Source organism: Prosthecobacter sp. GW821-HT29F12, assembly GCF_058803405.1.
In genome coordinates this window covers 7625328-7682998 of record NZ_CM179517.1, presented here as the reverse complement: position 1 = coordinate 7682998, position 57671 = coordinate 7625328, and the positions used below count along the sequence as shown (strand labels likewise).

The 57671-nt window shown below is 59.0% G+C and carries 46 protein-coding genes (2 of these 46 cut by a window edge); 23 read left to right on the top strand and 23 right to left on the bottom strand.

Annotated features, from left to right (window positions below; all coding sequences use genetic code 11):
- Window positions 1-1120, top strand: the end of a protein-coding gene (locus tag AC3RLQ_RS31570; RefSeq protein ID WP_493033157.1) for a secretin GspD/PilQ domain-containing protein. 1205 nt of this gene lie to the left of the window's left edge; the window shows 1120 of its 2325 coding nt (coding positions 1206-2325); the start codon falls outside the window, past its left edge; its stop codon occupies window positions 1118-1120.
- Window positions 1121-1459: 339 nt separating this feature from the next.
- On the opposite strand, the gene AC3RLQ_RS31565 is transcribed toward AC3RLQ_RS31570, so the two are convergent.
- The 7 genes from AC3RLQ_RS31565 to AC3RLQ_RS31535 all read right to left on the bottom strand — a co-directional run bounded on the left by AC3RLQ_RS31565 (window position 1460) and on the right by AC3RLQ_RS31535 (window position 7020).
- Entirely contained in the window at window positions 1460-2281 is an 822-nt protein-coding gene (locus tag AC3RLQ_RS31565; RefSeq protein ID WP_493033155.1) for an MlaA family lipoprotein, read from the bottom strand.
- A complete protein-coding gene (locus tag AC3RLQ_RS31560; RefSeq protein WP_493033153.1) occupies window positions 2278-2847 on the bottom strand; it encodes an MlaC/ttg2D family ABC transporter substrate-binding protein in 570 nt (189 codons plus the stop codon). The genes AC3RLQ_RS31565 and AC3RLQ_RS31560 overlap by 4 nt, the downstream gene beginning before the upstream one ends.
- Window positions 2844-3323: an outer membrane lipid asymmetry maintenance protein MlaD gene (mlaD, locus tag AC3RLQ_RS31555; RefSeq protein WP_487682090.1), complete on the bottom strand. Its 480-nt coding sequence runs from the start codon at window positions 3321-3323 to the stop codon at window positions 2844-2846. The genes AC3RLQ_RS31560 and mlaD overlap by 4 nt, the downstream gene beginning before the upstream one ends.
- The gene (locus AC3RLQ_RS31550) at window positions 3320-4129 is read right to left on the bottom strand and encodes an ABC transporter ATP-binding protein (protein ID WP_493033150.1); all 810 of its coding nucleotides are present in this window, start codon (window positions 4127-4129) and stop codon (window positions 3320-3322) included. The genes mlaD and AC3RLQ_RS31550 overlap by 4 nt, the downstream gene beginning before the upstream one ends.
- 2 nt (window positions 4130-4131) lie before the next feature.
- Complete coding sequence (locus AC3RLQ_RS31545; protein WP_493033148.1) at window positions 4132-4908, bottom strand: MlaE family ABC transporter permease; 777 nt, start codon at window positions 4906-4908, stop codon at window positions 4132-4134.
- 82 nt (window positions 4909-4990) lie between these two features.
- On the bottom strand, window positions 4991-6142 hold the full coding sequence (locus AC3RLQ_RS31540; RefSeq protein ID WP_493033146.1) for a Gfo/Idh/MocA family protein: 1152 nt from the start codon (window positions 6140-6142) through the stop codon (window positions 4991-4993).
- A 35-nt stretch (window positions 6143-6177) separates the two neighbouring features.
- Window positions 6178-7020: a sugar phosphate isomerase/epimerase family protein gene (locus tag AC3RLQ_RS31535; RefSeq protein WP_493033144.1), complete on the bottom strand. Its 843-nt coding sequence runs from the start codon at window positions 7018-7020 to the stop codon at window positions 6178-6180.
- Between the two features lie 68 nt (window positions 7021-7088).
- Here AC3RLQ_RS31535 and AC3RLQ_RS31530 point away from each other — a divergent pair, with 68 nt between their 5' ends.
- A complete protein-coding gene (locus tag AC3RLQ_RS31530) occupies window positions 7089-7985 on the top strand; it encodes a LysR family transcriptional regulator (RefSeq protein ID WP_493033142.1) in 897 nt (298 codons plus the stop codon).
- A gap of 91 nt (window positions 7986-8076) precedes the next feature.
- Here AC3RLQ_RS31530 and AC3RLQ_RS31525 read toward each other — a convergent pair whose 3' ends face one another.
- The 3 genes from AC3RLQ_RS31525 to AC3RLQ_RS31515 all read right to left on the bottom strand — a co-directional run bounded on the left by AC3RLQ_RS31525 (window position 8077) and on the right by AC3RLQ_RS31515 (window position 12981).
- Complete coding sequence (locus AC3RLQ_RS31525) at window positions 8077-10275, bottom strand: polysaccharide biosynthesis tyrosine autokinase (RefSeq protein ID WP_493033140.1); 2199 nt, start codon at window positions 10273-10275, stop codon at window positions 8077-8079.
- Between the two features lie 191 nt (window positions 10276-10466).
- Complete coding sequence (locus AC3RLQ_RS31520) at window positions 10467-11258, bottom strand: polysaccharide biosynthesis/export family protein (RefSeq protein WP_493033138.1); 792 nt, start codon at window positions 11256-11258, stop codon at window positions 10467-10469.
- A gap of 22 nt (window positions 11259-11280) precedes the next feature.
- Window positions 11281-12981 carry an outer membrane beta-barrel protein gene (locus AC3RLQ_RS31515; RefSeq protein WP_493033136.1) on the bottom strand — a complete coding sequence of 567 codons (1701 nt, stop codon included), beginning with the start codon at window positions 12979-12981 and terminating at the stop codon, window positions 11281-11283.
- A 510-nt stretch (window positions 12982-13491) separates the two neighbouring features.
- Between AC3RLQ_RS31515 and AC3RLQ_RS31510 the strand changes: the two genes are divergently transcribed.
- Window positions 13492-13959: a cytidine/deoxycytidylate deaminase family protein gene (locus AC3RLQ_RS31510; RefSeq protein WP_493033134.1), complete on the top strand. Its 468-nt coding sequence runs from the start codon at window positions 13492-13494 to the stop codon at window positions 13957-13959.
- 171 nt (window positions 13960-14130) lie between these two features.
- On the opposite strand, the gene gmd is transcribed toward AC3RLQ_RS31510, so the two are convergent.
- On the bottom strand, window positions 14131-15150 hold the full coding sequence (gmd, locus tag AC3RLQ_RS31505; protein ID WP_493033132.1) for a GDP-mannose 4,6-dehydratase: 1020 nt from the start codon (window positions 15148-15150) through the stop codon (window positions 14131-14133).
- Window positions 15151-15281: 131 nt separating this feature from the next.
- Between gmd and AC3RLQ_RS31500 the strand changes: the two genes are divergently transcribed.
- The gene (locus AC3RLQ_RS31500; RefSeq protein WP_422317765.1) at window positions 15282-15485 is read left to right on the top strand and encodes a DNA-directed RNA polymerase subunit omega; all 204 of its coding nucleotides are present in this window, start codon (window positions 15282-15284) and stop codon (window positions 15483-15485) included.
- A 66-nt stretch (window positions 15486-15551) separates the two neighbouring features.
- Window positions 15552-16013: an SsrA-binding protein SmpB gene (gene smpB / locus AC3RLQ_RS31495; protein ID WP_493033129.1), complete on the top strand. Its 462-nt coding sequence runs from the start codon at window positions 15552-15554 to the stop codon at window positions 16011-16013.
- Between the two features lie 340 nt (window positions 16014-16353).
- On the opposite strand, the gene AC3RLQ_RS31490 is transcribed toward smpB, so the two are convergent.
- The gene (locus tag AC3RLQ_RS31490) at window positions 16354-16929 is read right to left on the bottom strand and encodes a hypothetical protein (protein ID WP_493033127.1); all 576 of its coding nucleotides are present in this window, start codon (window positions 16927-16929) and stop codon (window positions 16354-16356) included.
- A gap of 215 nt (window positions 16930-17144) precedes the next feature.
- On the opposite strand from AC3RLQ_RS31490, the gene AC3RLQ_RS31485 reads away from it, so the two are divergent.
- The 4 genes from AC3RLQ_RS31485 to AC3RLQ_RS31470 all read left to right on the top strand — a co-directional run bounded on the left by AC3RLQ_RS31485 (window position 17145) and on the right by AC3RLQ_RS31470 (window position 22042).
- Window positions 17145-18185: an aldo/keto reductase gene (locus AC3RLQ_RS31485; RefSeq protein ID WP_493033125.1), complete on the top strand. Its 1041-nt coding sequence runs from the start codon at window positions 17145-17147 to the stop codon at window positions 18183-18185.
- A gap of 135 nt (window positions 18186-18320) precedes the next feature.
- Complete coding sequence (locus AC3RLQ_RS31480) at window positions 18321-19862, top strand: MFS transporter (RefSeq protein ID WP_493033123.1); 1542 nt, start codon at window positions 18321-18323, stop codon at window positions 19860-19862.
- A 278-nt stretch (window positions 19863-20140) separates the two neighbouring features.
- The gene (locus tag AC3RLQ_RS31475; protein ID WP_493033121.1) at window positions 20141-21697 is read left to right on the top strand and encodes an MFS transporter; all 1557 of its coding nucleotides are present in this window, start codon (window positions 20141-20143) and stop codon (window positions 21695-21697) included.
- Between the two features lie 117 nt (window positions 21698-21814).
- Window positions 21815-22042, top strand: a complete 228-nt coding sequence (locus tag AC3RLQ_RS31470; RefSeq protein ID WP_461528582.1) for an FmdB family zinc ribbon protein — start codon at window positions 21815-21817, stop codon at window positions 22040-22042.
- 112 nt (window positions 22043-22154) lie between these two features.
- On the opposite strand, the gene AC3RLQ_RS31465 is transcribed toward AC3RLQ_RS31470, so the two are convergent.
- Window positions 22155-23462, bottom strand: a complete 1308-nt coding sequence (locus AC3RLQ_RS31465) for an RsmB/NOP family class I SAM-dependent RNA methyltransferase (protein ID WP_493033119.1) — start codon at window positions 23460-23462, stop codon at window positions 22155-22157.
- A 64-nt stretch (window positions 23463-23526) separates the two neighbouring features.
- Window positions 23527-28731, bottom strand: a complete 5205-nt coding sequence (locus tag AC3RLQ_RS31460) for a beta strand repeat-containing protein (RefSeq protein ID WP_493033118.1) — start codon at window positions 28729-28731, stop codon at window positions 23527-23529.
- A 299-nt stretch (window positions 28732-29030) separates the two neighbouring features.
- Here AC3RLQ_RS31460 and AC3RLQ_RS31455 point away from each other — a divergent pair, with 299 nt between their 5' ends.
- From AC3RLQ_RS31455 to AC3RLQ_RS31435, 5 genes are all read left to right on the top strand, one after another.
- Window positions 29031-29558: a hypothetical protein gene (locus AC3RLQ_RS31455; RefSeq protein ID WP_461525483.1), complete on the top strand. Its 528-nt coding sequence runs from the start codon at window positions 29031-29033 to the stop codon at window positions 29556-29558.
- Window positions 29559-29581: 23 nt separating this feature from the next.
- Window positions 29582-30526, top strand: coding sequence for a LysM peptidoglycan-binding domain-containing protein (locus AC3RLQ_RS31450; RefSeq protein WP_493033116.1), 945 nt, complete (start codon window positions 29582-29584; stop codon window positions 30524-30526).
- Window positions 30527-30557: 31 nt separating this feature from the next.
- Window positions 30558-31517, top strand: a complete 960-nt coding sequence (locus AC3RLQ_RS31445; protein ID WP_493033114.1) for an acetyl-CoA carboxylase carboxyltransferase subunit alpha — start codon at window positions 30558-30560, stop codon at window positions 31515-31517.
- A 91-nt stretch (window positions 31518-31608) separates the two neighbouring features.
- Window positions 31609-32370, top strand: a complete 762-nt coding sequence (locus tag AC3RLQ_RS31440) for an AsmA family protein (RefSeq protein WP_493033112.1) — start codon at window positions 31609-31611, stop codon at window positions 32368-32370.
- A gap of 194 nt (window positions 32371-32564) precedes the next feature.
- Entirely contained in the window at window positions 32565-34658 is a 2094-nt protein-coding gene (locus AC3RLQ_RS31435) for a TonB-dependent receptor plug domain-containing protein (RefSeq protein ID WP_493033110.1), read from the top strand.
- 33 nt (window positions 34659-34691) lie between these two features.
- Here AC3RLQ_RS31435 and AC3RLQ_RS31430 read toward each other — a convergent pair whose 3' ends face one another.
- Window positions 34692-35354 (bottom strand): urease accessory UreF family protein, encoded by a 663-nt coding sequence (locus AC3RLQ_RS31430; protein ID WP_493033108.1) that lies wholly within the window; start codon window positions 35352-35354, stop codon window positions 34692-34694.
- Between the two features lie 90 nt (window positions 35355-35444).
- Between AC3RLQ_RS31430 and AC3RLQ_RS31425 the strand changes: the two genes are divergently transcribed.
- From AC3RLQ_RS31425 to AC3RLQ_RS31410, 4 genes are all read left to right on the top strand, one after another.
- A complete protein-coding gene (locus AC3RLQ_RS31425) occupies window positions 35445-35807 on the top strand; it encodes a YkgJ family cysteine cluster protein (RefSeq protein ID WP_493033106.1) in 363 nt (120 codons plus the stop codon).
- 163 nt (window positions 35808-35970) lie between these two features.
- Entirely contained in the window at window positions 35971-36651 is a 681-nt protein-coding gene (locus tag AC3RLQ_RS31420) for an MlaE family ABC transporter permease (RefSeq protein ID WP_493033104.1), read from the top strand.
- Complete coding sequence (locus AC3RLQ_RS31415; protein WP_493033103.1) at window positions 36648-37424, top strand: ABC transporter ATP-binding protein; 777 nt, start codon at window positions 36648-36650, stop codon at window positions 37422-37424. The genes AC3RLQ_RS31420 and AC3RLQ_RS31415 overlap by 4 nt, the downstream gene beginning before the upstream one ends.
- The gene (locus AC3RLQ_RS31410) at window positions 37421-38482 is read left to right on the top strand and encodes an MlaD family protein (protein ID WP_493033099.1); all 1062 of its coding nucleotides are present in this window, start codon (window positions 37421-37423) and stop codon (window positions 38480-38482) included. The genes AC3RLQ_RS31415 and AC3RLQ_RS31410 overlap by 4 nt, the downstream gene beginning before the upstream one ends.
- Window positions 38483-38504: 22 nt before the next feature.
- On the opposite strand, the gene AC3RLQ_RS31405 is transcribed toward AC3RLQ_RS31410, so the two are convergent.
- Window positions 38505-38969 carry a pyridoxamine 5'-phosphate oxidase family protein gene (locus AC3RLQ_RS31405; RefSeq protein WP_493033097.1) on the bottom strand — a complete coding sequence of 155 codons (465 nt, stop codon included), beginning with the start codon at window positions 38967-38969 and terminating at the stop codon, window positions 38505-38507.
- Between the two features lie 100 nt (window positions 38970-39069).
- Here AC3RLQ_RS31405 and thrH point away from each other — a divergent pair, with 100 nt between their 5' ends.
- The 3 genes from thrH to AC3RLQ_RS31390 all read left to right on the top strand — a co-directional run bounded on the left by thrH (window position 39070) and on the right by AC3RLQ_RS31390 (window position 42779).
- Complete coding sequence (thrH, locus tag AC3RLQ_RS31400; RefSeq protein WP_493033095.1) at window positions 39070-39693, top strand: bifunctional phosphoserine phosphatase/homoserine phosphotransferase ThrH; 624 nt, start codon at window positions 39070-39072, stop codon at window positions 39691-39693.
- A gap of 34 nt (window positions 39694-39727) precedes the next feature.
- Window positions 39728-41260, top strand: coding sequence for an anthranilate synthase component I (trpE, locus tag AC3RLQ_RS31395; protein ID WP_493033093.1), 1533 nt, complete (start codon window positions 39728-39730; stop codon window positions 41258-41260).
- Between the two features lie 409 nt (window positions 41261-41669).
- Window positions 41670-42779 (top strand): glycoside hydrolase family 3 N-terminal domain-containing protein, encoded by a 1110-nt coding sequence (locus AC3RLQ_RS31390; protein ID WP_487682132.1) that lies wholly within the window; start codon window positions 41670-41672, stop codon window positions 42777-42779.
- A 56-nt stretch (window positions 42780-42835) separates the two neighbouring features.
- Here the strand turns inward: AC3RLQ_RS31390 and AC3RLQ_RS31385 are convergent, their stop codons facing one another.
- The 7 genes from AC3RLQ_RS31385 to AC3RLQ_RS31355 form a co-directional block, all read right to left on the bottom strand.
- Window positions 42836-43606 carry a tetratricopeptide repeat protein gene (locus tag AC3RLQ_RS31385; protein ID WP_422322327.1) on the bottom strand — a complete coding sequence of 257 codons (771 nt, stop codon included), beginning with the start codon at window positions 43604-43606 and terminating at the stop codon, window positions 42836-42838.
- 41 nt (window positions 43607-43647) lie between these two features.
- The gene (locus AC3RLQ_RS31380) at window positions 43648-44925 is read right to left on the bottom strand and encodes a tubulin beta chain (RefSeq protein WP_422322329.1); all 1278 of its coding nucleotides are present in this window, start codon (window positions 44923-44925) and stop codon (window positions 43648-43650) included.
- Between the two features lie 48 nt (window positions 44926-44973).
- A complete protein-coding gene (locus tag AC3RLQ_RS31375; protein ID WP_493033090.1) occupies window positions 44974-46389 on the bottom strand; it encodes a tubulin beta chain in 1416 nt (471 codons plus the stop codon).
- A gap of 265 nt (window positions 46390-46654) precedes the next feature.
- Entirely contained in the window at window positions 46655-49195 is a 2541-nt protein-coding gene (locus AC3RLQ_RS31370) for a protein kinase family protein (protein ID WP_493033088.1), read from the bottom strand.
- Between the two features lie 288 nt (window positions 49196-49483).
- Window positions 49484-50998 carry a hypothetical protein gene (locus AC3RLQ_RS31365; RefSeq protein ID WP_493033086.1) on the bottom strand — a complete coding sequence of 505 codons (1515 nt, stop codon included), beginning with the start codon at window positions 50996-50998 and terminating at the stop codon, window positions 49484-49486.
- A 101-nt stretch (window positions 50999-51099) separates the two neighbouring features.
- Window positions 51100-52527, bottom strand: a complete 1428-nt coding sequence (locus AC3RLQ_RS31360) for a DUF1501 domain-containing protein (protein ID WP_493033084.1) — start codon at window positions 52525-52527, stop codon at window positions 51100-51102.
- A gap of 15 nt (window positions 52528-52542) precedes the next feature.
- On the bottom strand, window positions 52543-55065 hold the full coding sequence (locus tag AC3RLQ_RS31355; RefSeq protein WP_493033082.1) for a PSD1 and planctomycete cytochrome C domain-containing protein: 2523 nt from the start codon (window positions 55063-55065) through the stop codon (window positions 52543-52545).
- Window positions 55066-55210: 145 nt separating this feature from the next.
- Between AC3RLQ_RS31355 and AC3RLQ_RS31350 the strand changes: the two genes are divergently transcribed.
- Together AC3RLQ_RS31350 and AC3RLQ_RS31345 are read left to right on the top strand one after the other, a co-directional pair.
- On the top strand, window positions 55211-56083 hold the full coding sequence (locus tag AC3RLQ_RS31350; protein WP_493033079.1) for an alpha/beta hydrolase fold domain-containing protein: 873 nt from the start codon (window positions 55211-55213) through the stop codon (window positions 56081-56083).
- Window positions 56084-56218: 135 nt separating this feature from the next.
- On the top strand, window positions 56219-57671 hold the 5' portion of the coding sequence (locus tag AC3RLQ_RS31345; RefSeq protein WP_493033078.1) for an FHA domain-containing protein. The gene runs 392 nt beyond the window's last position; 1453 of the gene's 1845 nt are visible here — the first part of the coding sequence; its start codon is at window positions 56219-56221; its stop codon lies off the right edge, out of view.

Below are 57671 nucleotides of genomic sequence, written 5' to 3'. Positions count from 1 at the left end.
CAGCAACAACTCCGCCTATGGTGTCAACGCCGGCTTCGGCGGCAGCTTCGGCAACTCCTCCGGCAGTTCGAATTCAAATTCGAACCGCAGCCTGCTCGACAATCCGGAAGACGTGGGTGCTCCTGAGTCCATGGTGGTCGGGAAAACGCTGCTCATTGGCGATCCTCAATCCAACAGCCTCATTGTTTCAGGCTCACCCGAGCACATCGCGCGCATTGATCAGCTGCTGGAGGAGATGGATATCCGCCCCCAGCAGATCTACATTTCCGCCATCATCGGCCAGTTGAGCCTGGGCAAGAACTTCAATTACGGGGTCGATTTCCTGCAGCTGCTGTCGGATTTCAGCGTGAACCGCAACGGGGCGCATGGTTCGTCCACATCGGGAAGCTCCACCACAACGACCGCGTCCAACATCATCCAGTTTCCTGCGAAATTCGGGCAGCTGAATTTCTACGGCCAGATCGGCGCGCTGAGCAACTACATCAAGGTCATCGACAGCAACAACAACTTCAAGGTGCTGGCCACGCCAAGCATCTACGCCAAGAACGCCGCCAAGTCTGTGATCTCCTCAGGCCAGAGCATCGCGGTGCCGGCCAACATCCTGACCAACGGCGCCTTCACCGGCGGTGTTGCGAGCAACAGCGTGAGCGTGACCTATCGGGATGTGCTGCTCAAGCTGGAGGTGATTCCCCTGATCAACTCGGATGACGAAGTGACCCTGAAAATTGCGCAGGTTAATGACAACATCGTTGGCTCGCAGTCCATCGGCGGCAACACGGTGCCCACCATCGGCACGCAGAAGCTGCTCACGGAAGTGGCGGTGAAAAACGGCGCCACGGTCGTTCTTGGCGGGCTGATCACCGAGCGAGTCACCAAAGGTAAAAACGGAGTCATCGGACTTCGACGCATTCCCATTCTGGGCAATCTCTTTGGCACCACGCAGAATCAAACGACCCGCGAAGAGCTGCTTATTTTCATCCAGCCCCGCATTGTGCGCTCGGATGATCCGCTCGACACGCCTAACAACATCGAAAGCGGTCGCAGCAAGGTCTATGATGAAGCGATGCAGTTTGGCTCACCTGGGCTGGAAAACATTCCCCGGGCGCTGCCTGCGAGGTGAGTGGAATCAGGCGGACGTGGCAGAGGCTTTTTCAGAGGTGTATCCAAGGCGGTCTGCGTGCAGCGTTTTACGAATAGAGCACGTGGAATTACTCGGCAGCGGTTGGAGGACCAACCGCCCTACCTGCGCGCAGGAAGTCTCCAATGCCGGGGTGTGAAAGGTGGGGCTTGCTGCTCGTGGAGGTGAGGCCCCCGATCATCGAGCGACATCGGCCCTAGGTTGCTGAAGATAGATCTGCCGACGCAGGAGAATCATCAACCTGCGGGAGCGCTGGGCGTTGCGGACGCGTGAGGGATCGGGACGATCCCTCACCTTTAGCACGAGCTCCGAGCAGGCCGCTCAATTCCTGATGGCTTCAGTACGACTCTGGGTGTAGGCGCTGCGCGCGGAGAGATAGGGATCCACGGCATCCTTTGTGATCGTGTCATACCTGTCCAACTGGCCAGGTATGGAGCGCAGCGTGTTGGACAGAGGGGGAACGATGACCCAGTCATGCTTTGAGCGGCTGCCGAACCAATAGAGGTAGGGCCAGTTGACCGGATTGAGGGCATAGTCTCCGGCGAGGCCCACCGTGTCACGCACGCTGCTGGGTCCCAGCAGTGGCAGCACCAGGTAAGGGCCGTTTGGAATGCCCCACTTGCCCAAAGTCTGAGCCGTGTCTTCATCCGGCACATTGGCAAGAGCCGGGATATTTTCCGCAGGACGGAAGATGCCGACGACACCACCCACGGTGTTGACGACGAATTTGCCAGTCTCCTGCCCGGCACGTTTGAACTTGCCCTGGAGCGTGCAGTTCACGAACCGCACCGGGTATTTCACATTCTCAAAGGCGTTGTCGATGCCCTTGCGCACCGGCCTTGGCAGGATGAGTTCATAGCCCTTTGAGATCGGACGGAAGAGGAAGGTGTAGAGCTGATCGTTCACCCAGAATGTGCCGCGATTGAGCTTTTCAAGCGGGTCGGAGATGTCAGACGCCGTGGCGTATTCATCCACTTCTCCGTCATCGTCCTTCGCGGGTTTGTCTGCGGCCTTGGCCTTGCCCTTGACGGCGGCTTCTGTGGTGGGTTTCGCAGCGGTCTTAGACGCTGGGGTGCTGCAATCAGTCAGCAGCGGAGTGGCTGCCAGCAACAACAGACGGAGTGTGAATACGTGGTATTTCATTGAGGGCGGGAGACAGACTGCGTAAGAGAGCTGATGACGGCATTTGCGCCACCTTTTTTAAATTGCGCATCCAACTGGCTGCGGTAGTTGGCGATGAGGCTCACGCCTTCGATCACCACATCGGTGATGAGCATCTGCTCCATGCGATAAATCACGTTATAATGGCTGCCTTTGTAGACCATGCTCGTGGGCACATCCACACGTCCTGATGCCGGCTCTGTGGCCGCGTGGTAAGTGATGTCCGGATGCTCTCCCGGTGTGAACTTGCTGCTGTAGCTGCGGATGATGAGCGTGGAAAAGAGCTTGGAGGCCTGCTGCTGTTGCGCGGGTGTGAACTGTCTCCAGCCCGGCCCCACGGCACGCTTGGTCATGGTTTCAAAGCTGACGTACTTTTGCAACACGGGGCGCAGTTTCTCCGGCAGAGCATTGCGATTTCCGGTGCGGTCGGCCACGGCCAGCACCTCAGTCACGGCGGTTTTCAGGCGGGTCTGGGCTTCGGCGAGCTGAGCGGACACGGCCAGTGGAGCGGCGGCCAAGAGAAGCGGGAACAGAAAACGTAGAGTCATGGGGCGGGGGGGGGGGAGTCTTTGCCTTTTTCAACACTGCCAAAAGCCATTTTGCCAATTAACGACTCCAGATCGACCGAGGACTCAGTCATCGTGATCCGAGAACCAGCGGAAAGATAAGTTTCATCCGCACCAGGTGCAAGCGCCACGTATTTGTCTCCGATGAGTCCGGTGGTTTTGATGGAAGCCATCGTGTCGGTGGGCAGTTTCAGACCGGCCTCCACGCGAAGGGTCACCATGGCAGTGTAGTCGGTGCCATCCACACGGATGCCTTCCACCCGTCCCACGGGGACGCCCGCCACCAGCACACTGCTGCCAGCATTGAGCCCCCCTGCATTGGTGAAGCGTGCCTCCATGACATAGGTGTCTCCACCGAGCATCGATTTTGAGCCGAGCTTCACCGTCAGGTAGACGATGGCGGCGATCCCCAGGAGGACGAAGAGACCAACGTAAAGTTCCAGCTTGGATTGTTTCATGAGTCTTCAGATTGCAGGGCTTCGCCACGACGTATAGCAGCAAGTGTACGGCCAAGTGCTTCCGCGCTGTCGCGGAAATCCTCCACCATGGCGACGGTGGAGGCCGAAAATTCAGCAGCGGTGCCTTCAAAGCACATGCGCCCTTTGTCAAGGAGGGCCACGCGGTCGCTGGCGATCAGCGCTTCGGTCAGGTCATGCGTGACCACCAGTGCGGTGAAGCCAAACTGGCGTTGATATTTCGCGATCATGGCAAACACGGCATTCCGCCGCAGCGGGTCCAGTCCGGCGGTGGGTTCGTCAAACAGAACGAGTTCCGGCCGCGTGACGATGGCGCGTGCCAGGGCCAAGCGTTTCTGCATGCCGCCGGAAAGCTGGCTGGGATAGCGGTCCTGATGCGCTTCGAGTTCAATCTGCCGCAGCGCTTCGAGACTGCGTTCGCGAATTTCCTTGTCAGAAAGATCCGTGGTCTGCTCCAGCGGCAGGGCCACGTTTTCCAGGGCGGTCAGGGAGTCGAACAAGGCATTGCTTTGAAAAAGGAAACTGCAGCGGCGGCGGAAATCGGCGCGTGCGGCCGCATCGCCGATGCTGAGCAGTCTGCCGTCAAAGTGAATGCTGCCTGAATCCGGACGAATGACATCGGCCAGGCATTTCAAGAGCACCGATTTGCCAGCGCCACTGCGACCCAGAACGGTCACGAGACTGCCACGCGGCACATTGAGGCTGGCGCCATCCAGCACGACGTTCTCTCCAAAGCACTTGTTCAAGCCCTCGATGCGCAGCAGCATTGGATTGGAATCAGCACCCATGATCAGACGAGGAAGGAGGTGATGATGTAATCTGCGGCCAGCACAATGATGCTGGACTGCACCACGGCACGGGTGGTCGAGGCACTGACGGCACGCGCGCCGGTGGCGGAACTGCAACGGTGCGCGTTAAAGCCATGGTAGGCGCACAATGAAATCGTCAGCAGGCCAAAGGTGACCGCCTTGATGATGCACTCCCGCACATCCTGGGCTTTGACCGCGTGCTCCACGGAAGACCAATAAACGCCGGGCTCCAGACCCAGCAGCAGTGAACCTGAAAGGCTGCCGCCCCACAAACCCACCGTGACAAACAGGGCCGTCTGCATGGGATAGACGACCAGCGCGGCGAGCAATCTCGGGGTGACGAGGTAAGCATGGCTGCTCACGCCCATTGTTTCGAGAGCGGCGATCTGCTCTGTGTTGCGCTGAATGCCCAGCTCTGCCGCCAGGGCGGACCCTGCCTGCCCTACCAGCATCAGCGCCGCCAGGGCGGGGCCCAGTTCACGTATCAGACTGAGGGAGACGAGGGTGCCCAGCAAACTTTCAGAGCCGAAGCGGTTCAGGACGTAATACCCCTGCAACCCGAGCACCAAGCCGGTGAACATACCCACGATGAGGATCACCGGCAGGCAGCGCACGCCCTGCTCAAAACCGGCGCGCACAATGCGCCTGCCAAGCCGCCGCGCACCCACTGCGGAACGAAAAGACTGCCCTGTAAAGAGAGCAAAGTCGCCCAGTTCATGAACAATGGAGAGTGAGTAACGACCTATGGCGCGCAACATTCGGTACGGGAACCTTCACCCACGCACCGGAGTTGCGCAACGCCGTAGCGTCTCCCGCCTCAATATTCTTTAGAATGCCTCCTCAAAGCTCGCCAACCGGCAGCCACTTGCGCTGCTCCCAGCTTTGCAGGCCGAGCTCAGCGAGTTGAACGCCCTTGGCACCTTCACGCAGGGTCCAAGGGAATGGTGTGTCCAGCACCACGTGCTTGAGGAACTCCTCCCACTGGATCTTGAAGGCGTTGTCATAGGTCGTCGTATCCGGCACTTCCTGCCAGCCGCCGAAGAAATCGATCGGCTGGTCGATGTCTGGATTCCACGTGGGCCGTGGCGTGGTGCCGATGCTCTGCACCCAGCATTTGCGAAGTCCCACAATGGCGCTGCCGTGCGTGCCGTCCACCTGCATGGTGAGCAGGTCATCGCGCCGCACGCGCACCGTCCAGGAGCTGTTGAACTGGCAGATGACTCCGCCTTCGCACTCAAAGGTGGCGTAGCATGCGTCATCGCTGGTGCAGGCATAGGGCTTGCCGCGCTCGTCGATGCGCTTCGGCAGATGCGTGGCGCCTAAGCAGCTCACGGCTTTCACTTTGCCAAAGAGATTGTCCACCACGTAGCGCCAGTGGCAGAGCATGTCGACAATGATGCCGCCGCCGTCTTCCTTGCGGTAATTCCAGGAAGGACGCTGCGCGGGCTGGTCCCCTTCCTCGCCGGTGAAGACCCAGTAGCCAAACTCGCCGCGCACGCTGAGGATGCGGCCAAAGTAACCCTGATCCCGTAATGTGCGGAACTTGCGGATGCCGCTGAGCCAGAGCTTGTCCTGCACGACGCCGTTTTTCACACCGGCATCTTCGCAGAGCTTGGCCAAACGTAACGCCTCGCTCGTTTCCACGGCGGTCGGTTTCTCGCAGTAGATCGCCTTGCCTGCCTGCACCGCCTTTTCCACAAAACCTGCACGCTGCAAAGTGCCGGAGGCATCAAAGAAGATCTCGTCCTCCTTGTTGGCCAGCGCCGCATCGATGTCTGTGGTGTAGCGCGTCACCCCCGTGCGCTCTGCCAGGGCCTTGAGCTTGTCATGATTCCGCCCCGTGAGAATCGGGTCGGGCATCAGCGTGAGATCATCGCTCACCTTGAGTCCGCCTTGATCGCGGATGGCCTTGATCGAGCGAATCAGGTGCTGGTTGGTACCCATGCGTCCCGTGACGCCGTTCATGATGATGCCGATTCGTTTGGTTTCCATTGTTACTGAGTTCCAAGTTTAAGGTTTAAAGTTTGTTATTTGCTCGTGGCGTCTGGATAAAGCGCCGCATAGCTCTGGCTGATTTTTTCAAGAAACACCTGCTGGTCCATGGCCCAAAGGCGGTTCGAAAAGATCTCCACCTCGCGATAACCCGTGAAGCCGGTGGCATCCACCCAGCCGCTGATTTCTTTGATGTTGATGCAGCCTTCGCCCATGAGGCCGCGATCATTCAAGAGATCAATGGTCGGAGTCCTCCAGTCACAGATGTGAAAGGCCTGCAGGCGGCCGGTCTGACCTGCGAGATCAATCTGCGACTTCAGCTCGGGATCCCACCAGACATGGTACACATCCAGCGCGATTCCGACCGATTTCGGCGAGCCCAGCACATCGCAAATCTCGTGGGCCTGGCGCATGGTGTTCACGGCGCTGCGATCATCCGCATACATGGGGTGCAGGGGTTCGATGGCCAGCTTCACGCCCGCCTGCTCAGCTGCCGGCAGCACCGCAGCGATGCCTTCGGCGATCTGCTTGCGCGACTCCACCAGCGACTGCCCGGGCACGGCACCGCAGACCAAGACGATGAGTGGAGCGCCAATGGCGTGCGCCTGTTCGATGGCCTTCAAATTGTCATCAATGGCCGCTTGTCTGCCGGCCGTGGTCGCGGCTGGAAAAAAACCACCTCGGCACAGGCTCACGACTTCCAGCCCTGCGTCCTGCGTCTGACGCGCCACAGAACCCAGATCACGCCCTTCCAGGGCCTGCCGCCAGATGGTGATGCCGCTGACGCCGCGCTGCGGGAACTGCACGAGGCATTCTTCAAGGCTCAGCGGTTTGGTGGTGATGGTGTGGACGCAAAGTCGGCGCATGGGAAAGATCATGGCAGCGCCTGCTCATAAGAAAAAGATGATTTTACGATACCCTGGATCAGAAATATCAATGACGAGTCATGGAACTCTACCAACTCGGCTACTTCATCGAAATCGCCCGCCAGCGCAGTTTCACCCGGGCGGCCGGTCGACTCCACATGGCGCAGCCGGCGCTGAGCCAGCAGATGAAAAATCTCGAGGCGGAGCTGGGCACGCCCCTTTTCAACCGCGGCCGCAAAGAAGTGCAGCTCACCGCCGCCGGCAAAGCTTTCCTGCCGCGTGCCGAAGGTCTCCTCACGCAGGCCGAAGCTGCCAAGGCGATCGTCTCCGATGTGGCCCTGCTGCGGGGCGGCAAGCTGACCATCGCCGCCATTCCCAGTGTCAGCGCCTGCCTGCTGCCGGAGGTGATTCAAACCTTCAGCCAGCAACATGATCAGGTGGCCCTGCATTTGATCGAGGACAGTTCTGAGCGAGTGGCCGACTGCGTGGAATCCGGCCGGGCGGACATCGGCTTTCTCCAGCTCCCGGCGAGCAAGGCGGCTTTCAAGTCACAAACTCTCCTTACCGAGCCTTTCGTGCTCCTGGTTGGCAAAGGGCATGCGCTTGCCGGTCAGAAAACCGTGCTGCTGCGGCAGTTGTCCGCTGAATCCTTCATCTTTTACAAAGGCCGCGCCCGCGACACCGCGTTGGAGTCCTGCCGCAAGGCCGGTTTTGAACCCCACATCGTCTGTGAGAGCGGAGAACTGGGAACCGTGCGTGCGCTCGTCGCCGCAGGGCTGGGACTGGCCATCGTCCCACGGCTGGCGGCTGGAAACCTGCCCGCGACCATCTTTACCGTAGCCATCCGGGAACCCAAAATGCAGCGCCAGATCGCCGCCGTCTGGCAGAAGGGCAGCGAGCTCTCTCCTGCGGCGGCATCACTTCTGGAACAGGCCACCGAACTGCTTTCGCAAGGGAACTGCACCAAAGATGCCTGACAATCATGCCTGTGGACTGAGGCAGGAGCCCCGCACCATCAGCGGCTTGGAGAATGATGAGCGCCAGCCCGAGCTCGCGCTGCCATTTAAATCAGGACTTCGCGGCGGCAGGTTCAGCAGCCTGCTGAGGATTGGTCTTGGTGGGCGCGTAGTAGTAGCTGGCGTAGTTGTAGTAGGTGTACTCTTTCAGGTTCGAGCTGGAGCGGTTGAGAATGACGCCGCCGATGTTGACCTGGCGTTCATAGAGCAGATCCAGAGCCTTGCCTGAGAGACGGGCCATGGTGGAGGACATGCGCACCACAAAGAGCACCGAATCAAGTTTCGGCGCGAAGCTGGCGGTGTCATCCGCCACAAGGACAGGAGCACTGTCGAAGATGACGTAATCGTACTCCTCACCCATCTCGCGCAGCATCTCTTCAGCTGTTTTGGAAAGTAGCATTTCCGAGGTCTGATCAAACACGTCACCGCGGGCGAGCAGGTCCAGGTTTCGTGTGCTGGTTTCCTGAACGGCATCACGCCAGTGCAGTTTGCCACGCAGGGCTTCGCTCAAGCCTGGGGTGGAAGGAAGTTTGAAAAGCTCGCTCACACCACCACGGCGCAAGTCGCAGTCCGCCAGCAGCACACGTGCTCCGGCCAAGGCCATGGTGACGGCCAGGTTGGAGGTGACGGTGGTCTTGCCTTCGTTGGGAACGGCGCTGGTGATGAGAATGGTCTTTGGCGGCTTGCCCTGCCAGTTTTTGAAGAGAATGGAGGAACGAATATTGCGGAAGGCCTCGGCGTAGAGATGGCGGTCGTCATTTGGACGCAGCAGGGCCACATCACCGCGATTTCTCTGTTCCGGCACCTGCCCAAGAACCGCTTCACCGGGGAACAGGGTCTGGAACTCACTGTAGGAATTCATTCGGTCGTCCAGACGGTCGAACAACAGCAGGATCACAATGCCAATCCCCATGCCGCCAATGAGACCAATAACGATCGGCATCACCCAGTCCTCCACATTTTCATAGGCAGGGATGGCACGCTCTTGAATGGCCACAAAATCTGCCTGTGAATTGAAGACGCTCTGAATGCTCTCCACTTTTTCAAAAAGCTTGTCGTAAGTCAACTTGGCCGACTCGGCGGCTTTCTCCAGCTTGTCGTGCTCTGCGATTTTACCGCCGAGATCGAGGGCCTCTTTCTGCTTCTCTAGAATCTGAGCGTCCAAGACCTGCACTCGACGCTGAATATCCGCCATCTGAGTCACCATCTCCTGCTGAATCTGCTCTGCATAGGAAGCCAGCAGCGCCTTCTGCGCCGCCAGTTCTTCGGTAACATCCTGCACCATCGGGTGCTGCTGTTTGAACTGGATCAGAAGAGAGTCCAGCTTGGTCTTGAGTTCAGTGATTTTCGATTTGGTTCGCAGGTAATCCTGCTCCGCCATGGTCATGCCATTGCGCCCGGGCGAGGTCTCAGTTGCCTTGATTGCGCCTGATGGCTGGGTGGCTTCGGCACCTTTGGAACCTGGAGCACCAGGCGTTGCCGCGGCTCCGCTCAGCATGCGTTCACGCGCCTCCATGGCGGCATTGACGTTGGCGATAGCGAGCTTCAAATCGTCAAGTGTCGTGCGTTGTGCTATCCGCTGCGCTTCCAAGTTTCCAAGGTACTGTGCGGCAAGATTGTTGCCATTGGTGATCGTGAGGATGTTGTTGGCAGCCTTGAATTTGGTGAGACGCTCAAGGCTGTCCTCCATGAGCTTCTGCTTGTTCACCACCTCGGTGAGGAACTGCTGGAGCACCTTGCCCTGAGCCTGCTCGCGGATGCTCTGACGAAATGCGATGAACTCGTCCAGAAGGGCGTCCAAAAAGATCTTCGTGTATTTAGGCTCGGAGCCGGTCGCAAGGATGTTGAAAATGGCCGAGCCCTTGGTCTGCGCCACGCGGATTTCAACGTCTGAATCCTTCACATCCGGGTTCAAAGCTCTGACGCGATCCAGCGCGCGTCGTTTCATTTCGGCGCTCTCAATCGTTTCGATGATCGTGCCGTAGAAGTCCGCCTGCTGTTCACGCCAGGTCACGTTGTCGTTGAACGCCAGCTGACCGCCGGCCACGAGTTTAGCCAAGGAGCGAAACTCCTGAGGGCGCCCGGTAATGCGCAAGGCCTGAACACAAACACCAATGCTGGCCGTCAGGAGCAGGAACCACCAGCGGCGGCGCAGCAGGATCTTGTAACGCTGGAATTTGGCGGATGCCTCGTGAATACGACTCAGCGTGCTGGATTGCGCCGGGCCTGGGAGGGTGAGGTTTTGTTCCATGATTTCAAAAATCCAAATTTGTTCTGTCGGGCTGCCAAAGGCTGCTGCTGTCTCCCGTCATTTTTTGGGCAGGCAGAATCGCTCAAAAACACAACTTAAGCCATTGGATTTATTTGGCCGCGCCTCTGTTCGATTTTAAATCAAATTTCACCTCATTTGATTCCGAAATACCTGTGAGAAACCCGGGTATTTTAGAAATTAACAGTCTTTTCTTCGACGATGATGACGTCATCCTTGCGAATGAACACGTCACGCTCAAGGTCGCCCTGCCGCATGATCCCGTCCACATTGACCAAAATGGTTTTGTTTCCTTGTGGAGTTTTGCGGATGATTTTCACTTTTTCCTTGTTGGCGAACTGGGCAAAGCCACCTGCGCGAAGAATGGCCTGGCTGATGGAAATGTCTTCATTGGCCGGCAGATCGTATTTTCCCTGTCTGGCCACGATGCCGAACATGACGTAGAACTCCAAGTCCACCTCCCGCTCCTCCATCTGAGTTTTTTCGTTCAGCTTGTCGATCGCGATCACCACGGTGGCATTTTGGAAAAAATTCTTTTCCAGCTCCCGCTTGATGGTGAAAGCCAGATCACGGCAGGTTTTTCCCCGGGCATTCACCAAACCTACGTAAGGGGCCTGGACCTCTCCGGTCACTGCAACCACCTGCTGCAGCGCATCACGACGGTCTTCCAAAATGCGGATACTGATGGTATCCCCTACCGAGATGGGACGATTGTTGTCCAATACGTCCATCGAGTTCAAGACTGCCGCACCTGCGTTGGCCGCACCGCCAGTGGAAACCGGGGCCTGGCGCGATGACCTTGAGGACTCAGGGATGCGAAAGCCAGGATCTTGAGCTTTCAAAGCCGGGAGAGCAAAGGCAAGCAGAAGCAGCGACAGTGATATCTTTTTCATGATGATAGTGAATGAATTTTGAATCCCTCGTGCGCCAATGCCGATCACGGCCTGGCTGAGATCAAAAGTCATAGACCAGTTACGATCCGTTTCGTTAGAAATTGTAATTGATGCCCAAAATCACGCGTGTCTGCGTGGAATCCGCGTTGGATTGCTTATAATTGGTAACGAAATAGCGATAGCCCAGATTAAGCCCAGCCTTGGCGGTCAGGTTGTAGTTCAAGTCAAAGGAGAACCCGCTCTGGTCAGCATCTCTTCCAGCCACACCTATGTAGTCGGCACGTCCGAAGTGATAGCCGGTTCCAGCCCGCAGCTTGGAAGTAAGCTGGTGGGTGTAGTAAAAATCCACACCAAATTGAGTCAGTTTGTAACCAGTGCCTGCGAAGGCAGTGTTGGTAAACGAAGGCTTCGCATTTTCGTAGTAACCTGAAATTGAGAAGCGACCACCCTTCCAGGCAACCATCGAGACACCATAATTGATGAAGTCGGCGGTGATGAAGTTCGATGCCAAGTTGATCGAGGACTCATGCCCAATGGTCAGGGTGTGACTGAAGCGAGCATTGAGCTGGTTGGTAATGCTGAAGTTGTAGTAATAGCTGTTCAGGTCGGAACTGTCTCCTGGACCATTCGGGGCGAAAACCGTTGGCGAGTCGAAATTGAAGGCCTGCAGACCGCCAGCCAGTTTGATAATGGTTGATTTGCCCAGAGGCACACTGACAAACGCGCCCCAGTTGAAGAGAACGCCGTCGTTCAAAGTAGGATTCACGTAGTTTAGGAACGAAACCCCGCCTTCCGTGCCCAAAATCCAAGTCGCCGTCGGGCTGTATGTGAGGGAGGCATGGAGCGTATTCATCGTACGGCTGAACTGCTTGTTGTTGCTGCCCAATGCCTCGGAGATGGTGTTTGTGTAGTTGACAGCAAGAGCCCAGGCCGAATTGATCTGCCAGTTGGCGGCGACACCAAAATCGTTCTGGAAGACACCGAAGCTCGAATTATTCGCAGCACCGACAAAGGCATTGTTCAGCGCAGGACGCATGGACATGCGGTCATAAATGGTGAAATTCACAGGGCCGGCCTTGATATCAAAAGCAAGCGTCGTGCCTGGCAAGACGTTGATCAGGTAATTGCCGTTTCCATAAGCTGCCAGTTCTGGATGATTGAAATAGTGATCCACACCGAGACCGCCGGTGAAACTCAGGACATTGTTTTGTGAAACGCGGTAGTTGGCGCTGATGTTGAACAGCGTGCTGCTGATGATGTCTGACACCGGAACGGCGGTGCGGCGAATGTTGCTGTTGTATTCAAACCCCTGGTAAAGGCCAAAACCAATGTTCACAGGACCAACCTTCAGATTGCGCTTGCCCGTAAGGAAGGGATCTGAGGTGTAGGTGGGAGCAAAATAGCTCAGTGACTGAGAATACTGGCCGGAGTAGGTGGTGTAATCACCCACAGCACGAGCGGCGAACGCGGAACTGCCGCTGCGCACCGAAGGCTGTGAAATCTGACGGTCAGAACGCAGCAATTGCTGCAGACTTTGATACCCCTCCTGATCTTCCTGGCTGACGTATGCCCCTTTTTCGTAGTCGTAGACCACGTCTCCACTGCGTGCGGACGACTGAGTTGTCTTTTTCATCTGACCGGTGCGGGACCGAAGGTCATTGAAAAAGTTGCTGGTTTGTGACGGTGAAACACCAAATTGAGCGTTGGAACGTTGCGGCAACAAACAGCCGGTCGTGAGGGTAATCACCATCAGGAGAGCACTGATGGGGATGGGGCGAGAGTTGTTGATCAGCATGACGGGAGAGATTGGGTCGGGAATTAAAACAATGATACAAGCAATTCTACTTGGTTTTGTCTATACCAAATTTCTCTCGATTTCGCCACATACTCACCCTTGATTCACAATAATTTGGCGTTCGCCGCTACACGCGGCCAGCCAATCCCCCCCCTTCAGTTCTTGAAGGCGACCACTGAAACGGCATTCCTCGTTTCACAAACGCGTTTTCTGTGTTCAAAATCAAACTCGAGTTGGATTTCTCTCGACGATGCCCTGTCCCACGATCTGTGAGGACTATTGGAAGGGGGAGCCAGGGCGATCAAACTGCGTAATTTGCCGAACAATTTACTGATCGGAAGCCGCTTGGAATTGAAAGAGTTCATGGATTGAGTTTGATAATTAGGACAACTTTCCGAGAGCTATATAGTGTTCATTGTAACATGTTCAAATGAATTTTAAGACGGCTGAAAAATGCATGCCTCCACCGCTCCTGTTTGACTCAGGAGGTTTAAAAGTTCATGTGCGGCAATGTCCATTGAAGCCCATCCTGCCCCGGCAGCGCGGTTGACCATACCAGAATACGCCATGGCGCTTGCCCACGTGGCCAGCCTGCGTTCGGAGGATCCCTTTCGGAAGGTTGGGGCGGTGGCCATTGACTTTGACAACCGGGTGATCGGAACCGCCTACAATGGCCTTGCGCCCGGCTACGATGCAGATCCTGATTTTTGGGCAGATCGGGATGCACGACGTAAATACATGCTGCATGCCGAGGTGAACCTGTGCAGCCTGTTCACCCGGGGCAATGTGAAGCTCGTCGCCTGCACCACCAAGCCCTGCACCAGCTGCATGCAGATGCTCTGCGCCTATGGTGTCAAAGAAGTCTATTTCCGCGACGATTACCCTGAGTCCGAGGCAGATGCCATCGCCGGGCGTTATGGCATCCCGCTGATCCAGCTTGCCGATTACCCGCAGATCGTTTCTACCGCAGCCAAGTAGAAAACTGCGTAGAGGCTTGGTGACGCGGCGGCAAAGCGCGTGCAGCTTGTGTGAGGTGAGGCCCGTCTCGAGTTCTCCTGGGGTGCAAAGCAGAGCGGTCCGACCCGCAATGTGACTTCGTACGCACCAGCGCACAAAATCACTCATTTTCCCCGGCCACGCTCCAGCCAATCAGGCAGCTTTGACGTTCTTCACCGCCAGTTCATGCTTCGCAAGCTGCAGATCAGCCTCCACCATGATCTTCACCAGTTCCTTGAATTTCACCTTCGGCTCCCAGCCCAGCTTCTTGCGGGCCTTGGCCGGATCCCCGATGAGGAGTTCCACCTCCGCCGGGCGTTCATAGCGGGCGTCATATTTGACGTGCTGCTCCCAGTCGAGATCCAGCGCGCCGAAGGTCTCCTGAACGAATTCCTTCACGCTGTGCGTCTCGTTCGTGGCGATCACATAGTCATCCGGCTCATCCTGCTGGAGCATCATCCACATCATTTCCACGTAGTCCTTGGCGTAGCCCCAGTCACGCTTCGCATCCATGTTCCCCAGAAAGAGTTTGTCCTGCAGCCCCATTTTGATGCGTGTGGCCGCACGGGTGATCTTGCGAGTCACAAAGGTCTCCCCACGGCGTGGCGACTCATGGTTGAACAGGATGCCGCTGCTGGCATGCAGGCCGTAGCTTTCGCGGTAGTTCACCGTCAGCCAGTGGCCATAAACTTTCGCACAGGCGTAGGGGGAGCGGGGCCAGAAAGGCGTGGTCTCCACCTGCGGAACCTCCTGCACCTTGCCAAACATCTCCGAGGACGAGGCCTGGTAAAAGCGCACTTTGCCCACCAAGCCGGTCTCGCGGATGGCTTCCAGAATGCGCTGTGTCCCCAAGCCCACGATGTCTCCGGTGCTCTCCGGCACGTCAAACGACACACGTACGTGGCTTTGAGCCCCCAAATTGTACACCTCGTCCGGTTTCAGATCATAGAGCAGCTTTACCAGTGCCACTGAGTCCATCAAATCCCCGTAATGCAGGTGCAGATGCTTTGAAGGCAGGTGTGATTCCGGCTCAAACAAGTGCTGAAGACGCCCCGTGTTGAAGCTTGAGGCCCGGCGGATGATCCCGTGTACTTCATAGCCCTTTTCGAGCAGCAATTCCGTGAGATACGAGCCGTCCTGTCCTGTGATGCCGGTAATTAGAGCTTTCTTCATGAGTCAAATCGAGCGCCGATGAGACAATACCGCCCCCCATTCCGCAAGGGGAAAAGCAGGAACATAACAGTTGCACCCCACGAGTCTCCCCTTATTCTCTGCCCCCCCAATCCCAGCCCCAATTTCAATTTATGAGAGCTGACCTCGTCGAACAAGCCGCGCTAATCGTCAAAGATCACCCCATCCTGATCAACATGGTCTCCAAGCGAGTCCGTCAGATCGCCGCGGGCCATGCGGTTCTCGTCGAGCGCCGCCCCGGCCTCCGTGAAGCCGACCTCGCCCTACTTGAAATCATTCAGGGCAAGATCACCATCGCCACCATCGACAAGAGCTAGGCCACCCTGCCCTCCCCGGCAGAACCGCCAGTTCTTCGTTAACATCAGCGGTTCCCCGCGCGACCCATGTCCGAGATCGCCACGAACCGCAAAGCCCCGCGCGACTACCACATCCTCGAAAAGTACGAGGCTGGCGTCGAACTCCGCGGCACCGAGGTGAAATCCATCCGCCTCGGGAAGCTGAATATCTCAGACGCCTTCGCCCGCGTGGATCGCGGCCAGGTCTGGCTCTATGGCTGTGACATTCAGACCTACGAGAAGGCCAGCCACACCACCCACGAGCCCCGCCGCACCCGCCGGCTCCTGCTGCACAAGAACGAGATCATGAAGCTGCTCGCCCAGACGCAGCAAAAGGGGCTCGCACTGCCAATTCTGCGCGCCTACTGGAAAGGCCACCACATCAAGATCGAGATAGGTGTCGGCAAAGGCAAGACCCACGGCGACCAGAGACAGGATCTGAAGGAGAAGGCTGAGAATCGCGAAGCGGCCCGGACGGTGGCGAATTTCAATCAGAAGAATCGGCGGTAACGCAGGAATGCATACCGCAACGTCAGGCCCCCTCCCTTATTGGGAAGCATGGCAGCTGGGACTTCGGGTGACACGATCATCCTGCTTCCGGGCGGAACTTCTTCCTCAGCACGCTCTGTCAGCCAGACAGTGATCCTCCACCGCGCCGCCGAGGGAAAATCAGGATCGCGAATGCTCGGATGCGCCATGTTGATCTTGCGGTGGTCTCCAACTCGGCATCCTCCGGACGGCGCACTGTGACTTTCTCTGTTCGCCCGCTCCACCCTTCAAGCACCGAGAAGGTCGGGTGAAGAATCCACTGGGACTTTAACCCAACAGTTTCCCCGACCGCCAGCAGTGATCATTGCGATTCAATGGGCCTGCCCGTTTCAAGATCAAATCTATAGCGAACACCATTGAAGTCGATGGCCTCCGCATGGTGCGCGTGAAGCTCGAAGCCCTCGGAGAAAATGTCACTCCCGCTCGCTGACCAAAGCAGCTCACCCGCGTAGCTGAGGCGTGAAATTTCCAGCTCCCCGTGGGAGATGATGCTCGAATAACCCGGCGCATCGTAAGCCCCGAAGCACGTCGCGTCATCTGCCTCGGCATGCCAGAGCAAACGCAGCACCGGCAGCTCCAACGCGCAGACAAAGGGTCCGACCGCGACGAAGCAAACATCCTCCCGGATGAACGCCGAGTGCGCATGGACACCACTGGCGCCGCCTGCCGCCAAAAGAACACGTGATGCAAGAATCGTATCGCCCTCTTTGACCACAATCCGATGACGCGACGAGGGGCAAAAGCCTTCATCCCCCAGGAAAATCTCCTCCCCAAGCGCACAAGCATTGTCCGCTGATTTCGCATCGTAGCGTGGAAGGTCCCACGTCTCCTCCGTGAGAACGATTTGATTGTCCTTGTATGGGAGGGTGAGATGCACAGGGAGGGCTGCTTTTGTCGCAAATCCGCGTCCGAGGCAATCAAATTGCGCGCGTGGACCTGCGCGGCATTCAGATCTTCCCGGTCCGTCTGCGCTTCTGCCCGCGAGTGTTCACCTGTCAAGATTGTACCGGGTCTGTGTCGGCGAGGACGCGGAACGCGTGCGCTCCATCCATGTCTTGCCCTGCGCGCTCGCCTCGTTAGCATCCGCGCCTTATGAATCGAAAACGCCTTGGCCGCACGGGTATCGTTGTCACGGACATCTGCATGGGAACCATGACCTTTGGCCTACAGGCCGATGAGAAAACGTCTTTTGAAATCATGGACCGGGCCCTTGAGGCGGGGATCGACTTCTTTGACACGGCAGAGCTGTATCCGGTGCCGCCGAGCGCGGAGCTGTTTGGAGTGACGGAGCAGATCGTGGGCAAGTGGCTCAAGGGGCAGAAGCGGGGTGAGATCATCATTGCTTCGAAGGTGACGGGGCCTGGGCATGGCTGGTTTCGCCCGCCGGTGCGCGGTGGCTTCACGGCGCTGGACCGCCGCCAGATTTTCCAGGCCTGCGAGGACAGCCTGCGCCGGCTGCAGACGGATTACATCGACCTGTATCAGACGCATTGGCCGGATCACGGCATGCAGCAGGAAGAGACCTTGGGGGCGCTGACGGATCTCATCGATCAGGGCAAGATCCGCGCCTGGGGCAGCAGCAATGAAACCTGCTGGGGTGTGATGAAAAACCTCTGGGAGGCGGAGAAGCACGGTCTGGCCCGCATGGCCACGGTGCAGAACAATTTCTCCCTCATCAACCGCCGCTGCGAGAGCGAACTGGCCCAGGTCTGCCGCAAGGAAGGCGTGAGCCTGCTGCCCTACTCACCACTAGGTGGCGGCGTGCTGTGCGGCAAGTACAATGGCGGTGCCCTGCCCAAGGGTGCACGCTTCACTGACTACATCCAGAACGGCGGCCCACGGCAGAAGCGAATGGCCGCGCGCTTTGTCAATGAGCGCAGCCTTGAGACCACGGCGCGGTTGCAGGTCATCGCGGCAGATCTCGGTGTCAGCGTTACTGCACTGGCCCTGGCCTGGAGCAAGCAGCATGACTTCGTGGCCTCCACCATCGTCGGTGCCACCACGGTGGCGCAGTTGAATGAGAGCCTGGCCGCTGCGGATCTGGTGCTGAGTGCTGAAACGCTGACCCGCATCAATGAGATTGATGAAGCGATCCCGTGCGCGATGACGGAGGATGGGTTGCGGAGGTTGTAGGGGCTCTGCGGCGCAAACCTGAGATTCCCACTCAAGAGGATTATGCGGTTATTTTTCGAACTGGGAAAAAGACGTTGCGCTGTGAGGCGGCTTTTGCTGGAATCGCCCACTCCCTGACCGCCCCCCTCCCACGCCATGACTCAGACCACCTCCGGCAAAGCCGACATGAAACTCTTCTGGGCCTGCTTCATCGCCCTGGTAGCCACCTCGTTTGTGTTTGGTGTGCGTGCCAACACGATTGGCGAGTTGCAGAACAGCTTCAATCTGTCTGAGTCGCAGAAGGGAGCCATCAATGGCGCGGGCATGTGGCCATTTGCGCTGAGCATCATCTTCTTCAGCCTGATCATTGACCGCATTGGCTACAAAACGGTCGCGCTGTTCGCCGCCGGCTGTCATGTCGTTTCGCTGGTGCTCACCCTGCGCGCCTCCGGGTATGAAGACTTTTACTGGAGCTCGCTGCTCATCGCGGTGGCGAATGGGACGGTGGAGTCGTTCATCAACCCGGTCGTCGCCACGATCTTCAGCAAGAACAAATCGAAGTGGCTGAACATCCTGCATGCAGGCTGGCCCGCAGGCCTGGCGCTGGGCGCGCTGTTTTGTGCGCTGCTGCCAGAAACGAAGCTGTTCTTCAATGCCGTGTGGCAGTTCCGCTTTGCGCTGTGCTTCATCCCCGTGGTGCTTTACACGCTGCTGATCCTCCCACGGACATTCCCAGTGAATGAGCGCGTGGCCGCCGGTGTGAGCTACCGCGACATGCTCAAGGAAGTGGGTGCGGTGGGCTCCTTCATCATCGGTTCCCTGGTTTACTGCGCGGTCATGCAGATGATCGGCTACGAGGCCTCCCTGAGGGACTCGCTCATCGCCGGACTGGTGCTGGGTGCGGCCACTGGCTTTTATACCCATTCACTGGGCAACTGGCTCTTCATCGTTGTTCTCATCACCATCGGGCCGCTGGCCACGACCGAACTCGGCACCGATGGGTGGATGCCGGAACTGCTCAAGCTCAGCGGCCCGGATTTCCCGAACTTCGCCACGTGGATCTTTGTGTATGTCTCCGTCATCATGACGGTGCTGCGCTTTTACGCCGGCCCCATCGTGCACAGATTCTCCCCCATCGGCCTGCTGGTCATCAGCGGGGCCATTGCCATCACCGGGCTGATCTTCCTCTCCCATGCCACTGGCTGGGTTATCCTCGCGGCAGCGACGGTGTATGCTCTGGGCAAGACCTTCCTGTGGAGCACCACGCTGGGGCTCACCGCCGAGCAGTTCCCCAAAGGCGGGGCCCTCACCCTCAATGGCGTCTCCGCTGTGGGCGTACTCTTCCTGGGCGTGCTGGGCAGCCCCTACATCGGTCACAAGCAGGATCTCGACATGGCCGAGCGTCTCTCCGCGACTGAGCACAGCGCTCTGTACTCCCAGATCAAAGGCGACCCCAAGGCTGGCATCTTCGGCAATGCGCCAACGCTGAACCAGGAAAAAATCAAGGCCCTCCCTGCCCCTCAGCATCAGGAACTCGAGAGCGTGCAGGCCGCGAGCAAGCGCAGCGTCTTCACCACCATCGCCATTCTCCCCAGCTTCATGCTGGCCTGCTATCTTGGCATGTTCTTCTGGTTCAAGGCCCGTGGTGGGTACAAACCGGTCGTGATTTCCGAAGGAGATGCCAGCCCGGCCCACTGACCCGCAACGCAGAATCGAGAGCCCCCTGCATTCACTGCAAGATCGACAGGCTTCGCTGCGATAACAGGTCCGCCCGCCCGAAAGCGCTCACAGCAAAGGTCTTTTTCTGGACGCGACTTGCGGACCTTTCCGCTGCGTGTTCTGGCAACTTCTCAGTCTTGAGAACACTTTTTCCTTGTCGCTCAGAGGCGTGGCACCTAAAACACGCCCGTTCCCGCAACTATCACTCCAACCAACACACACACTCCACTCCCTCCTCTATGAGCGAAAACAATCGAATGAGACTTCTCTGGGCCGGCTTCATGGCCATTCTCGCGGCCGGCGTCGGCTTCGCCATCCGCGGCGGCATCTTTGACAACTGGGCGAAGGAGTTCGGCTTCACGGGCGCGCAGCTCGGAGCCATCGGCGGCATGGGCTTCAACGGCTTCTGCTTCGGCATCATCCTTGGCGGTGTCGTGGTGGACAAGATCGGCTACGGCAAGCTCGTCGTGGTGGCCTTCCTGCTGCACATCGTCTCCGCGCTCGTCACCTTCACCGCCAGCGGCAGCAGCGCCTTCATGGTGCTCTCCCTTGGTATGTTCATCTTCGCTTTCGCGAATGGCACCCTGGAAGCCGTGGCCAATCCGCTGGTCGCCACGCTGTTCCCGGAAAACCGCACGCATTACCTCAACATCCTGCACGCCTCCTGGCCTGCCGGCATGGTGATCGGTGTTATCATCGGCTGGTTCCTTGACGACAAAATGGAGATCAACTGGCGCATCCAGCTCGCGCTCTATCTCATTCCAACCGTGATCTACGGCCTCATGTTCATGGGCCAGAAGTTCCCCCAGTCCGCCGCTGCGGCCAAGGGCGTCAGCTTTGGCAACATGCTCAAGGACGTCGGCATTCTCGGCGGTGCCGTGGCCTGCTTCCTCCTTTCCTTCTTTGCGGAAGGCTTCTTCAAGGATGTGCTCACCGTTGAGCCTGCTCTGGCCAAGAACCTCGGCTACGCCACGGGCGGCATTGTGCTGATCGCCGTGGGTGTGCTCACCAAGTTCTCGCTTGGATCGCTTGTGCTTTTCGTCCTCTTCGTCACTCACGCCCTCGTCGGTGCGGTCGAACTCGGCACGGACGGCTGGATCCAGAACATCACCGGCAACCTGTTCACCCCTGAGCAGGGCAAGGCCCTCTTCCTCTGGACCTCCGCCATCATGTTCGGTCTGCGCTTCTGCGCTCATTGGATCGAAAAGACGCTCAAGCTCTCCCCTGTCGGTCTGCTCTGCATTTGCGCAGCCCTCGCTTGTGGCGGCCTCACGCTGGCCTCCGGCATGAATACCTTCGGCACGGCGCTCGTCGCCCTGGGCGTGTATGCCTTCGGCAAGACCTTCTTCTGGCCCACGATGCTCGCCGTCGCTTCTGACCGCTTCCCAAGTACGGGCGCTGTGGCCATCTCCATCATGGGTGGCATCGGGATGCTCTCCGCTGGCATCATCGGTGGTCCTGGCCTCGGCTATACAAAGGACCGCTTCGCTGGTGAGTCCCTGAAGGCCTCCAACCCCGCCCTGTACGAAACCTACAAGGCCGAAGCTCCGAGCAAGTTCCTCAATCTGGAAGCGACCGCCGCCATCGGCCTTGATGGCAAGAAGCTCTCCGAAGCCAAGGAAGCCAAGGAAAAGACTCCTGATCAGAAGGCCGTGGTGCTGGCCGATCAGCAGGGCGACCGTAAGACTCTGAAGTTTGACTCCTACATCCCCGGCACGATGGCCGTGATCTACCTGCTCCTCCTGGTCTACTTCAAGTCCATCGGCGGCTACAAGCCTCTGACCATTGAGGAAGAGATGGCAGCGAAAGCCTGATCTATCGTCCCATTACTCCCACGCGGCGTCCGTTCACGGGGACGCCGTTTTTATTTCCTGCCTTGCGCAGTGTCATTCATTCGGCATTCGTATTTCGAACATTCGACATTTCTGATCATGCCCACCTACGTTTACGAAACCATCCCCCAGTTTGAAGGTGAACCCACCAAGCGTTTTGAAATCCGCCAGAGCATGAAGGACGCCGCGCTCACGCAGCACCCGGACAGCGGCCAGCCGGTCCGTCGCGTGCCGATTGGTGGCACGGGCATGATGGGCGGCAGCAGCGGTGGCTCCCAGGCCTCAAGCGGGGGTGGCTCCTGCGGCACGGGTTGCGGGTGCCATTAGAAAATGACGAGCCGAGCGAACCGCGACAGACGACCGTAGGGAGCCCGAAGGGTGAGCGCAGCGAATCAATGTCGAATTCCCGAATGACGAATGAAATCCGAAGCTCCAAGGCCTAAACGGCTGGAGCATTCGGAACAACTTCGACATTCGGAGCAGCTTCGACATTGGCCACTTTGGTTTCTTCATTCTGCGGAGCAGCTTTACGCATCAAGCGTGCTGCATAGAATCCGTCAAATGCTCCGGTCTCTGGCGTGCGGTGAAGTTCTTCTTCGAGGGTCCATTCCTCACCGTGTTTGGCCAGGAAAGCCTGGACCTGGAGTTCGTTTTCGCTGGGCAGGATGCTGCAGGTGGCATAGACCAGCTTGCCGCCGGGGGCGACCATGCGGCTGTAGCTTTCAAGAATCTCGGCCTGGAGGGCGATGAGACGGTCGATCTCGGTATCGCTCAGTTTCCACTTCGCATCCGGATTGCGGCGTAGAACGCCCATGCCGGAGCACGGCACATCTAGAAGCACACGATCCGCTTTTTGCGCGAGGCGTTTCACGGTCTTCGAGCCTTCGATCTCGCGCGCTTCAAGGATGTCCACCCCGGCACGTGAGGCGCGCTTGCGCAGTTCGGCCAGCTTCCAGGCATGAATGTCCAGCGCCAGCAGGCGGCCTTTGTTGCGCATGATGGCCGCGAGGTGCAGCGCCTTGCCACCGCCACCAGCACAGGCATCGATGACGCGCATGCCGGGTTCTGGCTGCAAAAACGGTGCGATGAGCTGAGAGGCTGCGTCCTGAACCTCGAACAGGCCCGCCTTGTAGGAATCGGTGCCAAACAAATTCGCCCGCTGCTTCAGACGCAGGGCGCTGGGCACCTGATCCACGGCTTCGGTTTCATAGCCTTCCTGGCCGAGACGCTCGCGCAGGGCACGTCGGTCGTTTTTGAGCGTGTTCACGCGCATGAACACATCCGCAGGGAGATTCAACGACTCGCGCAGCGCGGGCCATGCGGCACCAAGCTCACGAGTGCCACGTGCTTCCAGCCAGTCCGGGATTGCGGCACGGATCGCAGGAGACGCGCCTGCTTTGGCACGTTTCATCACATCCTCCGGCTTCACCTCGGGCGCGGTTTCATCCTTGGGCAAATCACGACCGTTGGAAATCCAATAGGCGGCCCACACACGCCAGAGACGCTCCGGGGTGATGTTCTCCGGCTGCGTGTGCTCTTCGTCAGGCAGCCCGGCCAGATACCAGAACCAGCGCCACCAGCGCACGCATTCATAGATCGACTCAGCGAAGATGCGGCGGTCCCGGCTGCCCCACTTGCGATGCCGTTTGAAGGTGAACTCGATCACCTTGTCCGCATAGCGTTTGCCCACAAAGACCTCTCCGAGTGAGAGGATGATTTCGTCGAGCAGGTGGGGCGGGAGCTTCATCCTACGTCGATAGTCCGCCCGCAGTCACGTTGCAAGCTGACAAGCCATGGTGGAATGAATCAACTCAGCGCCGCCGGCGCAGCCCCAAACCCAGCAGGCCGAACAGCAGCAGGCAGGCACGCCCCGGCTCAGGCACCACCACAATGATGCCGTAGGTCTGAAAGGCGCTCACATCCCAGCCGAAGCCAGCGCCGAGCGCCGCCAGGTCCAGATCTCCAGCAATGGCATTGCCGCTGGCATCCACAAAGGTCAGACCACCCACGTCGAAATTCCCGCTGATCGCCGCACCGTTCCAGTCGATCAAATTGAAGACCTGGCCAACGGCCACTGAGCCCATGCTGGAATTCACCACCACCGATCCCTGTCCCCAGGCGCCGCCGGCACGGTTGCCGATGCTCAGGGTGCCCGTGGCATCCGTGAGTTTGATGAAGTCGTGATTGCTGACGCTGGTGGGGCCGGTGTTCCAGGTGGTGAGCGCACCCGACTCACTGCTGAACAGGGAAAGCGCACTGCTGTAGTCATGGCCATTGTAATGGAACAGTCCGTTCGAGAAGGAGATCACGTTGGAGGTCAGCGTGGGGCTGGAAATGCCGAGGCGGATCTGCGCTCCGTCATTCACGGTGAGGGCTGTATTCGCTGCGGTGAAGGTGAGCGTGTTGTTGCTGGTCACCGTCGTGCTTGTGGTGCCACCCGTCGTCACATCTCCCGGCTGCAGCACCGATCCGGTATTCATCACCGTGGCGCCCTGCACGAAACCAGAGCCCGCGAGCGTGGCACCGCTGGCCACCTTTACCGCGCCGGTGCCCGAAGTGCCCGTGCCATTGGCACCCACCTGGAGCGTGCTGCCATTCACCTGGGTGACACCGGTGTAGGTGCTGGTACCAGACAGCACCACTGCACTGGGGCCGCTGCCAGCGATGGTCAGGCCGAGATTGTTGCCACCATCGCCAATGCTGCCGGAAAAGACGGTGTTGGCACCCGAGCTCTGAGTGAGTGTGCGGGTGCCTCCCGCCAGCGTCACATTCCCGGTGAACGTGAGCACCTTGTCGAGGCTGGCTGTGCCGCTGCTCACAAACGTGGTGTCCGCATTGAACTGAATGTTGTTGCCGATGGTGATCGCATAGGACGAGGTGGCGCGGATGGAGGAGCCGTTGAAAATCACCGTCCCCTGCCCAAACGGACCGCTCGTGGGCGCACCCGCCGGGCCCATGGAACTCGACTGCGGAATCACCAGCGCGACCTGCAGCATCGTGTCACCTGTGTACGTGTTCTGCTGTGTCGCCAGCACCAGGATGCCTGTGCCAGAATAACTGACCCCGGCGCTGCCTGTGACCACGGAGCTGATGAAGGTGTTGCCCACGGAATTGATTGTGATCAAGCCTTCGCGGGCGCCAAAGTCGAGCGTGCCTCCATTGATTCCCACACCATTGCCCGAGGCGAACAAGATGGCTCCGCTGCTCACCGTCAGCGTCTGCCCGCCAGCAATCGTCGCGCTGGCACCGTCGAGAATCAGCGAATTGATCGCAGCCGTAGTGCTGATGGGCGTGTCCGTGGTAAGGCGCGTGTTGTTTCCGGCCACGATCGCATTCTGCGTGAACTCATCCGTGGGGTTCAGCGGGCGCAGACCGGTCGTCGCATTGTAAGTCATGAAAGTGTTGGGCGTGGTGCTGGCTGTTCCCACACCGCCGCTTGTCAGCGTGGCCGCACCGAGCAGATAGGGGACGATTTTGGTGTTCTGCGCCGCGGCATTGATGCCCGTCGAGAGCGCATCCGCACCGCCCACCAAGTCTGGAACGACCGTGAAAAAGACCCGCGCCACACTGGCCGTGCTGAGTGAGTCCTTGCCGAGATTCACGCCATTGACCAGGAGAAGGCCGCCCTGCGCCGGGCGCGTGATCTGGTTGGCCGTCAGCGTCGCCGTATTGGTGCCGCCGAAGATCACGCTGAGTGTTTTCAATCCTGAGTTCAGGGTGAGATTATGAATGGTCTCGCTGGAGTTCGTGGCTGCTTGATCGGAGCCTTTGTAGATGAAAGAGCCGCCTTTGAAGGCAAAGTCCGCCGAGTCCGCCAGGCGGTTGGCGTTGTTGTTGCTGGCCCCGGTGTTGTCGATGGTGAAAGTCCCCCCATTCAAGATGAAGCTGGTGGAGGCCAGGGAACCACTGGCACCATAGGTGGACACCGCAAAGCCCACCTGCAAGATGCCGGAATTGACGGTGGTGGAGCCGGTGTAGGTGTTTGCACCAATGAGCACCTGAGTGCTGATGCCACTCTTCACCAGAGACAATCCCCCTGCCCCGCTGCTGCCGTCCTTCAGGATGCCGGCAAAGTAGGTGGTGTTGGCGGCGGGGTCAGAAATCGTGACCACGGAGGCTGCGGTGGTCGAATTGTTTGCCACAAACAGGAACGCGCCAGTGGCATGATTGCCGGACGTGTCCAGGCCGCGAAGCGTGAGCACATGACCGTTGAGATCCAGCGTGCTGGCCTTGGTGGCGGCGGTGGTGATGACGGACAGGCGGCTCGCGGCATTGATCGCATTGTCCACGCCGATGATGAGGTAGGAACTGGTGAGTGAGCCGCTGCTGTACATCTGGGTGTCGCCCGTGTAGGTGTTCACGGCTTTCAGGATTGTGGTGGCGTTGTCCGCCCGGTTGAACAAAATCGTTGAGCTGCCGCTGATGACGCCGGACACGATCAGCGTACCGCCGACGCCGCCGCCAAGACGGGCGCCGCCGCCTGTGACGATGATGTTTCCAGCCCACTCGGCCGTGGCACCGGAGGCGGTTTGCAGTGCACCATTGTTGTTTCCACCATTGTCCGTGATGGTGATGGTCTCACCCGTCACGACGACGCCATTTGCCAGCACCACGCGCGCGCCAGCATTCACCGTCGTGCCGCCCGCCGTGCCGCCCAGCGCGGTGTTGCTGGCCACCACGAGCGCGGTATTCGCAGCCGAAAGAGTTGTGAACCCCGTGTAAGTGTTGGCACCAGAGAGAGTGAGACTGCCCCCGCCGCTCAGCGCCAGATTCACCACCCCGAGACCATCCTGAATGACGCCGCTGTAGGTCGTGGTGCTGGTGGAGGACACGGTGAGAGTGGCCCCCGTGCTGCTGCGGTTGGTGATGTAACTGCCGCCGGTGCCAAAACCCGTACCAGTGCGCTGCAATGCGGCGATCGTTTGATTGAATCCGTTCAAGTCAAAGGTCGCGTCATCGTTCACTCCAGCCGAGCCCAGGGAGTCCACATCCAGCACCGTGGCCGTCGGCAGGGCATTGGTGGAGCCCAGCTTCAAAATGCCGCGAATGATCTGCGTGACGCCCGTGTAGGTGTTGCCCGTGCCGCTGATGAGCACTGTGCCGGTGCCAGCCTCACCGGAGATGGCCAGATTATTTGACGCACCATTTTGAATGCCACCGCTCACGGTCAGCACACCGCCAGCCTGAGCGCCCAACCGCGTGCCACCAGCCTCGATCGTCACCACACCGGCCCATTCCGCCGCACCACCGGCCACTGTTTGCAGGGCACCCATGCTGTTGGCACCGCTGCCGATGATGCCCACAGTCTCGCCTGTCACCTTGACGCCGTTGGCCAGCACCAGTGTGCCGCCTGAGGCCACGCTCGTTCCACCGACGGTGCCACCCAGCGCGGTATTGCTGCCCACCACGAGAAAACCGGCACTCACCGTGGTGAGCCCCGTGTAGCTGTTTGCGCCTGAAAGAGTGAGAGCGCCTGTGCCGGTCTTGATCAAGGCACCGCCAGCGCCGCTGATGATGCCAGCAAACGTCGTGCTGGCATTGCTCCCACCCAGAGTCAGCGTCGCACTGCCCAGCGTCACCTGCCCGCCTGTGCTGCCACCGCCTGCCAGCGAACCCACCGTTTGATTGAAACCGTTCAAGTCAAGCACGACGCCCGCTGCATCAGCCAGAGAGATGTCCGAATTCACACCAAAAACGGAGCCCCCGCCTGCAACTCCAGCCTGGAGCGTGCCAGCCAGAATGCTCGTCGCCCCGGTGTAGGTATTGGTGCCGGAAAGCGTCAGCACGCCTGCGCCTGTTTTCGTCAGGCCGAAGTTGTTTTCATTCGTACCCGTTCCCCCCAGCACTCCGGCAAAGATGTCCGACACATCAATGCTGAGCGTCAGCGTGGCGGCAATGGCGTTGCCATTGACCACGCTGTTGCCGGCCCCCGTTCCTGATGTCAGCAGTCCGGCGAGCCGCTGGCTGTTTGAGTCGAGTTTCAGCACGCCGCTGTCATTGGTCGTGCCATCGCCGAGAGTGACCACTGTCCCCGTGGGCAGGCGGTCATTGCCAGCGCTCACGATGAGCTTTCCATTTTTGATGAAGGTGCCGCCGGTGTAGGTGCTGGCACCGGCCAGTGTCAGGGCACCCGTGCCCACTTTTGCCAGTCCGCCATCCGCGGTGGCTCCCAGCGCCGTGTCATGCACCAGAGGTGCTGCGATGGTGACATTGAAGGCCTGTGTGTCGATCACCGCCCCACCCGCCTGCACATTGGCGGTGAATTGTGCGAGATTCGCCAGAAATGTGGTGCTGTCCTGCCGTGCCTGCAGCGTGCCGCCATTGAAGTTCAGCGCTGCATCGATGCCTGCTGAAACCACGCTTCGAACGATGGTGCCCACGGACAAAGTGCCGCCGTCGAGATTGACGACCGATTCATAAACTCCAGCGGCCTGGGTGGAACTCCCGACATTGTTCTGCAAATCCAGCGTCGTCACTTCAAACGAGCCGCTGTTGATGTCGAGCGTTGACTGAGTATTGCCCGTACCGCCGTAGAACAAGGCAAAGGTGGATGCGGCACCGATGCCCGTGATCTTCCTGTAGGTGCCGCCGTCAATGCTCAGCAATCCCACGGCATTGGTACCGTTGACCATGCCGTCTGCCGCCGAACTCGTGCTTTCGAAAATGCCGCCGGTGATGGACATCGAGCCGTTGGCACCGTTGGCGATGAAGAGGGATCGGCCCAAGCTGCCGCCGCTCAGCACTGTGTGCCCCTGGGCGTCGGCGTAAACCAGCGTGCGCGATCCCGTTACATTGAGCCGCCAGGCAACCGGAGAAGCTGTATCTCCGCCAGTGGGCGAAGGCGCGGTGCCACCCCAGTTCGCGCCGACGGCAAAGTCGGAACTGGTGGTACCCGTCCAGTTGAAATCCGTGGCATGCAGGGGGCAGGCCAGAAGCACCACAGCCATCAGGCCGAGTGATAAGTTACGGAGATCACGCTGACGAGCGCTGGGGGAAGGCGCTGAGTCGCTAATCATAAGGTTGTTTTTCTAGTTAAATAGAGCCCACCCGAGACCTGTCAACTTACATGGCCCTCCGGCAGAAATGCTTATGTTCGAGTCATTTCAGCATAGGCATGACAAGGCACCCGAATCTCACTTTAAGCAGGTTTCTGATTATCCAGCGTATCCGGCACGCGCGATCCCGCCATGGGCGGGCTTCCCAAAAGCTCAGCCCTGCTTTTCGGCGGAATCCGGCCAGTTCCTGTCATCTCCGAGAACCCAAGAAATCACTGGCCCCTGCGTGGAAGCAGCTTAGTCTCAGCCACCCCCAAATCATGCCCACCGAGTTCGATATTCAATACGCCCTGGAAAACACCCAGGTGCTCCATGAGCCGGACCGCCGCATCGACACCTTTGGCAGCACCCATTTCGAGTTTCAGATCGTCACCGAACTCATGGATACCGTCGGTGCCGTGCGCGTGCGTGAAGGCCGCATCGAGGCAGAGAAGCCTCTCATCCTGCGCCCGGAACTGCCCGGCCAGTTTGACTTTGAAGGCTTTGGCCCCGAAGTGGCCGGGTTTGGCGAATTCCTGCGGGACAACCTGCACAAGCTGGCGATCCTCAAATACGGCTTCAAATTTCGCAAAGGCGACATCAGCGAGCAGATCATCCATGAATCCATGGAAGAAGTCACGGGCAAGCTGCTCGCGAACATTCGCTCATCGGGCAATCCGATGCGTGCGGTCATTCAAGGCGTGGACGACACCTGGGAAATCTGCCTGCTGAAGTTCACTGTCGAGATGATCGAGAAGTCCCAGAACATCAACCTCTTCGATTTCAAACGCCGCGGCCTGCTGGGCTGAGTGGTAGTTTGCAGGTTCACGCAATGGCCAAGACCCAGATCAAACTGCTGATTTTCCTCATCACCGTGGGCTTGGTGGCAGGCACTCTGGCGATGGGGTACTGGGTTTACATGAACATCCTGCTCAAGGAGAGCCAGGTGGAGCAGGACATCGCCTCCATGAAGGCGAAGGACCGCCCGCGTGTGGACCCCGGCATCCGCCGTTTCGAAGCCGCCGTGGAGCTCATTCACCAGGGTAAAATTGACGACGGCCGTGATGCGCTGTACAAACTCTGCCAGCAGTTCCCTGACTCCAAGACCTGCGCCGAGGCCATGCGCATCATTGGTGAGATCAACATGGACCAGCTCTACTCGGCGAACTCCACCGCCGGGAAGAAGGATTACATCGTGCAGCCGGGCAATTCGCTGAACTCCATCGCCACCAAGTTCGACACGACCGTGGACTCCATCATCCGCTCCAGCGGTTTGATGAGCTTCAATCTGCACCCCGGCGACCACCTCACCATCATCCCGATGGACTTCCACCTCGGCGTCAGCATTTCCAAAAAGCAGGTCATGCTGCTGCGCAAAGTGGGTGAGAAAGAATACCTCTTTAAAGTTTACAATGCGAAAGACATCCGCCTGCCCCCCGGCATGCGCCTGCCGGTGGAGATGACGATCGCGGGAAAAAACTCCATCTTTGATGGCAAGCCCGTGGTCTCCACCGACCCCAACTACGTCGATGCAGAGAAATGGTTTGCCGGCACGAAATCCGGCATCAGCCTCCGCACTCCCCCGGTGGCCCGAGCCCTAACTGTTGAGGAACCGAAAGCTCCGACACCTGCTCCAAAAAAATCTGGCGCTCCTGCCGCCATGCCCGCTCCAGCACCCGCCCCAACGGCGGAAACCGGCATCTTCCTCGCCCGTGAAGACATCGAAGAACTCTTTGCGCTCGTTCGCAAAGGCTCAAAGTTGAGCCTCGTGAGATAATCCCTCCCACCCCTTTCCCAACCAGACCGCCATGAAACAAGTTTTGGAATTCGAAAAGCCCATCGTCAAAATCCGCGAAGAAATCGAGGAGGCCAAAAAGAAGCTGGCCGCCAAGCCCAGCGACAAGCTGGCCCAGCAGATCGCCGATCTCGAAACGAAGGCCGAAAACCTGCAGCGTGACATTCACGCCAATCTCTCCCCCTGGCAGCGCGTGCAGATCTCCCGCCACATTGGCCGGCCCTTCATGCTCGACTATGTGAAGCACATCACGGATGAGTTCGTGGAGCTGCATGGTGACCGCCACATCGGCGATGACAACGCGATGCCCGCCGGATTTGCCACCATCGGAGGTCAGCGCGTGGCGATCCTGGGCCACCAGAAAGGCCGCGACACCAAGGAAAACCTGCTGCGCAACTTCGGCAGCGCGCATCCCGAAGGCTACCGCAAAGCCCTCCGCCTCATGCGCATGGCCGAGAAATTCAGCCTGCCCATCATCACTCTGATCGACACCCCCGGAGCCTTCCCAGGCATCGGCGCGGAAGAGCGCAACATCGCAGAGGCCATCGCCTTTAACCTGCGTGAGATGATGACCCTGCGCACGCCGGTCATCGCCATCGTCATCGGTGAAGGTGGCAGCGGTGGTGCTCTCGGCATTGGCATCGCGGACCGCGTGCTCATGATGGAGAACGCTTATTACTCCGTCATCAGCCCAGAAGGCTGCGCCGCCATTCTGTGGAAACACCGAGAGCACGCCCCCGAAGCCGCCTCTGCACTCAAGCTCAGCGCCCAGGATCTCTCGAAGCTCGGCATCATCGACGGCATCATCCCCGAGCCTCTCGGTGGTGCGCACAACGACCACTTCGCCGCAGCGAATTCACTCAAAGACGCGGTGCTGGCCACGCTCAAGGAACTCAACGCCCTTCCAACCGCCCAGTTGCTGGAGCAGCGCTATCAGAAATTCCGCGCTCTGGGTCAGTTCACCGAAGGCTGAGGTCCGGCCTCAGGCCGCACCCCGCCACTGCGGAAGAAGCCAGTTTTGAAGCTTTACAGCGCCTGTTCCCCCGGGAAAGCTCGCGGCTTTTATGAAGTGGCTCATCCGCATTGTCGTTGTTCTCGTGCTCATCATCAGCGCCGGTCTTTGGTTTGGCTGGTCACAGCTTGGCAATCTGGTCAAGTTTGGTATTGAGCAGGGCACGCCGCCGGTGGTTCAGACCAGCGTGTCAGTCCGGCATGTGAGTGTCTCCCCCTTCTCCGGCACCGGTCTTATCGAAGACTTCCAGATCGGCAATCCCAAGGGCTTCACAGGTCCTTATGCCGTTCGCATTGGCCGTGCGGAGGTGGGCCTGGACCTCAACAGCGTCAGCGCAGACAAGGTGGTCATTCAGCACATCCGGATCACGGATCCAGAGATCAATCTCGAAGCAGGACTTGGTGGAACCAATCTCAAGCACATCGCCGACAATGCGATGAACTTTGTCTCCCAGCAAACCGCGCCTGCTGGCAATGCCGCCCCAAATTCAGCCGCACCACCGGCAGGCGGCAAGCCGAAGAAGTCCGTCAAACTCCAGGTGAATGAACTGCTCATCACCGGTGCCAAACTCAGCGCCAGTGCAGCCGGTGTTGTGCCAGGTGCAGACGCCAGGATGACGCTCCCTGAGATCCGCCTCACCAATCTCGGCACTGGTGCCGCAGGCATCACTCCTGCCGAGCTGACGGCTCTGATTCTCAGCCAGCTCAATACCGAAGCCGTCAAAGCCAGCGCCAGCGGTGCCCTCAAAAACATGCTTCAAGGTGGTGCGGCCAAGATCAATACAGGCGGCATCAAGGGCCTGTTTGGGAAATAGGAGCGGGCGGCGGGTGAAACCTGCTCAGCCTGCTGCATGGACTTCCTTTCTGACGAGGCCACCTTCGCGCCACCCGATTCCGTCTCGATGCCAAAATGGACACTATTTGTCCATTCATCAATTCAGCGGCAGCCCGTGCATGACAAAGAATTAGCTGATGTTTGGTTGGCATTACGCCTACGCCTATCGAACCCATGCGCCGATTCTCCCTCCCACTCCTGCTCGCCTTTTCCACTGCCAGCTTTGCCGCTGAAATTGCAGAAGATAAAAAGAAAAAGCCCGCCAAGACCGGTGACCTGCCCGAGGTGGTGATCACGGCCACGCGCAGCGCGACTCCGCTGTCCCAGGTGCCTGCGGCGGTGAAGACGCTGGACAAGAAACAGATGGAGGAGCGCCTCACACGCACCTTCCCCGAGGCGCTGCGGGAAACGCCCGGCGTGGCAATTCAGAAGACCTCCAACGGCCAGGGTTCCCCTTTCATCCGCGGCTTCACCGGTTTCCGCAACCTGATGATGGTCGACGGCATCCGCTTCAACAACTCCACCTTTCGTGATGGACCGAACCAGTACTGGAACACGCTGGATCAGTATGGCCTCGACCATGTGGAAGTGCTGCCTTCTCAAGGATCCGTGCTCTATGGAAGCGATGCCATCGGCGGCACGGTGAATGCCTTCACGAAGGGATCGGGCTTCCTCAGCGAAGCCGAAGGCGGCTTTTTCTCCCATGGCCGGGCCGACTATCGTTACTCCACGGCGGAGCACAGCAACGTGGAGCACCTCGAAACCAGCATCGGCGAAGGGCAGAAGTGGGGTCTGCATGCCGGTGTCACCTTGAGCCAGTTTGGCGATGTCACCGATGGCAGCGGACGGCGGCAGCGGCACACTGGGTACGACCAGTGGGCCTTTGATGTGAGGCTGGACATAGCGCTGGACGACCAGTGGACCTTCACCGCCGCGCATCAGCAGGTACGCCAGAACGATGTGTGGCGCACGCACTCCACCAACTCAGGCGTTTCCTTTGAAGGCACCACCGTCGGCACTGACCGCGTGCGGCTTTTCGACCAGGAGCGCAGCCTGACTTATGCCCGCCTCGCCGGGAAGGACCTGAACAGGTTCATCGACAACGCCAGCCTCACCGTCTCTCTGCAAACTGCCGGGGAGAACCAGTTCCGTGTCACTGGAGGCGGCGTTCAATCCTACAACAAGGTGGACGTCACGACGCTGGGTTCTGATCTTCAGTTCACCAGCAAATCACCCATCGGCACCTGGGTCTATGGTGTCGATTTCTATGAGGACTTTGTGCAGTCCCATGCCTCGGACAATCCTTTTCAGGGAGCCGTGGCGGACAACTCGAGCTACAGCCTGCTGGGGGTTCACATTCAGGACGCCATCGACCTTGGCGAACGCGTACATCTCTTCCTCGGAGAGCGTTACACGCATGCCACGGCCAGGCTCGGCAGCTTCCAGAACCCCACCACCCTCGCGCAGCAGTCGTTTGCCAGCAGCTGGGATAACTTCTCCGGCAGTGTGCGCTTCGTGATCGACCTGGATGAACGTGACCGCTATTCGCTGTATGGCGGTGTGTCGCAGGCCTTCCGTGCGCCCAATCTCTCCGACCTTTCGCGTTTTGATGTGGCGCTGTCCGGGCGCAAAGAAACACCGGCCACCGACTTGTCCCCGGAAAAATACCTGACCTATGAGATCGGTCTCAAGGCAAACACCGAGAGTCTCACCGCCAGCCTGGCCTATTTCTACACCAAGCTGGACAATCTGATCATCCGTCGCTCCACCTCCGTGCCACTGCAGGACACCAAGGCGAATGGCGGCGATGGTTACATGCAGGGCTTCGAGTTCGCCGCACGCTGGCAGATCGACAAGCACTGGAGCGTCTTTGGCCATGTGGCCTGGGTGGAAGGCGAGGTGGATCAGTTCATCGGCATCACCACGCAGAAACGCCGCGAGCCGCTGGGCAAAATCTCCCCGCTCGTGGGCTATGCCGGCGTGCGCTGGCAGACCACGGATCAACGGTTTTGGACAGAGTTCGTCTGTCTCACCTATGGCGAGGCCGGGCGCATGAACACCTCCGACCAGCTCGACACCCAGCGAGTCCCGCCCAACGGCACGCCTTCTTTCTGCCTGCTTACGCTGCGCGGCGGCTACTCCGTCACCGAGAACCTCATCCTGACCGCCTCTCTGGACAACCTGCTAAACAAAACCTACCGCTACCATGGCTCAGGCTCCAACGAGCCCGGTTTCGGTGCGAACCTCGGAGTGACGGTGAAGTTTTAGCAGTGACGCGTTGATTGGCTCAGAGGCCGGAATTCACGCATCCACCACCCGCAGCGCGGACTCGCTTGAGGCATCGCTCATGATCCGGCTCGTGATTCCGGCGATGCTGAACTTTCCGGCGTAGGGCACCTGCAGGTGCGAATCACGCGCCACCATGTCCCATTCCAAGCGCAGGTATTCGGCGATCACATTGGTGAGGCTGAGCTGAAAAAAGTGGCCGACCGCCGCCCACACGATGGCGATGTGGCCATCACATCTCCCCTGCTCTACGGCCTCGCGCAGACGACCCAGCACGCCTTGATAACGCGCATGCTTTGTGGATTTGAGAAGCACCGCGCCCGCCTGCAGACTGCGCTGGCAGGCGGCGGGTGAAAGCTGGGATGAGAGTCTGGAAGAAGCAGCGATGAGACCTGCCAGATCATTCGCATGCGCGCTCTGCCACGCGGACTTGAGCGCCGGACCGATGGCTTCACGCAGCACGCTGTCAGCCGCGACATTCCAGTCGCCCACATCCTCCACCAACAGCACCTCCACGCGAGCGCGCACGCTGCCCAGCAGCCACTTCACCCAGTCCAGTCCACGGGACCAGTCCTCGATGACCTGCTGATCATCCGCCGTATCTTGCGGCGCGGGCAGCAGAGTGATGGTGGGAAGCAGATGCAGTTTCATCGCGACAGCCACTGACACCGCGGCCATGGGCGGCGATTTTCAAACCTTCGTTGCATAGACCTGTTCATCGCACGAACTATGCCTCCAGCGCAGCAATGCGCGAACAGAATACTTTTCATGAGCGAAACCTCCCCACTTGACACCTCCACGCCCTGGTATGCCTGCCGGCGCTGCGGCAACTGCTGCCGCTGGCCGGGAGATGTGCGTGTCACAGACGATGAGATCACACGCATCGCCGCATATCTGGACATGCCGCGCATCGAGTTCGTGGAGCAGTGCACGCGGCTGAATGCGAACCGCACCGGCCTGAGCATCATCGACAAGCCCAACGGCGAGTGCCTCTTCCTCGAAGGCGTGAATGTCTGCCGCATCCAGCCGGTGAAGCCGGTGCAGTGTGAAGGCTTTCCCAATACTTGGAATTTTCCCGGCTGGCGCGAGAAGTGCGAGGCGGTGGAGGCACCGCGCCCTGACACCCGCTGATAGAGGCAGTTAGGAGCATCCGAAGACCGGTTCACGGACGATGTTTGGACGTATGTTTGGTCCGTGGTCCGCCCTTCGAACGTCGCTCCAGCATCTCAGCAGCGTCGTCTGGCTTCTCATAGATACGGCCGAGGAAATGGGAGACCGCGTGGTGCGTGGTCGCATGCCATTCCGGCTTGCCATCTTCTTTGAACAGACAGACCGCACGGGAGTGGGTTCCATCGGGCTGGTCTCACTCGTCTCTTTCTTCATTGGGCTGACCATGGCGCTGCTCACCGGCTACCAGCTCCAGACTTTTGGTCAGGAGCAGATGGTGCCCGGTCTGGTGGCCATCTCCTTCACCCGTGAACTCGGCCCGCTGATGACCGGCATCATGGTGGCGGCACGCATCGGCGCGGCGTACACCGCCGAGCTCGGCACCATGGTCGTGTCAGAAGAGGTGGAAGCCATTGAGGCCATGGGCATCGGCCCGCTGCGCTTTCTGGTGGGGCCCCGCGTCCTCGCCGTGTTCCTGCTCCTGCCCTGCCTCGTCGTCGTTTCCAATTTCACCGCCATGGTCGGAGCCGCCCTCATCTCCCGCTGGGCCTTTGACACTTCCCTTCACCACTTCGTGCATGCGGCCTTGGAGAGCATGCTCATCCGGGACATCGTGGCCGGCACGGTGAAGAGCTTCCTCTTTGGCCTCATCATCGGACTCGTGGCCTGCTACAAAGGCCTCTCCGTGCGCGGCGGTGCCGCTGGCGTGGGAGCTGCCACCACTCAGAGCGTCGTCACGGCCATCACCGTCGTCATCGCCTTCGACACCCTCTGCAACATCGTACTCGTCGCCCTCTTTGACACATGAACGAGCCCACAAAAACGAGCGTGGAACTGCACGACGTGCGCCTGGCCTTTGATGAGAAGGAAATCCTCGCGGGCGTGAGCCTGAGCGTGCCTTCCCGCTCGCGTCTGGTCGTGCTGGGCCAGTCCGGCGGGGGCAAGAGCACCCTGCTCCGCCTCATCCTCGGCCTGCTCAAACCCTCCGCTGGCGAGATCCTTTTCAACGGACTCAAGGTCAACCGCATGGGCCGCCTGCGCCTCAACCGCATGCGCCAGAAGATCGGCATGGTCTATCAATACAGCGCGCTGATCAGCTCTCTTAGTGTGCGGGACAATCTCGCGCTGCCGCTGGAAGAACTCACCAGCAAATCCCGCGCGGAGATCGACCAGCTCGTGGATGAAAAGCTTGCCCTCGTCGGCATGGCAGAGGCGCGTGACAAGATGCCCGCCGAACTCAGCGGCGGCATGCGCAAGCGCATCGGGCTGGCGCGAGGCATCATCATGGATCCCGAACTCATCCTTTATGATGAACCCACCGCCGGTCTCGATCCCGTCATCAGCGCTGTGATTGATGAACTCATCATCAGCCTCAGCGAAAAGATCGGCGCCACCTCCATCATCGTGACGCACGAAATGGGCAGCGCCTTCAAAGTCGCCACCCACATGGCCATGCTCTACAAGGGCAAGATCATCGCCAACGACACCCCGGACAATTTCAAAGCCTCCACCGATCCCGTCGTGGCTCAGTTCATCGCGGGAGAAACCCAGGGGCCCATCCTCCAGGCCACACCCTCATGACTATCTTCCGCAATGAAATACGCACCGGTGTGCTCGTCGTCGTGACGCTCACCGCACTCGTCGCCCTGCTCCTCTACCTCGGCTCGCCGGGGGTATTCGTCGCGCAGAAGAAGTTCCGCATCTACCTGGACAATGCCTCCAGCCTTGCGCCTGGCGCTCCCGTCCTCCTGGCAGGACGCAGGATCGGTCAGGTCATTGAGCTCCACTCCCCCGTGCCGGAGAAAGAGCGTCCTGACCCAAAGCTTGAGACGGTGGTGGACATCGAGGTGGACAAATCCGCGCAAATCTTCAACAAGGTCAAAGCCCGCATGACCCTCCCCAGTCTGCTGGGCAAACCGGTGATCGACTTCACCACCGGTCAGGAGTCAAGCGGGCTCGCCCCAGAAAACACCGCCTTCGTGGGCGAACGTGAGCCGGGCCTCGCCGATGCGGTGCCCACTCTGCTGGAGAAGCTTGATCCCGCCCTGAAAAAAGCCACTGAGACCTTCGATGGTCTGCAGAAAACAGCGGACAACCTCAACAAGCTGACCAAGGAGAACTCAGACCTGCCGAAGGCGCTGGAGGAATTCAAAAAGTTCACCACCCATCTCAACGAAGTGATCGGGCCAGACGGCGCACTGCGCGGCTCGTTGGAGAACATCAAAAAACTCACCAACGATGACGGCAAGCTGGCGACAGCGTTCGATCAGATCGCCAAACTGACCGGCCCGGACAGCGATCTGGCCAAGGCGCTCGCCCATGCGGAGAAATTCACCGGCAAGCTGGAGGAAAACAAAGACCTCGAAGCCACACTGCACAATCTGCGCACCGCCACGGAGAACCTCGACCGTCAGTTCAAACAGATCACATCAAAGCTCTCGGCAACGGCAGAAAATCTCAAGGAGGGCAGCGACACTCTGAAGCATCAGCCATGGCGGCTGATCTGGCCCACCACCAAAAAATACCCCGAAGAGAGCACCTCACCACGGCGCCCGTCATCAACCGCAAAGGCAGATGGCCGCACTCCTGCTGCCAGCCAAAAAGCCCCGCTGTTTCGATTTCATGCCGCGCCGCGGTAGCCAGAAATGAATCAGGTGCGCCCTACGCGGCGGCTGGCACCGACTTGTCCCAGAGCACGGACTTCGTGTAGGCGTAGGGTTTGCACAGCACGACCTTGCTGACCTCCGTGCGGATGACGGCAAATTTGTGATAGTCCTCCGTCTCGCAGTACTTGCGGTAGTAGGCCTTCGATTTGCCGGGCATCTGATCCCAGTAGCGCTTCGCCGCATCTCCCTCAATCAAACGAGTGTGTCCGGAGAGGTACACGATTGTCTCCATCGAAGGAGAGGCAAACATCCACTCCGCCTGCGGATTCGCACGCAGGATGTCGGCCTTCAGCGAATTTGGCGCGGTGATGGAAATGATCTCCTCCATGTCCGTGGTGACCTGCGTGGTCATCCAGGCTGAGTGCGGATGCCCCTCGGCGTCTGACGTGGCCAGCACGGCATTGCGGCAGTTGGTCACCAGTTGGGCGGCGTTTCGAGTGACTTCGTTTTCGATTTTCATGTTCAAACAAACGCCAAATTTTCAACAGCGTCTCCGCATGGCTTGCCTGCATGTGCGCCTTTTTTGAAGATCGCTGCTTTACTGGAGGAGCGACCCGTGCATGACATCTACCCACATGAAGCAGCAGACCATCGTCACCCTCGACCTCGAAGGCGTTCTCGTCCCCGAAATCTGGATCGCCTTTGCCGAGAAGACCGGCATCCCCGAACTGCGCCGCACCACGCGGGATGAACCTGACTACGATGTGCTCATGAAGGGCCGCCTCAAGATTCTGGATGAGCACGGCCTGAAGCTGCCGGACATCCAGCAGGTCATCGGCACACTTTCCCCCATGGATGGCGCCAAATCCTTCCTCGATGAACTGCGCTCCATCACTCAGGTGATCATCCTGAGCGACACCTTCGCCGAATTTGCCCAGCCGCTGATGCGCCAGCTCGCGTGGCCGACGATCTTCTGCCATCAGCTCGATGTCGCCCCAGACGGTCGCATCGTGGACTACAAGCTGCGCCAGCCGAACCAGAAGCAGAAGTCCGTGGCTGCGTTCAAAGCGCTGAACTACCGCGTCATCGCCGCAGGTGATTCTTTCAACGACACCACGATGCTCGGCGAGGCCGATGTGGGTTTCTTCTTCCACGCCCCGGCCAGCATTCAGGCGCAGTTTCCGCAGTTCAAGCCCTTCGACGACTACGGCGAACTGCTGGCGGCGATGAAAGCGGTGCTTTGAAGCATCATTGCCACAACGCGATTCCGCGTCCAGAATGCGCGCTCGTTTCACGCCCCGCATGCCACAGCTCCATCTTCAGCCCGACTTCGCCACCTTTCAGACGCTCGCGCAGCAGGGCAATCTCGTACCGGTGATGGCGGAACTCGCCGCCGACTACGAAACCCCGCTCTCTGCATTCCAAAAGATCCACGATGGCCGCTGCGCCTTCCTGCTGGAATCCGCAGAGCTCACTCAGCACTCCGGGCGCTACTCGCTGCTCGGCAGTTCACCGCGCATCATCTTCACGGCACGCGGTCGTGAGATTGAAATCGAGGAGCGCGGCAAGAAGCGCAGCTACACCACCACCGGCGATCCACTGACGGAACTGCAGGAGCTAATGAAGCCCTTCACCCCGCTGGAAACGCAGCCGCTGCCGGTCTTCCACGGCGGTGCGGTCGGTTACCTGGCGTATGACATGGTGCGCTTCTTTGAGCCGACGCTGCCGCCACCGCCGAAGGACGAACTGGGCCTGCCGGACATGGTCTTCATGGTCACTGACACCGTGCTGGTGTTTGATCACCGCACCCGCCGCCTGTCCATCGTGGCCAATGTTCACACCGATGAGCATGCCACGCTGGAGGCTGCTTACGACTGGGCGCGCGAGCAGATCGCGGATGTCATTGCCAAACTGGAGAAGCCGCTGGCTGCCCGACCGCTGCAAACCTTTGCCCCCGTGGGGCAGCTGCCACCGCCGGTGAGCAACACCACGCAGGAAGAATACGAGGCGATGGTACTCAAGATGAAGGAGTACATCGGCGCCGGTGACATCTTCCAGGGCGTGCCCTCTCAGCGTTTTGAAACGGACTATCAGGGCACCACGCTGGATCTCTTCCGCGCTCTGCGGCATGTGAATCCGAGCCCCTACATGTTCTGCATCGACTTCCCGCAGGGCTTCGCGCTCGTCGGCAGTTCGCCGGAGGTTCATGTGAAGTGCATGAACGGCCGCATCGACATCCGCCCCATTGCAGGCACGCGCTGGAGGGGCAAGACCCCCGCAGAAGACGATGCTCTGGCCCAGGAACTGCTGAATGATCCCAAAGAACGCGCCGAGCACATCATGCTCGTCGATCTCGCACGCAATGATGTCGGACGTGTGGCCGACTATGGCACCGTGCGCGTCAGTGACCTGATGATCATCGAGCGCTACTCACACGTCATGCACATCGTCTCCAACGTGGACGGCCATCTGCGTGACGACAAGACTGCCTACGACGTCATGCGCGCCACCTTCCCAGCCGGCACCGTCAGCGGCTCGCCCAAAGTGCGCGCCATGGAGATCATCAATGAGTGCGAGAAAAGCAAGCGCTGTGCGTATGCTGGCGCGGTGGGTTACTTCGGCTTTGATGGCAACCTTGATTCATGCATCGCGCTGCGCACCTGCGTCGTGAAGGATGGCAAAGCCTATGTGCAGGCCGGAGCAGGCGTTGTGGCTGACTCTGTTCCTGCGTCCGAGTATCAAGAGACGATCAACAAGGCCACCGGCATGCTGCGTGCGATTCAATGGGCGCGTCAGTTGAGTGCACCGTGAGCTGATTGAGTTGCTCACACACTAATCACAGCGAGCTAACAAGCTAATCACACAGTTGCTCACAATGCGCGAATGCATCACCCAGAAACAGAGAACCCCCCGGCATGCGAAGCCGGGGGGTTCCATTGGCGATCCAGCAACCAACAACGATAGAGGACCGATTGGCACGAAATGCGTTAGCTGAGGAAGCTTGCAAACGTGGCCCGCGGGTTGCCCCACAGACGACCGCATGTTAAAAAGTTTTGCCCCTCCCGTCAACCTGCCCACCCTTCTTTTGCAAAAAGAAACCGCTGAGTCGCAATCCTGAGAGCCTAAAACGCCCAATTGTTATCAAAATTTTAGCAAAACGAGTCTTGACACCTGATCTGTCACTTTCGCCCAACCACTACTCAAACGAACACACACCCTCATGCCCACTTCCCAAGACCTCGGCCAGCTCCTCCTCATGGGTGTCCCCGGTGCCGAACTCACTCCAGAAACCGCCGCACGACTCAAAAAACTTCAGCCTGGTGGCTTCATTTTATTCGGGCGCAACATCCAGACCCCGGAACAGGTCCGCAAACTCATCGATGACCTGCGCGACATTTCCAACGTCGAACCATTCATCACGATTGATCAGGAGGGCGGTCGCGTCTCGCGTCTCCGCCTGATTGGTGAAGAACCACCGAATGCGCAAGCGCTGCGTGACAAGGGTGATCCCGCGCTGATCAAACGTCATGGCAAGCTCACCGGGCAGATTTTGCGCCTCTTCGGTTTCAATCTCGATCTCTGCCCTGTGCTGGACATCTCGTATGATGATGCGGCGGACAATTCCCTCAAAGGCCGCACCTATGGCAAAGATCCGCAGCAGGTGATCGACAACGCCGGTGTGTTCAATCGTGCCATGCGCGCTGAAGGCATCCTGAGCTGCGGCAAACACTTCCCTGGCTATGGGCCGGCGGAATGCGATCCGCATGAGTTCCTGCCGGTCATCACCAAAAGCCGTGAAGAAATGGAGCGCAGCGAACTGCTGCCCTACTCTGCGCTGCTGCCGGAACTCGACAGTGTGATGACCTGCCACAGCAACTACACCGCGTACGATCCGGACCGTGGCCGCTGGCCTGCAAGTCTGAGCCATAACATCGTGACGAAGCTGCTGCGCCATCAGTATGCCTTCGACGGCTTGGCCATGACCGATGACCTCGACATGGGAGCGATCCTGAATGAAGTCACCTTCGAGCAGGCCATCCAGGAAGCGGTGCGCGCCGGCAATGACCTCGTCATGATCTGCCACCGGGTCGAAATGGTGGAACTGGCCCGCCAGCACCTTGAGGGCGTCGAAGCCCCGGCCCTGCATGATGCCTTGATGCGGATCGAAAAAACCAAGAAGCGCCTGGTGAAGCCGGACTCGTTCAATCTCGACCGCTTCGCCGCCATCAATCGCGACATCTGGCAACTCCGCGTCGACACCCTCGGCGAAGAGGCGGCCAAAAATCTCAGCGTCGAAGACGGCAAACGTTCGCCTGTGGAGCTCTATTGAGAGACTGCGGAGATGACGAATAGGTCCTATACGACTAATAGGTCCTATTCGGGGTCCTAGAGACTCTTGTCGATCAGCAGCGAAGCCGAACGCCGTGGATTCGGGTGGTAGCCGTTCATGGCGGCACGGATGCGCTTTGCGCGGTCCACACAGGCCTCGGCCTTTTGGAAATCTCCTGATGCCTTGTAAACCGCACCCAGGTTGATGAAAGTCTGGGAGAGGTCGGCCGGATCCATCTGCCCTTCATTGAGATTCTGCCGGATGGCGAGCGCCCGTTCATGCATGGCCTGCGCGCGATCCACATCCATGCTGCTGTAGTAGAGCACGCCGAGGTTGTTGTACACGGAAGCCACGCGCGAACTCTGCTCACCATCGATGCGCTGAAAAGTTTCCAGCGCTTCGCAGTAGTAGCCCTCGGCTTTTTCAAACTGCCGCAGCTGTTTGAAAATCATGGCCAGGTTGTTTTTGATCGTGGCCACCTTGTCGCTGTCCTCCAGCCCGTTGTTAGCGCTGATGGTCAACGCCTGCTCATAGAACTCAGCTGCCTTGTCCATGCGTCCCCAACGATCGTACAGATGTGCCAGGAGCGAGTAGATGCCGGTCAGCAGGTCAGGGTCCTGCTTGCGCAGTTCCTGCGCACGAAAGAGCGCCTCACGATAAAGCGACTCCGCCTTGCGGAAATCTCCCTCTTTCTGCCGCAGATCGGCAAGAACACTGATCTGCTCAACCAGAGCCCCGACGCGGACCGGATCATGGTACGCAAGCCTCCGCGCCTCCTCGACGCTGCGGGAGGCGGAGGCTATTTGGCGCTCCAATGCGGTATCCACGTTGGGTTGAAGGTTGGTTCACGAAACCGGTCAGACTCCGGCTAGCTGGCGTCGCGATAGGACTGGGCGAGATTGACGATGGTGTTGCGTGCATGAGCCATCATTTCGCGGGAGACACCGTTGTTCTCATACCAGTGCGTGTAGGCGTGGTTGTCGAACATGATGTCGAAGTTGGTGATGAGGCGCTCAAAGACAGCGGCGATGCCGGTGTGATTGACCAATGCGAGACCACTGGAGGCGAAGCCTTCGGGGGCGGTTTCAGCCACACCCATTTTGATGCCAGTCGGTACGTAGCTGGCGAAGTTCAGGCTCTTGCGGATGGCCGCCATGTTTTCCTCAACTTCCTTGGCTTTCACATCCCCACGGAACAGGGCGCAGGCGGAAAGGTACACGCCGTTGGTCCAGTCGATGGCCGCCGTGAAATTGTCCTGGGAGAATGTCTCACGTGCAACGTCGGGGAAATTGATTCGGACCTGTCCTTCCTGACCGGGACCACGCATGGGAGCAAACGAGGCCGTGAGGAAATGATTGCCGGGGAACGGCACCAAATTGGTCACGTATTCACTGAGATCGGTGTTCAGTTTTCCAGGGAAGCGCAGGGATGCCGTCACCGAGCTCATTATGAGAGCGATGATGTGGTTGAGGTCCATGTAGTTCGGGCTGCGGTGCAGCTTCGACTTCGCAATGCGGAAGAGTGCCTCGTTGTCCAGCAGCACGGCGGCATCCGCGTTGTCGAGGATGCGCTGCAGCGTGAGGATGGCGTTGTAGGGCTCGACAGCCGAGTCGGAGATCAGCGGGGAGGGAACCACCGAGAACGTGAAGATGCGCTTCTTGGGATAAGCCTGGCGCAGACGCTCCAGAATGAGCGAACCCAGACCGGAGCCGGAGCCACCACCGATGGAGTGGGTCATCATGAAGCCCTGCAGTGACTTGGTCTTTTCGACGGCGGCGTCGATCACATTCATGATCTGGTCGATGATGCGTTCACCTTCGACGTTGTAACCACGCGCCCAGTTGTTGGCAGCACCGGGGATTTTTCGAATGATGCAGCTCTCGTCAAACAACTGCGCCATGTCACCGCCTTCGATTCGGGCGATCACCCCGGGCTCAAGGTCCACCAGAATGGCGCGCGGGATGTATTTCCCGTCACGGACCTTGTGAAAGAACACCTCCATGTTCGTGTTGGCGGCGGCAGTCGTGTTGCCATCCTTCAACGTACCAGCCTCGGTCAGGCCATGTTCACGCAGCAGGAGCCGCCAGTAACGGTCGGCGATTTGATTGCCACATTGTCCGACATGAATGCTCAGAATCTCTCTCACGGTTATTCCTCCAAACGGTTGTTTTATCGATTGCCTGATTTGCTGTTCTTAACGACGACGGTCCACGAGGTCACGCAGACTCATGCCACCGCCGCGGCTGTCATCCACGCTGGCGCTGCTGCGCGGGAAGTCAGATGCGCTGTCCTGCACCTTGGCTTTGGCACCGCTTTCCTCGGCCACCTGATAGCTCTGAATGAGTTCCTGAGCGGAAGCACGGAGCGCATTGATCTGCTCTTCGGACATGCCTTCATTGAGGTACCAGTTGGCGAAGGCCTTGCGCTGCCAGAGCTTGTCGAAGTTGTGGCAGATCCGGTCCAGCACACGGGCGATTTCGGTGTTGTTGGCCAGAAGCACCATGCTCTTGCGATGGGAGATGCCGGGCTGCTCGACGTAGCCGATCTTGAACGCGGTGGGAATCCAGTAGGTCAGCGGCAGCTGCTCACGCATCGCAGCGAGGGCGGCGTCTGCAAGCGGCTTGTCGTCCATGATGCCACGGTAGAGCACCGCAGTGCTCAGAAAGCGGCCTTCCATGGGGGAGCAGGCGGCAAAAACGGAGCCGTTGTCAAACAGGCTGCGAATCATTTCCTCAACGCCCATTTCTTCAAACTTGCTGCGGTCAGGCGGTGTCAGCGGTGCAAAAGCGCACATGAGGAAGTGCAGCGAAGGCTGCGGCACCAGATTCGTGAGCAGCTCACGCAGGCTGATTTCCACGGTCAGGAAGCCGCTGAAACGCATGGAAGCCGTCAGACCGGCAAGGGCCTCGGTGATGAGCAGGTTCAGGTCATCCACCGTCGGGCTCTCGATGTTCCATTTGCGATGCGCGAGTTCGAACAGCGCTTCGTTGTCGAAGATCAGGCAGGCGTCTGCCGAACGGCGCAGCGTATTGAGCGTAAACACCGTGTTGTAAGGCTCGGTCACCACCGAGGAAACCTGCGGGGATGGCAGCACCGCGCAGCTCAACACGGGGAATTCAGGATACTTTTCTTTGACGGATTCAATGAGCAGAGCACCAAAACCGGAACCGGAACCACCGCCCGTGGCATGCAGAACAAGGATGCCGCCGACGTTGTCGCACTTGTCGATTTCGGCATCGAGCCGACCCATGACTTCTGGCAGAACCTCGCGCCCTGCACCGAGATAACCCACGGCAAAATTACCACCGGCACCCTCCGTGCGACTGATGAGGTTGCCAGGATTGAAGAGAGAGCCGGAGGTGGCCTTGATGTTGTCGATCACGCTTGGCTCCAGATCGACCATCACCGCGCGAGGCACATAGCTGCCGGAAGAGGATTCGCCAAGCTTGCTGAAAAACGCGCTCCAGTTTCCGCGCGGAGTCTGGCCCTGGGCGGTCTGACCTGTCATCGGATCAATGCCGTGCTCCTGACAGATGGTTTTCCAGAAAGACGCGGCAATCTGATTGCCTGCCTGACCGATTGAAATAACGATAGTGTTGTTGACCTTCATCAGTCTCTCCTAATTTTCGCGGTTTCTAATGTGATGTGTACTGCCTGCAATGGAATGGGGAAAACGCCACCAGCCTCAGCGTGCCGGTGATTCTCATCCGGCGTGCTCCGGATTTCGCAATCAAAGCGGCATTGTTTGCGGCGCTCATCTCCACTAAAGGTAGTTTTACCTGTGAGTGCGCCGTGAGTCCAAGCAAATTCGGTGCTTTCGTGAGGAATCCCACGCCAAAATGGCTGCAATATTGAAATGCGGGCAATGGCTGGGATCACGGTGTTTCTTTGCGTTTCGGCGGCAAGGGTGCGGCAGTGGATATGGCGGGCATCTGCCCTGTACTGCTTTCCACCTGCCCCTGTTTCATGCGGTCGATCTCCTCTTTGGAAGGAAGGATGGCACGACGAATGGTGATGGGTGCTTTCTCAGGCTGCTTTGCCGCAGTGATTGGAGGAGCCGAGGCGTGGACGGTTTGTGTCGGATTGTCCGCAGCAGGTGTCAGCACGGCAGCAGTCGTCGCTGCATCTGCCGCCACCGGCTTGGCCGTCGGCTTCACTTCATTCACCGGGGCCGGCACAAGGGGCGGCGGCGCAGGAACATCTGTCACCGATGCCACCGCTGCCGGTGCTGGCTTGACGGTTGGGTTCGGCACTGCCTCCTTCATCACCGCCACAGGCTTGATGGGGGCGGCAACGATGGGAGTGACCACCGCAGGAGCAGGTTGTGATTTGACTGGTTCAGCTTGAGCCGGAGCCGGAACCGGCTTGCTCTGCACAGCCTTCACGACCGCAGGGGGAGCGTCCTTTTTAATGACCGCAGGTCCTTCAGCTTCGACAGAGGAAACCACAGGCTGTGCTGCAGCCCCCGGCTCCTTTTTACCACCCATCAAAATCCACGCGCTAATGCCCAGCACCACTGCAGCCGCCGCCGCGATGGCACCCACTGGCAGGCTGCGTTTTGGCTGCACCAACGAATTGAAGTCATGAGTCTTGATCCCGCGCTTGATGGGGGAAATGGGCTCGTCCTCAAAATGACCAGCGGATGCTTCATTCGCATTCCAGTCATCTTCAAAATCAGACACGGAACCGACGCTTTCCATTTCCTCCAGCGCCACTGTACTGCTGCCACGAAGGCGTGTGGCAAGATCAACCGTCGGCGCAGTCAGAAGCCCCTCAAACTTGTCGATGAAATCACCTGGGCTTGGGGTCTTGCCCGCACGACGGATCAGTTCAAGGCACTCACGCACATAGGCGGCAGCCGCCTCAGGGATGGACTCAGGAAACTGCGGCACGCCTCCGGTCTGGCGCTCCCCCGTGAGCAAATAACCTGCAAGCGCCACAAACGAGCGGTGCCGGAAATCACGATTCTGCAAATGCTCCTCCTGCTGCTGTCCTTCGGTGAGGTCCATGTCCACCAGCAGCGGCTCGTACAGGCTGCGCATGGTCATGTGCGGACGCAGCTTCACCACAAATGAAGGCCAGGCATCCAGGCGCTTCTGCATCAGCCGTTCCAGTTCACGCGAGAGCAGTGGTCCATTTTTACCCACACGCAGCAGGATGTTGGAAGGGTGCAAATCCACACGCTGCACGCCACACTCCACCGCCTGATCAAGCCCGGCCCGGATCTGGCGCATCAGCACCGTCACTTCGGCGGGATTCAGCGTGATGCGTTCCGCCATGAGACGGCTGAGTGCAAAGCCAGGCTCACGCTCTTCGGTCAAGAAGGTCCAATCAGGACTTTCCCACAGACTCAAAGAGCGGAGGATGTTCGGGTGACGCTCCGGATTGAAACGCCACATCTGCAGGGGCACCGCCTCGTAGCGGGATTTGTCCACGATACGGGAGGGAGGAAGCAGGTGCACCGTGACAGCCTGCCCGAGCTTCGTATTGATCGCAGGGATGGAGAAGGGATAGCGGCGTGCGTGATCCGCATCCTCCACGCGAAACCGTGTTCCAAGAATGGTTTCGACCGGCACATCCTCCAACAGGAGTTCCTGAAGCTGTGACTGTGGCAGCAGTGAAGAGTTCACCACCAGGTGTTTGCGGAAATTACGCGCTTTGATGTTGCTCGAAAGCGCGCTGAACGCCTCGCGCACATCGTCACGCAGTTTTTCGATCGATGCCGGAGCATTTTCGGGGTCGGTGAGTGCAGCTCTGACCGCTGTGCGCAGACCCATCGGCAGCTGCGTCAATGCAGGGAAGCGATCTGGATTTTCGCCGGCATAAGGTTGCCCGGTCAGAAGCAGGAAAATAAGCCGGCAGGCCTCCACCACCAGCCGTGCACCGCTTTGCCCCTCGGTCCCTGCATCCAGCTGCGACAAACCGTAATCAAACACGCGGAGCTGCAGGAAGGTATCTTCCAAGGTCGTGACCAGCACGCGGTCCAGGTGCATGCGCGAGACAAGACGTTGAAATCCTTGCAACTGGAGCAGGTCATCCAGCAGTTGATAAACGAGCGCCAGAGCCGTCGCAGGCGCCACTGCGCCGCGCCTTTGAGTGTAATGCTCGACAAACTCACCATCGTTGAGATTGCTGGTGTAATAGACCAGCCCCTGATCCTCACCCACTTCCAAAATGCGCATGAAGGCATGCCCACGGATTTCCGAAGCCTGTCGGGCGCGATCAAACGCGGATCTCTTCATCGCCGCATCCAGCGTGCTTCCCCCGCGCAGCACATGCAGCTCCACCAGGCGGTGAATGCGGTTGTCGAAGGCTAGAAAAACCACCTCGTCTTTAGAACGCACCAGCTCGACCGGTGCACCACCGGTTCGATGAGCCACGGAAAGGCTGCCAAATTGCTGAAGCTCTTCAATCATAACAAGTTAATGACCATACAGATGAAATAATACCGATCAGTGAGTTGGGGGCAATGCTTCACATATATGCTCTAATTTATAAGGGTTGTGGCTCAAATTTGCAAAGTTTATTCTGAAAAGTCTGGTAATTTTACAATCCGAATAAGCCAGCATTTAGAGATTAAACCATAAAAAGCATAGTTTGTCCTAGCTAGTCTCAATAAGCTCAAAGGATACCAAGTGAACTCACAAAAATGCAAGATTTGCATCTCTGAAACTCAGATTTGAGCCAGAGCACGTGCTTCGTTTTTATTTCTTATCCCCGCCTGCCGGCGTGGATTTGCTGGCAGGAACGCTGCCTGCAATAGCGCCCAAGCGCTGTTTTTCGGCATCGCTCCATTGGTAGGCAGCGTCAGAGAGCACGTTGCGTGCCGCAGTTTTAATCTCTGCCGCATTCGGGGAACCCGGATAGTTCAGCATCTCCCAAAGTGTGATGGCATTCCCTTTCACTCGATCCAGCAGCAGTTTGCACACACGCAGGCGGACGTCTTGATCTTTGGGCGGGTCTAGATGAAGCCAGACCAGCAGATTCAGGTACTGCGGACTCTCCAAGGGCAGTTCCTGGCTTTTTCCTGAGAGCACCTTTTCATTTTCCTGCCAGCCACCCGTTTTTGCCAAAGCGTGCTGCGCTTCAAAAGGCTTCATCTCAGCGGCCTTCTTTTGCAGCTCGTTTTTCCGCCATGCCTCCATCTCGGCAGGGGTCGAGATCGTCGCAGCGGGCTTTAAAGTATCCAAAATGCCCAAGACAAATTCCCGTGGCAACACCAGCACAGGCACAAGCACGGTGAGCAACATCGCCAGACAACCGCAGAACCAAGGCAGAATAAACCGCGCCAATGGCCCTGCCTGAGGATGCGGTGGAATTTCTCGGGTGACTCTCCCGGCTGCCGGAACCAGGTCAGGCATGGCCTTGGGACCTCCCCCATTATCTGTTTTCGCGGTCGCCAGCTTTTGGGTCACATCCACCAGCTTTTCCTGCTGCTGCGCGAATTTCACCGCCAGTTCCCACCAGCATTCGGGCAGCACCGCCTTGAACAAGTCCGCGCCTTCCATGTCAGTCGTCAAACAGTCCGACAAATGATCCAGGGCATCGCGCTCCGCCTTGCTCTTCCAGGTCCAGGCCGTCTTGGGTTTGCGCAGCCGCACGTCCCAGAAATCACGTTCGTCCTGCACGGCGCTGCACACGACGCGTCCGGCCGCCAGCCAGCGCTTGGCGTCTGCCAGCGGCTCCTTGTGCTCCTCCCCTGCCAGTGGCAGAGCGGCATTGTACAACTGTTCTGCGCGTGAAAAGCGCGTCACCGCCAGTGTGGCGGCCAGCGCCAGCATCACATCCACAGCACAGGCGTTTCTGGAGGCATGGGATGCCACGATCGCATCAGCGAGTCTGGAAAGGCGGTGTGTCTCCCCGCGTGCGGCCCAGCGGGAGGCGACCATGCACGTTACATTCACCTCTCCGCTGCCCATTTCGATGACCAGATCTGGAATGCGTGCGAGTTCTGCGAGCTGATCCTCGTCCTGCTCAAACATCTCGGCAATCAGCAGACTGCCCGCCGCCGCCCACTCCGGTTTTGAAAACGCTTGGCAGCAGAACGCATCAAAGTGCCCGGGAACGGCAACCTTGGCGGCCACCGCACGCAGCAGGCCCTTGGCACTGGCGCGCAGTTCCTCCGGCAGCCCGGTATCGATCATCACCTCGATGCGAAGCATCGTCTCGGGATCGATCGCACTGCTCGAAGAAGCATCCAGCACCTGGCTGGAGGACATCTTCAAGGCGGATGCTGAGGCGCTGTTTCCCATTTTCAGCGCCATTGATAAGACGGATCACGCCAGATGCAACGCGTGCGTCACTTAGGGGGCTAATTCGCTCATGCGATGATCTCCTTCGCCACCGTACCGTAAACATCCGTAAGACGGAAATCACGGCCTGCATACCGGAAGGTAAGCCGTTCGTGGTCAAGACCCAGCAGCGCCAGCACCGTGGCGTGCCAGTCATGGATGTGCATCTTGTTCAGCACCGCCTCATAGCCGTAGTCATCCGTCATCCCGTAGTTCATGCCGCCCTTCACCCCGCCGCCGGCCATCCACATGGAGAAGCCTTTGTTGTTGTGATCACGCCCATCATCCCCCTGGCTGTGTGGTGTACGACCAAATTCCCCGCCCCAGATGACCAGTGTATCCTTGAGCAGCCCGCGCTGCTTCAGATCGGTGAGCAGACCGGCGATGGGCTTGTCGATCGCCCCGGTGTTGCGCTCCAGGGAGGCCTTCAGATTGAAGTGCTGGTCCCAGTTGCCATTCGTAAGCTCGATGAAGCGCACGCCGGCCTCGATGAACTTGCGAGCCATCAGGCACTGCTTGCCAAAGGCATCTGTCTCCTGCTCATCAATGCCATACAGCGCCTTCGTGGCAGCCGTTTCCTTGCTCAAGTCCATCACCTTCGGCACCTCCGCCTGCATGCGAAACGCCAGTTCATACGATTCGATCACGCCTTCCACCTCGGTGCTGACACCGCCGTCCTGCTGCATGCGCGCTTTGTTGAGCGCCTGCACCAGATCCAGCTGCGTGCGCTGCTCCTCGGTGGTGTAGCGGTTGTTTTTGATGTTCGCCACCGTGGCCTGTTCTGTACCCCCGAACCGCCTGCCCGCGGCACCACCGCCGGGAAGAGCGTTGCCGCCGATCTTGGTGCCTTGATAAATGGCAGGCAGGAACGCGCTGCCGTAGGTGCGCGTCGCGTTGCCGGGTGGATTGACCGTGATGAATCCGGGCAGGTTTTCATTCATGGTTCCAAGACCATACAGGGCCCAGGATCCCAGCGACGGCCGCACAAACTGCGTCGTGCCGGTGTGGAGCTGGGAAAACGCCTGCGGATGCGCTGGCAGATCTGTGGCCATGGAATTCAGAATGCACAATTCATCTGCATGCTTGCCCAGATTGGGGAACAGCTCTGAGATGTACAGGCCGCTCTTGCCCTGCCGGTTGAACTTCCAAGGCGAGGCCATGAGCTTTGCCGTGCCGTAGCGTCCGGCTGCTGAGGGCGCGCCTTTCCCATTGTCGGCGATCAGCTTGGGCTTGTAGTCAAACGTGTCCACATGCGACGGCGCCCCCTGCATGCAGAGAAAGATCACATGCTTGGCACGTGGTGCGAAATGCGGCGTTTTCGGGGCCAGCGGTCCCGTGGCGGCCTTCGGATTGGCGCGCAGCGCCTGCTGCTGTGCCAGCGCGGCAAAGACCAGGTAGCCAAAGCCGTTGGAACTTGTCTTCAAAAACTCGCGCCGGGAGAATGGGGTTGTGTTCATGATGTGGGAGTTGCTTTAATTGAGGTAACGAAACTCGGCGCTCGCGATCAGGCTCTGGCAGAAGGCGGACAACGCGGCAAAATCCGCCTGGGCCTTCGCTTCTTTGCTGGTGCCTTTGTCCTTCGCGATCTGCTGGGGGAAGCGCATCCAGAAATTGCTGATGGCCGCCTTCTCCTGCGGGGTCGGTTCACGGCCAAATGCCAGTTCGTAGGCGTAGCTCAGACGCTCGGCGGAATTCCCCGGGTGCTTGGCGATGCGTGCTGCAAACGCATCCGCTGCACTCTGCGCCTGCGGATTGTTCATCAGGTACAGGCTTTGCGAGGGCACGTTCGTCGTATCGCGATCCCCGTTCACCAGACTCGCATCCGGATAATCAAAGACCGAGAGCATTTCAGGAATCTGATCGCGAATGATCGGAATGTAGATCGAACGATAGGTGTAGGCTTTGCTGCTCAGATCCCCACGGAAGATCGAGAGCAATCCCTGACGGCCTTCACCCGCACGAGCCACCGGAGAACCATCCACCGGGTACAAATTCAGCGAACCGCTCACCGCGAGCATCGCATCGCGGATCGCTTCCGCCTCCAGCCGGCGCTGGTTCATGCGCCAGTGCCACTTGTTGTCAGGATCGACGGCATAGTTGGCCGCATCGTAGCCTGATCCCATCTGGTAGGCCCGGCTCATCATGATCTCACGGATCAGCTTCTTCACCGACCAACCGTTCTCCATGAACGAGACCGCCAGATAGTCCAGCAGTTCAGGGTGGGACGGCTTTTGGCCCATCGCACCAAAGTTGTCCGGCGTCGGCACGATGCCGCTGCCCATGAGCTTTAACCACACGCGGTTCGCCATCACACGTGCCGTGAGTGGGTTGTCCTTCGAGGCGATCCAGTAGGCCAGATCGAGTCTGCCGCTGCCGCTTTGCGGGCTGATGTTCAGTGGCTCGCCTTTCGCACACAGCACCTCCACCAGTCCACGTGGCACCACATCGCCGGGCTGCTTGATGTCGCCACGGATGAGGATCGGACTGTTGAACGGCACCGAGCGATCCAGCACCCCCATGGCCAGCGTGCGCGGTGTGCCGTCTTCATAAAAGAGATCCACGTCCGCCTTCACTTCTTCTGCACGATCACGCGCACCGCGGATGCGCAGGAAGCTTGCCGCACCGGCCTTCTCGCGGTCCTGCTGACGCATGGCGAAAACCTCCTTTTGCGCCTCGGCGGCGGCGGTTTTCGCCCGCTCATAGTTGGCTTTAAGCTCAGCCACTTCAGATGGCGAAATCTTCGCCAGGGAGGCCGTCTGCCCGGCGGTACGATCCAGTTCGATCAATCCTGCGGTGTTGTTGTTCTGCAGCTGCTCATACGTGCCAAACAGCGTCTCGCTGCTGAGGAAGATGCCCGCCAGCGCGTAGTAGTCACGCTGCGTCACCGGATCAAACTTGTGATCATGGCAGCGTGCGCAGGCCAGCGTCAACCCCAGCATCGACTGCGACACGGCATCAATCTGCTCATCGACCACATCCATCGCAAACTGGCGGCGGTCGCGGTTGTTGTGCCCCTTGGAACCGATCGCCAGAAAGCCCGTGGCCACGATCTTGTTCGCCTGATCGCGCTTGCCGTCAAATTTCAACAGGTCGCCTGCGATCTGCTCCTTGAGGAACTGGTCATAGGGCTTGTCCTTCTTGAACGACTCAATGACGTAGTCGCGGTAGCGCCAGGCATGCGGGTAGAGCACATTCACCTCTTTGCCGCTGCTCTCCGCATAGCGCGCCACGTCCAGCCAGTGCCGCGCCCAACGTTCGCCATAGCGTTCGGAGTCCAGATACATGTCGATGACGCGCTTCACCGCTTCCGGCGATTGATCGGCGACAAACGCCTTCACATCATCCGGCGTCGGCGGCAGTCCTGTCAAATCAAACGCAATGCGGCGAATCAGCGTGGGGCGGTCCGCATCGCGCATGGGGCGCAGCCCGTTGGCCTCGATGCCAGCCAGCACAAAGGAGTCGATCTCCGTCTTCGCCCAGCCTGCCGTTTTCACCGCAGGAGGCGCGTGTTTCACCGGCTTTTGAAAGGCCCAGTGCTTGCGCCCTTCATCCATGTCGATCACGCGCTTGCCACCGCTCGCATTCACCACCTTGTTTTCACGCGGGTCAGGGGCGCCCATCTCGATCCACTTCTTGAAGTTCGCGATCACATCGTCCGGCAGCTTCTGCTTCGGCGGCATCTGCATGTCCTCGTTCTTCCAGGTCATCGCCTCGTAGACGCTGCTCTGCGCGATGTTGCCCGGAGTCACCCCCGGATGTCCCGACTCCCCGCCCAGCAGCGTCGCCTGCTTGGTGTCCAGCGTGAGTCCGCCCTTGACCTTGGACGATTCGGCGGAGTGGCACTTGTAGCAGGACTGCACCAGCACCGGCCGGATGTTCTTTTCAAAGAACTGCAGCTGATCCGCTGGAATGCCAGCGTGCGCCGCCTCGGTGGCGTCAGCGGCACGCAGAGCCATGGGAGCAAGCAGAAGGATGGAGCAGGTCAGAGTCTTCATGGGAGGTTGAAGCGAAGACAGTGTGTAACACCCTGGTACTAAAAAGGTTTCTCCAAAGCTGCACCTGCCTGCCATCAACGCTGAAACTCCCCGCCGACGGGAGCCGTTTGCTCCATCTCCCGTTTCTTCCCACCCTTCACACCTCATGCGCCATCTCATCACCTCCCTGCTCCTTGCTTCCACCCTTCACGCTGCGGAACTCGTCGTTCCAGACAACGTCACCTTTACCCGCGACATCGAATTCTCCAATCCCGACAACCAACATCTGCAGGTGAATCTGGCGCAGCCGAAAGACGGCGCGGGCCCCTTCCCCGCCGTGGTCTGCATCCATGGTGGCGGCTTCCGTGCTGGCAAGCGGGAGGGGTATGACAAGCTGCTGCTCACACTCGCCCAGCACGGCTACGTGGCCATCACCGTCACCTACCGGCTGGCACCGGCCTACAAGTTCCCCGCCGCCGTGTATGACTGCAAAGCCGCCGTGCGCTGGCTGCGGGCGAACGCTGCCAAGTATCACGTGGACCCCGCACACATCGGTGCCATGGGCGGCTCTGCGGGCGGCCATTTGGCGCAGTTCCTCGGCGTGACCGCGGGCGTCCCTCAGTTTGAAGGCGAAGGGAATCTGGAGCAAAGCAGCGCGGTGAACTGCGTGGTCAATTTCTATGGCCCCAGCGATTTCACCAAGAGTTACGACAAGAGCGTGGATGCCAAGGACGTGCTGCCGCTCTTCTTCGGCGGCGACCTCAGCACCAAGCGCAAGGAGCACATCATCGGCAGTCCTCTCTATTGGGTGACTCCGAACGCCGCCCCCACCCTCTGCCTGCATGGCACGGCGGATGAATACGTCGCCTATGAGCAGGCCACGTGGATCGTGGACAAACTCAAGGCGGCCACGGTGGAAGCCGAACTCGTTGGTTTTGAAGGCGCTGGCCACGGCCTGAAGGGCGTTCCTCCTGAAAAGACCGAGCAGCTCATGCTGGCCTTTTTCGACCGTCATCTCAAGCCTGCCAAGTCCCCATAACTGCTTGTTGATTGAGTTTGCAATGATTTGATCACCCATGAAAACTCGTGCTTTTCTAAGCAATAGGCCAAGTTAAGATCGACCTTCGCGGGTTTATTTTTTAATTATTCTCTACCCATGACGCAACAGGCAAGAATGAACGGCAACCACAACTCACTCTGCATTTTAAACTGCGTCACCGGAGAGCGTTCCCGATTTGACGGCGGAACTTTTGTCATCGGCGCCGGACCGCATTCCGACCTGAAAATGAACTCGCCGCAGTGCCCCCAAGTGCTTTGCAAGGTGACGAAAACCGGCGACGCCATGGAATTTCAGTTCAGCTGCCCGGTGCTGGTGAACGGCTCTGAAACGACCTTTTTCAGGGCCCTGCCCGGAGAGGAACACACCATGACTGGCGCCGGGCAGTTGCTGGCCTTCAAATACAGCCCCCAGCCGGGCAACTGGATGGCCCTGGGGAACGACAACTCATGGTTCGTTTACAACAGTGAGCAGCATGACTGGAACGGCCCCTTTGGCCCGGAGTTTTTGAAAACCTGGCTGGGCCAGTTTTCCACCAACGCCCGCAAGCGGCTGGTGTTGATTCCCAACGGAATGGAGCAAATGGGGTTTCATGTTCACGACTCCGTGGAGATCCTCAAAATACCGCCGCCCATGACTCCACCGGCCGAAAAAACCGCCTGGTATGACCGGTACAGCTCTATGTCGGATGGGCCTGCCGACCCGGCTTCATCTCGCACTCGTTCTCATGAACCTGCGATGGAGGCCGCGGAGGTGAACAGCGAATACGGCGAATTCACCTGCCCGATCTGCTGGTTCAAATTTGACCGCGGCGATGCGATGAACATTGCCGTCCACAACAGCCTGCGGGGTGATCCCATGCTCGGCGATGAAGCCATGCAGCGCTTCCATGCCACCCGCTTTAATGATCGTGGCCAAGCGCTGGATGCCATGGGCCTGGCCACCTCCGACCTCGCCTGCCCGCACTGCCGCCGCAAGCTGCCACCGGGATTTCTCGACCTGCCCCATCACATCTTCTCCATCGTCGGCGCGCCATCTTCAGGCAAATCCTACTATCTCAGCGTGCTGATCAAAGTCCTGCAGAGCACCCTGTTCCAAAACTTTGGCATCACGTTCCGGGATGCTGATCCCTCCGAGAACGTCATCCTCACGCAGATGAAGACGCAGTTGTTTTCCTCTTCGTCACCGGAGGATGCCTTCCTGGCCAAGACCGATCTGGAAGGAGCGCTCTATGAGACCCTGCCACGCCAGGGACGCAAGGTGCGCCTGCCCAAGCCTTTCATCTTCAAACTGTCCCATCCCGACACACCGGACAACGGCTTCTCCGTGGTCTTTTATGACAATGCGGGCGAGCATTTCGAGCCGACCCGCAACAGCGCGGACTCGCCCGGTGCCCAGCACATCGCGGTGGCCTCCGGCATTTTCTTTCTCTTCGATCCTCTTCACAACACCGAGTTCCGCGCCATGATGAAGGGCGTCACGGATCCGCAGATCAAGACCCACCGCATCGACCAGCAGGATGTCATCCTCGCTGAAACGGAAGTCCGCATCAAAAGCCTGCTCGGGCTGG

Excerpts from the sequence above, each read along its gene's own strand:
- AC3RLQ_RS31565 (WP_493033155.1), bottom strand. The coding sequence starts at position 2,281 with ATGAAATACCACGTATTCACACTCCGTCTGTTGTTGCTGGCAGCCACT.
- AC3RLQ_RS31560 (WP_493033153.1), bottom strand. The coding sequence starts at position 2,847 with ATGACTCTACGTTTTCTGTTCCCGCTTCTCTTGGCCGCCGCTCCACTG.
- mlaD (WP_487682090.1), bottom strand. The coding sequence starts at position 3,323 with ATGAAACAATCCAAGCTGGAACTTTACGTTGGTCTCTTCGTCCTCCTG.
- AC3RLQ_RS31550 (WP_493033150.1), bottom strand. The coding sequence starts at position 4,129 with ATGGGTGCTGATTCCAATCCAATGCTGCTGCGCATCGAGGGCTTGAAC.
- AC3RLQ_RS31545 (WP_493033148.1), bottom strand. The coding sequence starts at position 4,908 with ATGTTGCGCGCCATAGGTCGTTACTCACTCTCCATTGTTCATGAACTG.
- AC3RLQ_RS31540 (WP_493033146.1), bottom strand. The coding sequence starts at position 6,142 with ATGGAAACCAAACGAATCGGCATCATCATGAACGGCGTCACGGGACGC.
- AC3RLQ_RS31535 (WP_493033144.1), bottom strand. The coding sequence starts at position 7,020 with ATGATCTTTCCCATGCGCCGACTTTGCGTCCACACCATCACCACCAAA.
- AC3RLQ_RS31530 (WP_493033142.1), top strand. The coding sequence starts at position 7,089 with ATGGAACTCTACCAACTCGGCTACTTCATCGAAATCGCCCGCCAGCGC.
- AC3RLQ_RS31525 (WP_493033140.1), bottom strand. The coding sequence starts at position 10,275 with ATGGAACAAAACCTCACCCTCCCAGGCCCGGCGCAATCCAGCACGCTG.
- AC3RLQ_RS31520 (WP_493033138.1), bottom strand. The coding sequence starts at position 11,258 with ATGACTTTTGATCTCAGCCAGGCCGTGATCGGCATTGGCGCACGAGGG.
- AC3RLQ_RS31515 (WP_493033136.1), bottom strand. The coding sequence starts at position 12,981 with ATGCTGATCAACAACTCTCGCCCCATCCCCATCAGTGCTCTCCTGATG.
- AC3RLQ_RS31510 (WP_493033134.1), top strand. The coding sequence starts at position 13,492 with ATGTCCATTGAAGCCCATCCTGCCCCGGCAGCGCGGTTGACCATACCA.
- gmd (WP_493033132.1), bottom strand. The coding sequence starts at position 15,150 with ATGAAGAAAGCTCTAATTACCGGCATCACAGGACAGGACGGCTCGTAT.
- AC3RLQ_RS31500 (WP_422317765.1), top strand. The coding sequence starts at position 15,282 with ATGAGAGCTGACCTCGTCGAACAAGCCGCGCTAATCGTCAAAGATCAC.
- smpB (WP_493033129.1), top strand. The coding sequence starts at position 15,552 with ATGTCCGAGATCGCCACGAACCGCAAAGCCCCGCGCGACTACCACATC.
- AC3RLQ_RS31485 (WP_493033125.1), top strand. The coding sequence starts at position 17,145 with ATGAATCGAAAACGCCTTGGCCGCACGGGTATCGTTGTCACGGACATC.
- AC3RLQ_RS31480 (WP_493033123.1), top strand. The coding sequence starts at position 18,321 with ATGACTCAGACCACCTCCGGCAAAGCCGACATGAAACTCTTCTGGGCC.
- AC3RLQ_RS31475 (WP_493033121.1), top strand. The coding sequence starts at position 20,141 with ATGAGACTTCTCTGGGCCGGCTTCATGGCCATTCTCGCGGCCGGCGTC.
- AC3RLQ_RS31470 (WP_461528582.1), top strand. The coding sequence starts at position 21,815 with ATGCCCACCTACGTTTACGAAACCATCCCCCAGTTTGAAGGTGAACCC.
- AC3RLQ_RS31465 (WP_493033119.1), bottom strand. The coding sequence starts at position 23,462 with ATGAAGCTCCCGCCCCACCTGCTCGACGAAATCATCCTCTCACTCGGA.
- AC3RLQ_RS31460 (WP_493033118.1), bottom strand. The coding sequence starts at position 28,731 with ATGATTAGCGACTCAGCGCCTTCCCCCAGCGCTCGTCAGCGTGATCTC.
- AC3RLQ_RS31455 (WP_461525483.1), top strand. The coding sequence starts at position 29,031 with ATGCCCACCGAGTTCGATATTCAATACGCCCTGGAAAACACCCAGGTG.
- AC3RLQ_RS31450 (WP_493033116.1), top strand. The coding sequence starts at position 29,582 with ATGGCCAAGACCCAGATCAAACTGCTGATTTTCCTCATCACCGTGGGC.
- AC3RLQ_RS31445 (WP_493033114.1), top strand. The coding sequence starts at position 30,558 with ATGAAACAAGTTTTGGAATTCGAAAAGCCCATCGTCAAAATCCGCGAA.
- AC3RLQ_RS31440 (WP_493033112.1), top strand. The coding sequence starts at position 31,609 with ATGAAGTGGCTCATCCGCATTGTCGTTGTTCTCGTGCTCATCATCAGC.
- AC3RLQ_RS31435 (WP_493033110.1), top strand. The coding sequence starts at position 32,565 with ATGCGCCGATTCTCCCTCCCACTCCTGCTCGCCTTTTCCACTGCCAGC.
- AC3RLQ_RS31430 (WP_493033108.1), bottom strand. The coding sequence starts at position 35,354 with ATGGCCGCGGTGTCAGTGGCTGTCGCGATGAAACTGCATCTGCTTCCC.
- AC3RLQ_RS31425 (WP_493033106.1), top strand. The coding sequence starts at position 35,445 with ATGAGCGAAACCTCCCCACTTGACACCTCCACGCCCTGGTATGCCTGC.
- AC3RLQ_RS31420 (WP_493033104.1), top strand. The coding sequence starts at position 35,971 with ATGCCATTCCGGCTTGCCATCTTCTTTGAACAGACAGACCGCACGGGA.
- AC3RLQ_RS31415 (WP_493033103.1), top strand. The coding sequence starts at position 36,648 with ATGAACGAGCCCACAAAAACGAGCGTGGAACTGCACGACGTGCGCCTG.
- AC3RLQ_RS31410 (WP_493033099.1), top strand. The coding sequence starts at position 37,421 with ATGACTATCTTCCGCAATGAAATACGCACCGGTGTGCTCGTCGTCGTG.
- AC3RLQ_RS31405 (WP_493033097.1), bottom strand. The coding sequence starts at position 38,969 with ATGAAAATCGAAAACGAAGTCACTCGAAACGCCGCCCAACTGGTGACC.
- thrH (WP_493033095.1), top strand. The coding sequence starts at position 39,070 with ATGACATCTACCCACATGAAGCAGCAGACCATCGTCACCCTCGACCTC.
- trpE (WP_493033093.1), top strand. The coding sequence starts at position 39,728 with ATGCGCGCTCGTTTCACGCCCCGCATGCCACAGCTCCATCTTCAGCCC.
- AC3RLQ_RS31390 (WP_487682132.1), top strand. The coding sequence starts at position 41,670 with ATGCCCACTTCCCAAGACCTCGGCCAGCTCCTCCTCATGGGTGTCCCC.
- AC3RLQ_RS31375 (WP_493033090.1), bottom strand. The coding sequence starts at position 46,389 with ATGAAGGTCAACAACACTATCGTTATTTCAATCGGTCAGGCAGGCAAT.
- AC3RLQ_RS31370 (WP_493033088.1), bottom strand. The coding sequence starts at position 49,195 with ATGATTGAAGAGCTTCAGCAATTTGGCAGCCTTTCCGTGGCTCATCGA.
- AC3RLQ_RS31365 (WP_493033086.1), bottom strand. The coding sequence starts at position 50,998 with ATGTCCTCCAGCCAGGTGCTGGATGCTTCTTCGAGCAGTGCGATCGAT.
- AC3RLQ_RS31360 (WP_493033084.1), bottom strand. The coding sequence starts at position 52,527 with ATGAACACAACCCCATTCTCCCGGCGCGAGTTTTTGAAGACAAGTTCC.
- AC3RLQ_RS31355 (WP_493033082.1), bottom strand. The coding sequence starts at position 55,065 with ATGAAGACTCTGACCTGCTCCATCCTTCTGCTTGCTCCCATGGCTCTG.
- AC3RLQ_RS31350 (WP_493033079.1), top strand. The coding sequence starts at position 55,211 with ATGCGCCATCTCATCACCTCCCTGCTCCTTGCTTCCACCCTTCACGCT.